Here is a 57,671-nt window from a genome sequence, read left to right on the forward strand (position 1 = left end):
ATTGATGTTCCAACAGGTGGTGTTGAAGCTGGAGTTCCCATAACATATGTACCATTTAGAAATGGTATTTTCCTTTCAATTACAGCTGCAATTGCTGAAAAAGAAGGAGCAACAGCTATGTACATAGGTGTTGTTCAAGAGGACAGTTCAGGATATCCTGATTGCACAGATGAATTTATTAATGATATGAAAAAAGCTATAAATCAAGGAACTAAAGAAGATACTCATATAGATATTATAACTCCTTTAGTACACCTATCAAAAGCTCAAATTGTCCAAGAAGCAATGAGACTTGGTGTACCTTTAGAGCATACATGGTCTTGTTATAAAGAAGAAGAACAAGCTTGTGGAGTTTGTGATTCATGCAGATTAAGATTAAATGGATTTGCTCAAGCAGGTTCAAAAGATCCAATACCTTACAAGGCTTCATAATGCATTGGAAGATTTCAAAAGAGTTTGAATTTTGTTATGGACATAGAGTTTGGTCACAAACTTTAAATACAGAATTTTCACTAGATGGATGTTTGAAATGTAGACATCTACATGGACATCAAGGAAAAATCTTAGTTTATTTAGAAGCTAGTGAATTAAATGATGGAATGGTTACTGATTTTAAACACCTTAATTGGTTTAAACAGTTTATTGATGACGTACTTGATCATAAATTTATTTTAGATATAAATGATCCACTATTTTCAACCCTACTTCCTCATCTTAATAAAAATGAATTAATAAAATTTGATGAAGGTTACCATTTAGCTGATTTAACAAAATTTATAGATAAAGAGATTCATATAAAAGAGTTATATGAAGGGTATGTAATAGTTGATTTTATTCCAACTAGTGAAAATTTATCAGCTTGGTTTTTAAAAATAGTTCAAAAAAAGATGGATAAATTAAATATAAAAGTTTCCCATGTAGAATTTCTAGAAACTCCAAAAAGCAAAAGTACTTTTTATGCTTGAAATAAATGAAATTTTTGGCCCAACAATTCAAGGAGAAGGCAAACTAGTAGGTACTCCTTCTGTTTTTATTAGATTTGGAAAATGCAACTTTAAATGTGAGGGTTTTGCAGTTGAATATGAAACTCCTAGTGGAATAAAAAAATGTGCTTGTGATACATATTATGCAGTGGACACAGAATTTAAAGATACATGGACTAAATATAAATCTTATGAAGAGATTGTAATTGAAGTTGATAAATTAATTTCAATATATCCATATAAATACAAAATTGATATAGTAATAACAGGTGGAGAACCACTTTTATATTGGAATAAAGAAGAGTTTCAAAAATTATTACAACATTATATTGAAGAAGGTCATAAAGTTACTATAGAAACAAATGGCTCTTTAAATTTAAATATAGATAAAGAATATCAAAAAAAACTACTCTTTTCTATGAGTGTAAAATTAAGTAATTCACTTGAACCTATAAAAAAAAGAATTAATATAAATACTTTAACAACTGTTTTAACGAATACTAAAGAATCATATTTAAAATTTGTAATTGGAAAAGATTTTTTAAATGATGCAAAAAAAGAGATAAATGAAATACTTTCATCTATTCCAAAATGTGACGTTTATCTAATGCCATTAGGTGATACAGCTGAACAGATTAATAAAAATTGTGAAGATGTTATAAATATGGCTATTGAAAATGGTTTTAAATATTGCGATAGATTACATATAAGAGTTTGGGACAATAAAAGAGGTGTTTAGCTATCTTGATACTTTTTTATAAAAGTGTTGATATAATAAACAATTAATGAGAAATTAAAAAGGATTAAAATGAAATTTACAGGTTCTAATGTATTAGTTACAGGTGCAAGTAGAGGGATTGGAGCAGAGATTGCAAAAACTCTTGCAGGTTTTGGACTAAAAGTTTGGATAAATTATAGAAGTGGCGCTGATGCTGCTCAAAAAATACAAGAAGAGATAGAAGCAACAGGTGGGAAAGCAGCAATTATTAAAGCTGATGTTACAAGTGAAGAAGAGTTTGCAGCTGCAATTAAAACAATAATTGATGCAGATGGAGAATTAGCTTATTTAGTAAATAATGCTGGTATTACAAAAGATAAATTAGCTTTAAGAATGAGTGTTGCTGATTTTAATGATGTTATTAGTGCAAACTTAACATCTGGATTTATTGGTTGTAAAGAAGCATTAAAAGTAATGAGTAAAAAAAGATTTGGTGCTGTTGTAAATATTTCTTCTATTGTTGGAGAGATGGGAAATGCTGGTCAAACTAATTATTCAGCTTCAAAAGGTGGATTAAATGCTATGACAAAATCATTTGCAAAAGAAGCAGCTTCTAGAGGAATTAGATATAACGCAGTAACTCCTGGATTTATACAAACAGATATGACTCATGAATTAAAAGCTGAAGTTAAGGCTGAATATGAAAAAAACATCCCTCTTTCAAGATTTGGAAATCCTTCTGAAATAGCTGATGCAGTGGCATTTTTATTAAGTGACCATTCATCTTATATTACAGGTGAAATATTAAAAGTTAATGGTGGGTTGTACGTTTAATTTCTTAATTGAAATTAAAAAATTAAATTTAAAAGAGTTTTTAAAAACTTTTTTGTTATAATACAAGAATAATTTTATAAAAGGAATAAATATGGCATTATTAGATGACGTAAAAGAAGTAGTTATTGAACAATTAGATTGTGATCCAGCAGAAGTAAAAGAAGATTCAAAATTTATTGAAGATTTAGGTGCTGACTCTTTAGACGTAGTTGAATTAGTTATGGCTTTAGAAGAAAAATTTGATATCGAAATCCCTGATGAAGATGCTGAAAAAATCTTAACAGTTGCAGACGCAATCAAATATATTGAAAATAACGCGTAATTTATAAAGTTAAATAGAAGATTAATCTCTTCTATTTATACATTTTAACTATTGAGTTTTTTATACAAAAGATTGAATAATTCAAATAATAAAAACATGGAGCATATTTAATGAGAAGAGTTGTTGTAACGGGTATTGGTACTATTAATTCTACAGGACATAACGTAAAAGATTCTTTTGAAGCTGTTGTAAATGGTGTTTGTGGTATTGATACTATAACACTATTTGATGCAAGTGAATTTTCTGTAAAAATTGCCGGAGAAGTGAAAGATTTTGATCCTACTACTGTAATGGATAAAAAAGAAGTAAAAAAAGCTGATAGATTTATTCAGTTAGGTATTAAAGCAGCACATGAAGCTATGATTGATTCAGGTTATGTAACAGCTGAAAATATAAAAGTTGATCCTTCAATTGCTGATAGATTTGGAATTATTTCAGGTTCAGGAATTGGTGGATTATCTACAATCGAAAGAAATTCAGTTGTTTGTGAAACAAAAGGTTCAAGAAAAGTTTCTCCTTTCTTTATTCCTTCTTCACTTGCAAATATGTTAAGTGGATTTATTTCTATTGAACATAATTTAAGAGGACCTTCATTAGCACACGTAACAGCTTGTGCAGCATCAACTCATGCTTTAAATGATGCTGTAAAAACTATTATGATTGGTGGAGCTGATAGAATTTTAGTTGTTGGAGCTGAATCAGCTATTTGTGGAGCAGGAGTTGCAGGATTTGCAGCGATGAAAGCATTATCTACAAGAAATGAAGATCCTAAAAAATCATCAAGACCTTTTGATATTGATAGAGATGGATTTGTTATGGGTGAAGGTGCAGGAGCACTTGTTGTTGAAGACTTAGAATTAGCCCTAGCAAGAGGAGCAAATATTTACGCTGAAATCATTGGATTTGGTGAATCAGGTGATGCAAATCATATCACAGCTCCTGTTATGGATGGTCCATTAAGAGCAATGCAAGCAGCATTTGAAATGGCAAAAAATATAACTGGTGAATATCCACAAATTGATTATATCAATGCACATGGTACTTCAACTCCAGTTGGTGATAAAAATGAAACAAAAGCTATTAAAGCATTATTTGAAGGTAAAAATGTACCATTAGTTTCTTCAACAAAAGGTCAAATTGGACATTGTTTAGGAGCAGCTGGTGCTATTGAAGCAATTTTCACTATAAAAGCATTAAATGAAGGAATAATTCCTCCAACAATTAATATTGAAAACCAAGATCCAGAATGTGATTTAGACTATATTGCAAATGTTGCAAGAAAAGTTGAATTAACTACAGTTATGAGTAATAACTTTGGTTTTGGTGGAACTAACGGTTCTGTTATATTTAAAAAATATACAAAATAATTAAAAAATAAACCTAAGATAAAAGAGCTAATAATATATTAGCTCTTTTTTTTTAAAAGGGAAATACATTGGCAGCTTACTTAGAATTCGAAGACAAAATCAAAAAAATTGAAGATGACATTATAATTGCTAAAACAAAGGCAGATGAACATGCTGTTGAAATTTTAGAAAAAAAACTTGAAAAAGAAGTTGAAAAAACTTTCAAAAATTTAAGTGATTATCAAAAACTTCAACTTGCACGTCATCCAGATAGACCTTATGCTCTTGATTATATAAATGGATTACTTACAAATGCATATGAAATTCATGGTGATAGACATTATGTAGATGATCATGCAATAGTATGTTACTTAGGATTTATTGGTCCACAAAAAGTATTAGTAATAGGTGAACAAAAAGGTAGAGGAACTAAAGACAAACTTTATAGAAACTTTGGAATGCCAAGTCCAGAAGGATATAGAAAAGCTTTAAGAGCTGCAAAAATGGCAGATAAATTCCAAATTCCGATTTTGATGTTAGTTGACACTCCAGGTGCATATCCAGGAATTGGAGCAGAAGAAAGAAATCAATCTGAAGCAATTGCAAGAAACTTATATGAGTTTGCGGACTTAACAACTCCAACTGTTTCAGTTGTAATTGGAGAAGGTGGTTCAGGTGGAGCTTTAGCTATTTCTGTTGCAGATAAATTAGCGATGATGAGATATTCTGTATATGCAGTTATTTCACCTGAAGGATGTAGTGCAATTTTATGGAATGATCCAACAAAAGTTGAAACTGCTGCAAATGCACTTAAAATTACAGCTGAAAACTTAAAAGAATTAAAACTAATTGATGATGTAATAAACGAACCATTAATTGGTGCACATAGAAAAAAAGAAGAAGCAATAAAAGCATTAAAAGACTATTTTTTAACATCTTTAAATGAATTAAAAAGTTTAACTCCAGCTCAAAGATATGAAAAAAAATATGAAAAAATTATGAATTTAGGTTCTTTTTTAGAAAAATAAATTTAACTATGGAAAAGTAAGAAAGAAGTATAAAACTTCTTCTTATCTTACTAATCTTCCAACTGGCTCTCCACCAATTAAATGAAAATGTAAATGATGTACTTCTTGACCACCATCATCTCCAATATTCGTAATCAATCTATAACCACTTTCTCTAATTCCTAATTTTGATGCAGTTTTTTGAATAAATTCAGTCATTGAAGCCATCACTTTTGGAGGCATTACATCAAAAGAATCATAATGCTCTTTTGGAATAATTAGAACATGAATTTTTCTTGTTGGATTAATATCATTAAATGCTAAAAAATTTTCATCTTCTAAAATAGTTTGATTTGGAATCTCACCTTTTACAATTTTACAGAATATACACATTATTTTTCCTTCAAATTAAATAGTAAAATATTATAACCAAACTCTAATAAATCTTTAAGTATAATCCCCAAAATACAGAAATAAAATAATCTATTAAAAAAATCATAGAAAATTTAGGGAGATAAAAGTGACACAATGGATTGAAAAAATAACCAATGCAGCATCACTTGAAGAGTTAGAAAACTTAAGAATTGATACTTTAGGTAAAAAAGGTGTTTTAACTTTAGAATTTGCGAAAATGAAAAGTGTTCCAAATGAAGAAAAAAAAGCATTTGCTGAAAATCTAAATGAACAAAAAGCATTAGTTACAGATGCAATTGAAGCTAAAAAAGTCATTTTAGAAAAAGATGCTTTAAACAAAAAACTAGAAGCTGAAAAAATTGATGTAACAAGATTTAATAATGAATTATCATGTGGAGCAACTCATCCTGTAGTTGAAACAATGGATAGAATTATTCAATATTTTCAAAATCTAAATTTTGCAGTTGAAGAGGGTCCTTTAGTTGAAGATGATTTTCATAATTTTGAGGCACTAAATCTTCCTAAATATCACCCAGCACGAGATATGCAAGATACTTTTTATAATAAAGATTACACATTATTAAGAACTCATACTTCACCTGTTCAAATAAGAACAATGTTAAGTCAAAATACTCCAATTAGAATGATAGCTCCAGGAACTGTTTTCAGAAGAGATTTTGATATAACTCATACTCCAATGTTTCACCAAATTGAAGCATTAGTTGTAGATGAGGCTGATAAAGTTTCATTTGCAAATTTAAAACATGTTTTAGTTGAGTTTTTACAACATATGTTTGGTGATGTTGAAGTAAGATTTAGACCTTCATTTTTCCCATTTACTGAACCATCAGCTGAAGTTGATATCTCATGTGTATTTTGTAAAGGTGACGGATGTAGAGTTTGTTCACAAACAGGATGGCTTGAAGTTTTAGGTTGTGGTATTGTTGATGAAAACGTATTTAAAGCTGTTGGTTATGAAAATAAATCAGGATATGCTTTTGGATTAGGTGTTGAAAGATTTGCAATGCTAATTCATAATATTGGAGATTTAAGATCACTATTTGAAAGTGATACAAGACTATTAGGACAATTCAAATGATAATTACTAGAACTTGGTTAGAAGAATTTATTGATATTTCAAAAATTTCAACAGAGGAAATTTGCAAAACATTAAACTCAATTGGACTTGAAGTTGATAGTTTAGAAAGATTATCAATTGCACCTAAAGTTGTTGTTGGAAAAGTATTAGAAAAAGTTAAACATCCAGATGCAGATAAATTAAATGTTTGTCAAGTAGATATTGGATCTCAAATAGTACAAATAGTATGTGGTGCAAAAAATGTAGATGTAGATCAATTTGTTCCAGTTGCAACTGTAGGATGTGATTTAGGAAATAACTTCATTATAAAAGCAGCAAAACTAAGAGGTGTTGAATCAAATGGAATGATTTGCTCATCAACTGAACTTGGACTTGCAAAACTAAATGATGGAATATTAGAACTTGATGACGCTATAGGAAAACTAATTCTTGGTAAAGAATTAAGTGAATATCCAAAACTAAATGATGATATTATTGAGATTGGATTAACTGCAAATAGGGGCGATTGTTTAAATATTTATGGAATAGCTAGAGAGCTAAGTGCTTATTATAATATTCCATTAATTGAATGTGAAAAACAACTAAAATATAATGATCTAGGGATTGGACAAGTTTTAGAAGTTGAATGTGATAGTAGTATCGATTCATCATTATTATTTAAAGCAGTTGATTTTACAAATTTTAAATTTTCAGTTTTACATAAATTAAGAACTTCTATATTAGGTAAATATCAAGAAAACAATGATATCAAAAATGTTTTAACATATGTTACACACACAACAGGTGTTATTTTAAATGCATATTCAAAAGAAAAAACGATACAAGGAAATAATTTAAGTATTTTGCGTATTAAAAAAGATGAATTAGGATTTGATAATGTTTATGGAATTGAACAATTAAGTAAAATTTGCATAGAACATAATGATATTAATCCTAATGATACAAATTTTATACTTGAAGCTTCTTATATTAATCCTGAATATATATCTAAAAAAGTTTTCGATACAAAAATAAAAACTGGAGATGTTTACTATAAAGCATCAAGAGGAAGTGAACCAAATATTGCATTTGGTGCTGATTATTTTTCTAATTTTGTATCAAAATGTGGAGCATCAATATATAGAGGAAATGAAACTTTTATAGAAGATAGTGAAAAATTAACATTAGATATAAGTGTAAAGAAAATCAATGCAATAATTGGTCAAGAAATTCCAAAAATTGAAATTGAAAAAATTCTTACATCACTAGGATTTGAAGTTAAAGATATGGTTAATAATGTTTTAGTTATAAAAGTTCCATATTTTAGACATGATATTAAGAATGTTGCAGATATTACAGAAGAAATTGTAAGAATAATTGGAATTGATAATATTATTGCAAAACCTTTAGAAATTGATGAAGTAAATAGAGTAAATAAAACATCAAATGATCTAATTAAAAAGAATAAATTAAGATTTAAAGCAATTGAAAATGGTTTTTATGAAACGTTAACTTATGTGTTCTCATCAAAAGAAAACTTACAAAAATATGGATTTAAAACAGTAAAAGATGAATTAGAATTAATAAATCCAATTGTAAAAGAGTTAAATACATATAGAACTACTATGCTTTTAAATTTAGTAGAAGCGTGTGCAAATAACTTTAAAGTTGGAGTTAGATCATCTGCATTCTTTGAAATTGGAACTATTTTTGACGAAAATAGAGCTGAAAGTAAAAAAATATCATTTATTCAAACTGGCTTTTCAGAAGCTGAAGATGTAGCAAATGCTGGAAAACCTAAAAATATTGATTTCTTTACATTTGCAAAAAAAATATTAAATACAATTGGAAAATTTGATTTAGAAGCAATGACACAAATTGATAATTCATTTATTCATCCTTTTCAAAATGCAAATGTAATTATTGATGGAAATGTAGTTGGATATATTTGTAAATTACATCCTAGTGTATGTGCTGATTATGATTTAAATGATACTTTTATAGCACAAATTGATTTTGAAGCAATTTCTAATGATATTATTAAAACAACATCATACTCAAAATTCCAATCTTCAAAAAAAGATTTAACTATTATAGTACCTAAATCAATGGAATATAAAGAGATTAAAAAAGCAATAAATTCTTTAAATAATCCAAATATTAAACAATTCAATTTGATTGATATCTATAATGATGAAAAATTAGGAGATAATGAGAGTTTAACAATCAGATTTGTTTTACAAAATAATGAAAAAACGATGGAAGACGAAGATATTACTACAACTATGAACGCCATTTTAGATATTTTAAACGAAAAATTATCTATTGGTTTAAGACAATAATAAAAAAGGGAAAAAGTGGAAAAATTTACTATAAAAAAATTAACAAAAGCATTTGATATAGAAATAGACTCAATTGCAAGTGATAAATCAATATCTCATAGATGTGCTATGTTTTCACTTTTTTCTAATGAAACTTCATATATTAAGAATTATTTAACAGCTGAAGATACTTTAAATACATTAAGTATCGTTGAACAATTAGGTGCCATTGTAAAAAGAGATGGAAGCAGTGTTCAAATTACACCAACTGATAAATTATGTGAACCTTCAAATGTGCTTGATTGTGGAAACTCAGGAACTGCCATGAGACTATTTTGTGGATTATTAGCTTCTGTTGATGGAGCTTTTACTTTGACAGGTGATAAATATCTTAGAAATAGACCTATGAAAAGAGTTGCTGATCCTTTAAGAAGTATTGGAGCACTTATAGATGGAAGAGAATATGGAAATAAAGCTCCATTGTTTATAAGAGGAGTGAAAGAACTTCAACCTTTTACTTATCATTCACCTGTTGATTCAGCACAGGTAAAATCAGCAATGATTTTAGCAGCACTAAGAGCTAATGGAATTTCAAAATATAAAGAGAATGAATTAACAAGAGATCACACAGAAAGAATGCTAAAAGGTATGGGAGCAACTTTAGAAAATGATAGTGAGGGTTTTATTAATATACATCCATTAACAAGTCATTTAAAACCTTTAAATATTACCGTTCCAACGGACCCTTCTTCAGCATTTTTCTTTGCATTATCAGCGGCAATTACAAAAGGTTCAAGAGTTTTAATTAAAAATGTTACTTTAAATCCTACAAGAATTGAAGCATATCAAGTTCTTAAAAAAATGGGTGTAATTGTAAACTTTATAGAAAAAGAGAATGTTTATGAACCAATTGGTGATATTGAAGTAATTAATAATGAATTAAATGGTGTAGAAGTAAGTGAAAATATCTCATGGCTAATAGATGAATTACCAGCTTTATCAATTGCAATGAGTTTAGCAAATGGAAAATCAAAAGTTTCAAATGCAAAAGAATTAAGAGTAAAAGAATCAGATAGAATTTCAAGCGTTGTAAATAATCTTAAGCTTTGCAAAGTAGAATATACAGAGTTTGAAGATGGATATGAAATAATTGGTGGCACAATAAATAAAGCTACAATAAATTCACATGGAGATCACAGAATTGCAATGAGTTTTGCAATTGCTGGACTTAATTGTGATATGGATATTGAAGATATTCAATGTATTGAAACTTCATTCCCTAATTTTAAAGAGATATTAGACTCTTTATATAAATAAAGGCAAATTATTATGAAAGTAAAATTAGCATCTAATTATGGATTTTGTTTTGGAGTTAAAAGAGCAATTAAAATTGCAGAAGATTATAAAAACTCTTCAACAATGGGACCATTAATTCATAATCAAGATGAAATAAATAGATTAAGAAATGATTTTAATGTAGGTTTATATACAAATTTAAATGATGTAAAAGACAATGATACAGTTATTATTAGAACACATGGTATTCCTAAAGATGATCTAAAAAATTTAAGAGCCCAAAAAGCTAAAATCATAAATGCAACATGCCCATTTGTAACAACCCCTCAACAAATAGTTAAAAAGATGTCAAATGAAGGTTATTCTATTTTAATTTTTGGTGATGCTGATCATCCAGAAGTAAAAGGTGTTCAATCTTATGGTGAAGATCAAAATGATGTACATATAATATTAGAACCAAGTGATATTGATAGCTTAATTTTTAAAAATAACAAAATTGCGACAGTTGCTCAAACAACAAAAAAGAAAGAAAAATATCTTGAAATTGTAAATGCTTTAATTTTAAAAAATAAAGAAGTAAGAGTATTTAATACCATCTGTGATGCAACATTTGAGAACCAAGATGCTGCAAGAGATCTATCAAAAGAAGTTGATGTTATGATTGTAATTGGTGGTAAAAATTCATCAAATACAAAACAATTACACTCTATTTGTTTGGAGAATTGTACTGATTCATATCTAATTGAAAATGAAACTGAGCTAGAAAATAGATGGTTTTTAAATAAAAATTTATGTGGAATAACAGCCGGTGCAAGCACTCCTGACTGGATTATTCAACAAGTTGTGAAGAAAGTAGAGTCTCTAAACTAACTCTTTTTAAGCCTATTTTTTGTATAATCGTTCTATTTAATAAAACTGGTAAATATGAAGGAATAAAATGGGTATCGAAGATATTGATTTAGGTGAAGACTTTGATTTTGAGCAAATGCTTAATGAGTCTTTTGAGAATGCAGAAAATAATTCTGTGGTTGATGGTGTAATTGTTGAAATTAATAGTGAAAGAGTTCTAGTTGACGTTGGTCAAAAAATAGAAGGTCAGTTAAATATTTCTGAAATTACAATTGGTGGTGAAGTAAAATATAAAGTTGGTGACACAATTCCTGTTATGTTAATGGGAAATAGAGGTGAGAGACCAAGTATTTCACATAAAAAAGTTTTACAAAAAGAAAAATTTGATGCTTTTGAAAAAGCTCATGGTGAAAACTTCGAAGATGTAACAATCGAAGGTAAAATCGTTTCTGTAAAACAAAGAGGTGGATTTATAATTGAAGATGCTGATGGTTGTGAATATTTCATGCCAATGGCTCAATCTTACTTAAAAACTGTTGGTGCAGTTGGTAAAACTGTAAAAGCAAAAGTTATCAAAGTAAACAAAGCTCAAAATTCAATTATCGTTTCAAGAAAAAAATTAATTGAAGAATCAAAAGCTGTTAAAGATAATAAAGTAACTGAAATTTTAGAAAATAAAGAACCAGTTATTGGAACAATCAAAAAAATTACTTCTTATGGAATGTTTGTAGATTTAGGTGGAATTGATGGTTTAGTAAACTACAATGAAATCTCATACAAAGGTCCTGTAAATCCTGCTAATTATTACAATGAAGGTGATACTGTTTCTGTAGTAGTATTATCTTATGACAAAACAAAACAACACTTATCTTTATCAATTAAAGCTGCTTTATCAAATCCTTGGGAAGAGATTAAAGATGAATTAGAAGTTGGTGATACAATTACTGTAACAGTTTCTAACTTCGAATCTTATGGTGCATTTGTTGATTTAGGAAATGATATCGAAGGTTTATTACATATATCTGAAATTTCATGGAATAAAAACTTAAAAAATCCAAAAGAGCTTTTAACAATCGGTGAAGAAATCAATGTTGAAGTTATTGAATTAAATATTGAGCAAAAAAGATTAAGAGTATCTTTAAAAAATCTACAAGAAAAACCTTTTACTAAATTCACAAACGATCATAAAGTTGGTGATATAATCACTGGTAAAATTGCTACATTAACTGATTTTGGTGCTTTTGTTAGCATTGGTGATGTTGATGGTTTATTACATAATGAAGAAGCTTCTTGGGAGCCAAATGCAAAATGTAAAGCATTATTCAAAAAAGGTGATGAAGTAGAAGTAAAAATCATTAAAATTGATAGAGAAAAAGAAAATATTTCATTATCTATTAAAGAAATTGCTGATTCTCCTGCTAAAAAATTCCAAGATGCATACAAAATTGGTGACATCGTAAAAGGAACTGTTAAAGATGCAAAAGATTTCGGAATTTTCATTAAATTAGAAAACAATCTTGATGGTTTAATTAGAAATGAAGATTTTGGTCCATTAAAAGCTGATGAAGTAAAAAATGGTGATGAAATCGAAGCAGTTGTTGTAAATATTGACACTAAAAAAAATAGAGTTAGATTATCTGTAAGAAGATTAGAGCAACAACAAGAAAGAGAAGTGTTAAAATCTGTAAATGATGATTCATCTATGACTTTAGGTGACATTATAAAAGATCAAATGAAATAATAGGATTTATTTAAATGAGTAAACATACAATTGTAGTTTGCGATCATATACACGACGCTGGTTTACAAATTCTTCAAAATACTGAAGATGTAAACTACGTATATGCAGCAGATGTAGATAAAACAGAACTTTTAAATATTATTAAAGATGCTCAAGTAGCAATCACTAGATCTTCAACTGATGTTGATGAAAAATTCTTAAATGCAGCTACTAATTTAAAAGCTGTTATTAGAGCTGGTGTTGGTTATGATAATGTTGATATGGAAGGTTGTAGTAAAAGAGGAATAATTGCAATGAATGTTCCTACTGCAAACACTATAGCAGCTGTTGAATTAACAATGACTCACATGCTTTCTTGTATGAGAAAATTTCCATATGCTCATAATCAATTAAAAATTGATAGAGTTTGGAAAAGAGAAGATTGGTATGGTAATGAGCTTTATGGGAAAAAACTAGGTGTTATTGGTTTTGGAAATATAGGTCATAGAGTTGCACTTAGAGCTAAATCATTTGAAATGGACGTAATGACTTACGACCCATACATTCCTTCAACTAAAGCAACTGATTTAGGTATTAAGTATACTACTAATTTTGAAGATATTTTAGCTTGTGATATTATAACTATTCATACTCCAAAAAATAAAGAAACAATCAATATGATTGGTTTTGAAGAAATTGCAAAAATGAAAGATGGTGTAGTTTTAATTAACTGTGCTAGGGGTGGATTATATAATGAAGATGCATTATATGAAAACCTAAAATCAGGAAAAGTAGCAATGGCTGGTATTGATGTATTTATAAAAGAACCTGCAATTGATCATCCATTATTAGATTTACCAAATGTAACTGTAACTGCTCACTTAGGAGCAAATACAAAAGAATCTCAAAGAGAAATTTCTGTTCAAGCTGCAAATAATGCAATTGAATCTGCACGTGGTATTGCATATCCAAATGCTTTAAATTTACCAATTGATGAGAGTAAAATTCCTCACTTTGTTAAACCATATATAGAATTAACTCAAAAAATGGCATTTTTACTTGCACAATTAAGTAAAAGTGAAATTAGATCAATCAATATTACAGCAGAAGGTGAAATATCAGATTATCTTGATTCTTTACAAACTTTTGCAACTGTTGGTGTTTTATCAGTTTCTTCAGGTGATGAAGTTAACTATGTTAATGCTAATTTTATAGCAAAAGAAAAAGGAATTGAACTTACAACTTCTGAATTCTCTAATCATAGTGGATATCAAAATAAAGTTTCAATTAAAATAACTACTTCAAAAGGAGTAAAAACTATTTCTGGAACAGTATTTAATGAAGATGTTCAAAGAATAGTTGAAATTAATGGATTCCCTCTTGATATTGAGCCAAAAGGTAAAATGATCATAATGAGAAATCATGACGTTCCAGGTGTAATTGGTGAAGTAGGAAAAATCTTAGGTAATAATAATATTAATATTGCTGACTTTAGATTATCAAGAGGGAAAGATGGTGCGTTAGCTGTTATTCTAATTGATGAAAAAGCTTGTTCAGATGTATTAAAAAAACTTGATAGTTTAGAAGCTGCAATTGCAGTTGCTTACGCAGAAATTTAAGGAGAAAATATGGCAATTGGTATGAGTGAATTAAAAAAGGGATTAAAAATCGAAGTAGATGGAGTTCCTTACAAAATTACTGAATATCAACATGTAAAACCTGGAAAAGGTGCTGCATTTGTTAGATGTAAAATTAAATCATTTTTAAATGGTAAAGTAATCGAAAAAACTTTCCATGCTGGTGATAAGTGTGAAGTTCCAAATTTACAACAAAAACAAATGCAATTTTTATATGATGATGGTGAATTATTACAATTTATGGATAATGCAACTTATGAACAAGAAGGTTTAACTTACGATCAAGTAGGAGATGCTTTTGATTGGATTATTGATGGTATGACTTGTGATATGATGTACTATAATGGTAAGGCTATCACAGTTGAGCCTCCAATGGTTGTTGAATTAAAAATTGTAGAAACACCACCTAACTTTAAAGGTGACTCTCAAGGTGGTAGAAAACCTGCTACTTTAGAATCAGGTGCTGTTGTACAAATTCCTTTCCATATTCTTGAAGGTGACATTATTAAATGTGACACAAGAACAGGTGAATACCTAGAAAAAGTAAAATAAAAATGTAAATCTTTATCGCTATAAACTGCGATAGAGATTTCTTTTCTTCAGTCACTAACCTACGTTAGCTCCTTTATCAAAAAAACCTCTATCTTGTTTCTATCGACAAATATTCACATTTTACACTATATAAAAATATAATTATACTTTTCTTTTTAGGTACATTATTTTTTCTTTACCTATATAATTCTCATGTATTATTTCAAAGTCCATATCAATTTCATTTAAAGCATTAATACCATTTCTGATTTTTGGGCTTACGATTAATATTATATAATCAATTTTTTCTTTTAAAATATTCATTAAATTATAAACACCTTCAACCATTACAAGCTTATGATCAAGTAGTTTAAATAAATCATCACTGATTATAACTTCTCTATTTGCTACTTTAAATAGTGGTATATTATTATCAAATATTTTATTTTTACTATATATCATAATTTTAGGTGCTCGTCCTGCTATATATCTGGCATCTAATGTTGGTTTATCAATTCTTACTGTATTTCCACCTATTAGCATTAAATCAACTTTATCTCTTAATGTATGAACATATAATTGACTCATTTTAGAAGATACAGCTCCATCAATACAGCCATTTAAAGTTTGCGCCATTTTATAAAATATAAATGTTCCGCTACTCCATTTTATAAATGGATATAAAAGATCATAGGCCTCTTTTTTCATACATCCTAGGGCTACATCTATATTTACACTTTTAAGAGTTTGTATGCCACCTGTTGCAAGTTTATTAATATCTTCATGGGCAATAATTACTCGTTTTGGTTTTAATTCTTTTAATAAGTTCGCACAAGATGGAGTTTTGCCTACATGATTACAAGGTTCAAGTGTTACAAAAATCTCACAATCATTAAAATATCCATTATGATTTTCTAAAAGAAAAGTATGAATATCATGGGAACTGTTTTTCATTTTTAATATTGAATTTGGATGTTCAAGTAGGTATGCAGCTTTTAATGCATTTACTTCTGCATGGGGCATTCCTGCTTCTTTGTGAGCTTCTACTGATAACAACTTACCATTTTTTATAACTACACACCCAACTGCTGGATTTGGATATGTTAAAATTTGATATTTCCATGCTTCATCAATAGCTAATTTCATATAAAAATTATCATCTATTTTCATTGTATATTCGCTTTTATTTAAAAATTTTGAGATTGTAGTATATAAGAAGAAGTTTTAATTGGCGTTAAAAACAATAGAAAGTTTCTATTGTTTTATTACCATTCGTAGTAAGTGGCTGCTGCTAAAATATTATCATAAGTGATTTCATCTTCACCAAATTCAGTTTTAACAACTATTTTTTCATTATCTGCGCAAATTAATTCACCTTTGAAAACTTCAGTGGCAAAATTCTTAATTTTTACTTTTTCACCAATAGATGCTTTGAAATGATCTTTATTTTTCAATTTTCTCTCAATTCCTGGAGAACTAACTTCTAAAATATATTCTCCATTCATAGGCTCATCAACATCTAAAATTGGAGAAATCATTCTTGAAATTTCTGCACATTTATCTAAACTTATTCCACCTTCTGCTGTAACTAGAACTCTAAAGATATTTCTATCATGCTCTTTTGTAGTTACGATATCATAAAGTTTAGCACCTAAACTCTCTACAGCTAATTTAATTGATTGTTCTAAACTCATTCTTCTTCACTTTTTGTTTTTCTTATTTGAGCAAATAATGCTTCAATATTTTTTGATTTTTCTAATGATGTATCATTTAAGAATGTAAAGTTAGGACACTTATACCAACCTGTGCTTGCAAGTATATGTGTCTTTAATCTTCCATTTGCTTTATTCAATAAAGAAATAATCTCTTTTATTTCATTTTTATCATAATCAGAACCATCAAAATATACAATTGCATCATACTTACCATTTTTACAGTTAACAGCTGTAATAGGCAAAGAGTTAATTCTGCTATCAACCAGGTTTGATAAAGCTTCTGGAATTAACTCCATAAGTAATGATTCTGTTCTTTGTAAATTTATGCTTTTCATTATTACTTATCTACTGATACTTTCTCTTCAATTTGAATAAATGTTTCGATGAAATCTCCAACTTTAATATCATTGAATTTATCAAACATAATACCACACTCATAACCATTAGCAACTTCTTTAGCATCATCTTTAAATCTTTTTAATGATGAAATTCTTCCTGTATATGTAACAACACCATCTCTAATAATTCTAGCGTGTCCACCTTTAATTACTTTACCATCAGTTACTAAACATCCTGCAACTGTTCCCACTTTAGGAACAACGAATGTATCTCTAACTTCAGCTTGACCAGTATTTTCTTCTCTAATTACTGCACTCATCATACCTGATAATGCATCTTTAACATCATCAATTAAGTCATAGATGATTGAATATGTATTAATAGAAACACCATCAGCTTTTGCTTTAGCTTTAACAGAACCTGTTGGTCTTACATTAAATCCTAAAATAATACAACCCTCAGATGCACTTGCTAAAATTAAGTCAGATTCCGTGATTCCACCAACTGCTGCATGAATTACTTTTACTTTTACTTCTTCATTTGCTATTTGCTCTAATGAACCTTTAATAGCTTCTAATGATCCACCAACATCTGTCTTAATAATTACTGGAAGTTGTTTTATTTTACCTTCAGCAATTAATCCACTCATCTCTTCTAAAGAAACTTTTGTAGATTTTGATAATTCTTTAGCACGTGCATGTTCAGCTCTTGTTGTTGCTATATCTCTTGCTTCTTTATCTGTATCCATAACAACCATTACAGAACCTGTAGTTGGAACATCATTTAATCCTAAAACCGTTCCAGTTTCTGAAAGACCTAACTCTTTAACTGGTTTACCATTATCATCAGTAATTGCTTTTACTCTACCAAATGTAGTATCACAAACAATATTATCACCAATTTTTAATGTACCATTTTGAACAATAATAGTAGCAACAGGACCTCTTCCTTTTTCAAGTGAAGATTCAATAACAGCAGCTTTTGCTTTTGCTGTAGGATCCGCTTTAAGCTCTAAAAGTTCTGCTTGAATTAAGATATTTTCTAATAAATCTTCAATTCCTTCTCCACTTTTCGCAGATACACCAATAAATTCAGTATTTCCACCCCAATCAACAGGTGTCATACCTTTTTCAGCCATTTGAGCTTTTACCATATCAATATTTGCAGTTTCTTTATCGATTTTATTCATTGCAATAATAATTGGACAACCACTTGCTTTTGCATGTGCAATAACTTCTTCAGTTTGAGGTTTAACTCCATCATCAGCAGCAACAACAATAATTACAATATCTGTAATTGCAGTTCCTCTTGATCTCATAGCAGAGAAAGCAGCATGTCCAGGAGTATCTACAAATGTGATTTTTTGTCCATTTTTTTCAACTGTATAAGAAGAGATATGTTGTGTGATTCCACCAGCTTCTCCAGATGCAACTTTTGAAGATCTAATTTTATCTAATAATGATGTTTTACCGTGATCAACGTGTCCCATAATAGTAACAACAGGTGGTCTTGTAACAAAATGAGAATCATCTATATCTTCATCACCATCATGGTAATCACCAACATAATTCACATCTTCTAAAGCATCTCTTACTGTTACTTCAATTCCAAACTCTTCACCAAGAATTTCTAACTCATCTTGTTTTAAGAAATCATTTTTTGTAACCATCATTCCTAATGAGAATAATACAGTGATTACTTCAGCTGGAGATTTACCACAAGCTTCTGCAAATTCATAAACTCTAATATCTTCAGGGATTGTAACTTCTGTTATTTCAACTGTTTCTTGAGTTCTAGCAATTCTTTTCTTTCTCTTTCCTCTTTTTAAACCTTGTGGTGCATTACCAAAAGCAGCAGGTCTAGAGCTTCTTGATTGTTTTGCAGGATTTTGAGGTTTTGGCTCATCGAATATTTTAAGATTATCATTTAATCCCATATCAAGTAAAACAACTTCTTCACCTAATAATGAATCATCCGAACTTGAAAATTCATCACTATATGTTCTATCTAGCTTTTTACCATGATCTTGAGCTTTAACTATAGTTTTCTTTTTCTCTTTTTTAGGTTTTGATTTTTTCATATCATCAAAATTGTTTTTTAAATTTTCACTAACTGTTTCTTCTTCGTTTCCACCAAGAATTTCACTTAAAGATTTCATTTGTTTTTTAGGTTGAGCTTCAGATTCAAAAGTTTTTGCAACAGGTGCTTCAATTTTTGGTTTTTTCTTCTTAATAATAACTAAACCTCTTCTTTTAGGTACAATTTTATTAGCATTATCAGGATTAATATCAGGTTTATCAAGTTCTTCTTGAGATTTAGAAGGTGCAGGCTTTATATTTGGCTTTGAAATTACAACTTTTTTTAATTCTGGTTTTTTTCTAACTTCTGTATCTTTCTTTTCAATAGTTTCAGTTTTTTCTTCTATAACTACTTCTTTTTTGATTTCAGTTATTTTACTTTCCATTTCTTCTGTTTTATTTTCAGTTGCTTTTTGTACAACTTTTTTAGGCTTAGCAACTGATTTAACTTCTAATTTTGGACTTTTCCCAGTCATTATATAATTAGTTATTTCCTCAGCATCTTCAAATGATACTGCACTTTGGGGTGATTTAAGTTCTATTTTTAAATCTTTAGCCTTTGCAATTACTTCTGCACTAGTTGCTCCCGCTTCTTCTGCAATCTCATAAACTCTTACTTTATCTGACATCTGTTAGCATCTCCTTAAGTTGTGTGACATACTTATCTTTATTTTTACACTCTTTACAAAGTGATTTTTCAATTCTTTTAAAATCTTTTCCATTTATATCTGATTGCAACATTGTTTGACAATCACTACAAATGTAAAAACTTCTACCGTAATTATTGTAAAACAATAATTTTTTTTCTTCACATTTTAGTCTTAGTAACTCTTTTTGTTCAAATTTGCCTTTGCAAACGACACAGGTTCTTAAGATCATTTTTGAATTAGCCAAGCATTATACCTAAAATATACTTAATATCAAAAATAATCAAATTTCTATTCTTACACCGACATTATCAAAGTCAGCTGTGAATACTTTAAAATGAGGGAATCTAAGCTTTAAAGCTTTTTCCAAATTCTTACTATCATCTGCATATGACATAGAAAAAAGTGTAGAACCAGAACCTGATAAGGTACTCATTAAAGCACCCTCTTTTAAAGAAGTTTTTTGAACATCAAAAAGCTCTGGCATTTGTTTCATTCTATATTTTTGGTGAATTTGATCATGTGATGCATGTTTTAACATCTCCCAATCTTCAGCCATAAATGCAGCAGTTAATAAAGATGAATGAGAGATATTAAATACAGCATCTTCTTTTGAATATTTAAAAGGTAGTGTTTTTCTAGACAATTGTGTTGAAATTGCTCTATTAGGTACAACAATTACTGCTTTTAAATTTTTTGGAATTGCTTTGTTTATATATCTTACTTCATTTTCTTGAACACAAGCTACATTAAATCCACCCATAACAGCAGGTGTAATATTATCAGGATGATTTTCATAAGCTAAAGCTAAGTTAAGTAACTTATCTTTTTCTAATTTTATTCCTTCAATTGCGTATGCACTGGCAATTGCTGAAACTATAACAGCAGATGAACTACCTAATCCTCTTGATAATGGAATTTCATTTTGAAATTCAAATCTAAAATGTCTTTTTTTATATGATAAATTATGATAAAAATCATTAAATATTGATATAAACATATTATTATCTTTTAAAGCAGGATTATTAGCACCCTCACCTTTTAAAGATACACTATGAAATTTAGATGGTCTGATTATTACTTGGTTTTTCATAGATATTGCTAAACCTAAGCAATCAAAACCTGGGCCTAAATTTGCACTTGTAGCGGGAACGCTTACTTTCATCTATTTCCTTCTTAAACAGCTGGTAAATTATATATCGGCAGTGTTTCTTCGTTAAAATTATATTTTTCTATACACATAGGTAATTTAAAGTCGCGAATTATACTATCTTTTTCTAAAAAATCTACTTTAATTTCATCTCCATCTTTTATAAAATATTTTTTACCAAGCGCTTTAATAGGAGAATTTTCATTAAATTCAAAACCATATGCAGCTCTTAATTCAATATTTTTAGTAATACTAATTGTTTTTAAAAAAATATATGCAACTTTTATTGACATAAATGAGCCAGGAGAGTTTACGTAAGTGATTCTTTTTATATTGAATTGTTTTAATAATTCAGTAAATAAACCTGGTAGTAAATCAGAAGTTTTACCATCAAGTTTATGCTCTTTTAACAATTTTTTATCTTCATAAACACCTATTAATAAAGGGTTTGAAATAGTTATAACTAAAACTTCTATCAAGTTTCTAAATCTTAACTTTCAACTTTTGAATAAGCCATCTCAAATACTACAGCTTCATTTGTTGCTTCTTCTAAATCAATTATTTCATAATTTGATTCATCTTCATAAAGTTTTTTTGTTAGTAAATGATTTAAATGGTGACTTCCCGCAACTGCATCATATTCACCTACAAGCGTATATTCTAAAAGTGCCATATCACCAATAGCATCAAGAATTTTATGTCTAACAAACTCATCATCATATCTTAAACCTTCAGGATTTAAAACCTTTGATTGATCAAGTACAATAGCATTTTCCATTGATCCACCTTGCGCTAAGCCAATACTTCTTAAATATTGAACTTCGTGTAAAAATCCAAATGTTCGTGCACGGCTAATGTTTTCTTTATACTCAGCAATTGAATAATCAAAATGAAAATTTTGTTTTCCAATAGCAGGGTGATCAAAGGTAATTTCGAAATCATATACAATTCTATTAGAAGGTTTTAAAGTAACTCTTTTACCCTCAGGCGTTGTAACTTCTACTTGTTTTTTGATTTTAATAGCTTTTTTTGATTTATCAAGTTCTTTTATTCCTGCTTCATCAATTAACATACAATATCCAGCTGAACTTCCATCTAATACAGGAACCTCATCATTATCAATTACAATTCTTAAGTTATCTATTCCATACGCATATACAGCAGATAAAAGATGTTCTATTGTAGATATTACTACACCATCTTTCCCAATAACTGTTGCCATTTTTGTATCAACAACATTTTCTCTTTTTAGTGGAATTGTAACACCTGCATCAACTCTGTAAAATACTATTCCCATATCACTATCAAGTGGTTCTAGTCTCATTTTTACAGGAACACCCTTATGTAATCCAATACCTACAATTTCTATACTTTTTGCTATTGTTCTTTGTTTCATTTTGCACTTCCATTAGCGTTTGTATTTCCGCTTCCATTTATTATTTTTACAGCATCATTTATAGTTTTTGTTACATTTGTTTTCATCCAGTCAAAATCAAGCCATTCATTTGGATTTACTTCAATACCTTGAACTAACATTCCAAAGTGTAAATGATCCCCAAAAACAGCTCCTGTTGAACCTGTATTTGCAATATGTTGTCCAGCTTTTACTTCATCATTAAGCTCTACATTTATACTACTTGTATGAGCATATAATGATCCAATTCCTAAACCATGATCTATAATTACTGAATCCCCATAAATTCCTAAATAACCTTTAAATATAACTTTCCCAGGATTTGAAGTATATACATCAGCTCTTTTAACACTAGCCCAATCCATACCTAAATGCCATGCTTCATCAATTTTTATATCATTATAAAAATAGTGTCTTCTTTCTCCAAATTTAGCAAAAGTTGCAGCATTTGGTAATCGAACAAAAGGTTTAATGTCAAATGATGTATTCATATTATTCATAAGATTTTTCTTTGCTACATCTCTTATTGTTTTAACATTTTTTTCTCTTAACTCTTTATTTGTTTTAACAAAAGTTTCAACTATATTATTAGGTACACTCATTTCACTATTTTCTAAAACATGTTTACTTACATTGTTTACAAAATCATCTGAGATTTTTATATCATCAATTTTTTCTTTAAAACTTTTGATATAAAAAGGAACTTTTGCTTCTGTTCTATTTCCGGCTAAATCTACTGCAACAACATTAACTCTTTTAAATTCTTTAATATCAATAGGCCAAGTAATTATAGAAATATAATAGTTTTTTTTGTAAAAAGGAAATAATTCAAATACCTCTTCATCATTAAATGAAATATAGTAGTCTTTTATATTTTCATCATTAATCTCTACAATAATAACTCCACTTCCACCTTGTCTTAATAAATATGAATTTGAAATTACATTGGCAACTGGACTTTTTTTATCAATAACTATTTTAGAATTACTAACAGCATGATTTCCTTTAAAAAAGTTCCATTTACTTGTGTCATAAACATCTACTTGTAAAGTAGCTTCTTTTGGTTTATAAAATTCATCAGAAGCAGGAGGCATTACATCTAATTCTATGATTCCGTTTTCATTTTTTACAACTTTAGTTTCTAGTTTTATCTTTTTTTCACCATCTATGAAAAAGATATCATAAGATTTTATTTGTGTATCATCAGCAATTGCTACATTTATTGGTTTTTGAAAATTCCAATAAATTTCATTTTGCACTTTAATTTGTGGAGCGTTTCTCTCAAACATATTAGAGAATAACAAAAACACAACTGCTGATAAAAAAATAATAAGGCCTATATATATTCCTAAACCTTTAATACTGTATTTATTATTTGTAAACTTCAAAAATTTCCTTTAATACTATTTCTTTTGCTTTTTCTACATCTATCATATCTAAGGTACATCCAGCTGCATTATAATGACCACCGCCATCAAATTCACCTGCAATCTTAGCAACATCAATTTTTCCCTTAGATCTTAATGACACCCGTGAAACGCCATTTACAACTCTTACAAAAAAAGCAATTTTAACTATTGCAATGCTCATAATCATATCTAAGGCATCTTCACAATCTCTATTATGAGCACCTGTTTGTTTAAACCACTCTTCTTTTGCAATTATAGAGGCTACTTCACCCTCTTTGAAAAGTTCTAAACTATTTAAAACTTTTGGAATAATTCTATATTTTGCCAGAGAATCTCTTCTTAAAAGCTTATTAGCAATATCAGAAGGGCTAGCACCACATTCAACTAAAAAATTTGTTTTTTCAAAAGTTAATTCATCACATCTTCCTAATGAAAATGCTAATGTATCATCATAAATACCTACATAAAGTGCAGTTGCTGAATCTTTTGTGATGTACAAACCATTGTGTTTAAAAAATTCAAAAACTAATTCAGCTGTTGAGCTTTTCATAGGATCTACAATATTTACCGTTCCAAAATGGTTATTTGATTTATGATGATCAAAATTTATAATTGGAATTGATGGATCAGGAGTAAAGCCTAATCTTTTAAAAGTACCACAATCTACAGAAATAATCAGGTCATAAAAAGCTGGTAATTGATCTGTGATTTTATCAAATCTAGATATAAAATCTAAATTCTGAGGTAAATCAGCACTTATGTTAAATACCTTATGTTTTATTTTATTTTCATGAAATAAATTTGATAAAGCCAAGGCTGAACCAATAGAATCAGGATCTGGATTTACATGGGTAACAATTAATATATATCTACTTTTTTCAATAAGTGCTAGAGCTTTAGTATGTTCTGCCATATCAACTTTATTACTTATTATAAAATCTTTTTTCAAAATAAATCCTAATCAAACTTCATAGAAAAATCAAGCCAAGTTGCTTGATGAATAATACTGCCACTACTAATAGCATCAACACCCGTTGAAGCATACATTTTAATAGTATCAAGATTGATATTTCCACTAGCTTCAAGTAAAATATGAGGATAATTCGTATTTCTAAAAGCAACAACTTCTTTTATTTGCTCACTTGTCATATTATCACACATAATAATATCACCACCTGCATGCATAGCTTCTTTAACTTGCTCAAAAGTTTCACACTCGATTTCTATTTTAGTTACCCAAGAAATTCTTTTTCTAGCTTTTTTTACAAACTCTTCAAGATTTTCAATAGTTCTTAAGTGAGTATCTTTTAGCATTAAACAATCATCAAGCCCAAGTCGGTGATTTATTGCACCTCCAACCCTTGAAGCATATTTTTCAAAATCTCTTAATTGTGGTCTTGTTTTTCTAGTATCAAGTAAAACTACACCTGTACCCTCAATTAGTTTTGCATACTTGTTTGCCATAGTTGCAATTCCTGATGCGTGTTGAAGCATATTTAAAAATGTTCGTTCAGATGATAATAAAATAGAAGCCTTACCTTCAAGTTCAGCAATAATATCACCCTCTTTGATTTCATCACCATCATTTTTCAAAAATTTACAATCAAATTTTTCTGTTCTTGCTAATACTTTAGCATATTGAACACCTGCTAGTATTCCATCTGATTTACAAATTGCTCGTGCTGTAAATCTACCTTTTGGAGCAACATCGAAGAATAAATCCCCTCTACCATTATCTTCTATAATGGCATTTTTTACAAACTTCTTTATATTTATCATACTTCAAACATCCTTTCTAATGCAACTTTTGCCCACTTAGCGGTATCTTGTGATACTGTAATTTCAGTTTCTTTTGATATATTATTATCCTTTATAGATTTTAAAGTATTATAAACATCTTGTAAAGTTGTTTCGTTCATTGTTGGACATTCAGGTTTTGTTGAACTTAAAATATATGTATTTTTATCTCTTAATCTACTTACCATATTAAATTCAGTTCCAACTGCAATTTTTTGCTCTGGGTCTAATTCTTTTATATATGTTATCAACTGAGAAGTTGAACCTACAAAATCAGCTGCATCACAAACGCTTGGATCACATTCAGGATGAACAGCGATTAAAATATCTGGATATTTTTCTCTGTAAAATTCTATATCTTCAACAGTAAATTGCTGATGAACTGAGCAAAATCCATTATAACATATAATATCAGCTTGCTTTAAATCTGTTCCATCACCTACAATTGCAGATTTTAAATTTAATGATTTTGCAAAGTTTTGACCTAAACATCTATCAGGAACAAAAAATATCTTTTTCCCTGATTTTAAACCTTTTTCAATAATTTTATATGCATTTGATGAAGTACAAACCATTCCACCCATTTGTCCAACTTTTGCTTTAACAGCTGCACTTGAGTTTATATATGTAATTGGTAAAATCTCATCATTTGAAATTCCAGCTTCATTTATTTTTTTTAGATTCTCTTCATAATATCCAACATCAATCATTCTAGCCATTGCACAACAAGCAATTTTTGGCATAAGAACAGTTTTTTCTGGACTCATAACTTTTACACTCTCACCCATAAAACCAACACCGCAAAATACAACATATTTTGAGTCTGTAAGCATTACTTTTTTTGCAAGTTCTAGTGAGTCACCTGTAATATCTGCTAACTCGAATACTTCATCTCTTTGATAGAAATGAGCAACTAAAGTTACATCTAATTCTTCTTTTAATTTTATTATTTCATTTTTTAAATTCAAAATAAGCCTTCAAATTTTTATTAAATGTGAATATAACAAAATTTTAGTTATAATCTCATTTAATTAAGTAAAATAAACAATTTAAGTTCCTTTAAATAAGGAGCATTATAAAAGGTAATAGATGGATTTTTTCACAAATACAAACATTTTATTTTTTTTAGCAGCATACCTAATAGGATCTATTCCTTTTGGTTCAATATTAGCTAAAACATTTGCTGGAGTTGATATAACAGCAGCAGGAAGTAAATCAATTGGGGCAACAAATGTTCTGAGAGTCGTAAAAGAAACAAACCCTGCTCTTGCAAAAAAGCTAGGTCTTGCAACTGTGATTTTAGATGCATTAAAAGGAACTTTAGTTTTATTAGTTGCTATGTATTATGGTCTTAGTGAATCTACACTTTGGGGAGTTGCAATTCTTTCAGTTTTAGGACACTGTTATTCTATATACTTAGGTCTTGAAGGTGGAAAAGGTGTTGCAACTGGTCTTGGAGTTTATTTAGTACTTATTCCAATTCCTACTATTATTGGAGCTGTTGTTTGGATAGTATGTGCAAAGGTTTTAAAAATATCATCACTTTCATCACTTCTTGGACTTGTGGCAGTTGTAATAAGTGCTAGTTTTTTAAATAATGGTTTAAATGTAGGTTCAAATATACCTATGTATATAATCGCATTTATCATTATATATAAACATATTCCAAATATTATCAGAATGATAAAAGGAGAAGAGAAAAAAGTTATATAACTTTCTTCTCTTTAAGATATAAATAATATGAAAATAGAAATCAACAACCTAACATTTAAATGTATCATTGGAATACTTGATTTCGAACGTATTAAAAAACAAAGAGTTATTTTAAATGTCTCTTTTAATTATATATTTACAAAAGATATTTTTATAGACTATGCAGAAGTATCAAAGCTTTTAAAATCCACAATGAAAGAGCAAAAATTTCTTTTACTAGAAGATGCTATTTTATATATAGAAAATATTCTATTAAATAAATACCAAATAACAAATCTACAAATCAAAATCTCAAAACCAGATATTTTAAAAGATTGTATAGTTACGTTAAGTAATTATTAGCAAACTATTTTACCTTTAATATAGGACACTTTTTGTCTCTTCATAGCATTAACGAAGCATTAATATGGCGTTAACTAAATACTACCTTAAATTAACAGAGAATTAACAGTCAAATTGTAACTTTAAGAAAACTTTAAAATTTAGTGGTGTAGAATGGCCGTAACGGAATATCGGAAAAGGTTTAAAACCAAAAGTTTTAGATGAGTTCGCGCGCTCCGATATACTGAAAAAAGATTTCGAAATTTTAGGAGAACACAAATGAAAAAAATCGCAAAATTAAGTTTAGTAGCTGCTATCGCAGTTTCAGGATTAACTTCAGCTAACGCTACAGCTTTAGAAGAAGCAATTAAAGGTGTAGATATTTCTGGTACAGCTGTATACAGATATGATGATAGAAGTAATGTTGGTTATGATGCAGGTAACTCATATAAACTTGCTGTTAATTTAAAATCTTCAATTAATGACGATTTAGCTTTTAATGTAAGAACTATCGTTGGTGATGCTACAGATATGGTTTCTTTAAAAACTGATACTGCAGATGGTAACGCTAATATTACAGTATCTCATGTAAATTTTGCATATACAGGATTAGCTAATACAACTGTTATTGCTGGTAAACAAGCTGTTCCATCTCCTTTCGCTGTTCAAGCAGATGCTGCTGGTGATGAAGATACAGGTGCTGGTATTACTGCTTTAACAACTGTAGGTCCAGTTACTGTAGCTGCTACTTATTTAAATCAAACTAACTTAGGTGTAGTTTCAACTGGTCAAGATATCGCAGGTTTAGGATTAATGGGTAACGCTGGTCCTGTTGCTTTAGATGCTTGGTATTTACAAACAATGGAAACAAGTTCTGCAGCTGATGATGCAGCTTCATTATACACTCTTGGTGCAAAAGCTAAGGTAGAAATGGTTGATTTGACTGCTAGATATTCAGCTGTAGATGCTTCAGCTACTGGAGTAGATACTGAGTCAATCTGGAAAGTTGGAGCAAAAGCTAAATTAGGAATCGTTACTGGTTCTTTAGATTATGGTCAATCAAATGATTCTGATAGTTATAGTACTTTAGTTGGTGGAGTACATGGGGATGCTGATGCAGATGTTAACTTACAAGCTTGGGCTTTAAATTTAAATAAAAATGATGCTCAATTAATCAAAGCTTCATTAGGTGTTGATGTATTATCTAATGTTAACTTATCTGCAACTTATGCCGATTTATCTGTAGATTCAGCTGCAAATGCTGATGCTTCTGAGTACTATGGTCAATTAACATATAAAATGGGTAAAAACTTCATGACATATGCTAGACTTGGTCAAGTTGATTATGATGATTCTTCTAAAGATACAGATTCAAGAGGAAGATTACACGTTCAATATACTTTCTAATTTGAAAGATAGTATTTAACTACTAAACTTACTTAAAAAGGGTTGAAGATTTTTCTTCAATCCTTTTTTTATGATTAAAATTCTTATTATTACTAAACTCTTAAACTATTTATGATAAAATCTATAAAATTAAAAAAAGGATTTTATCTTGAAAAAAGCAATTCTTTCATCTATATTATTATTAAGCGCAAGTTCTATTTTCGCAGATACAACTATGTGTTTCAAAGAAAATCACCAATCTATGTCAACTATTGAAAATACTCCCCTTGATGGTGGACTTTGTATGGGTAAAAATACAATTTCAGATATGAAAGCAAAAGGTTGGAATGTAGATGATATAAAAATCTCACAATCAGCAAATGGTATGAATTTTATATATGTTTTAAAAACTCCTGTAACTCAGGCTGTTTCTTCATCAAATTTTTCAGGAAATCAAGCTGATATGGAAGCTAGAATATTAGAAAAACTAGAAAAGAAAAAAGAAGCAGAGAAAAAAGAAAAAGAAATTATAGTTAAAAAGAATTTAGCAGAAGAAGGTAAAGATAACTATATTAGAAAATGTCAATCATGCCATGGAGAAAAAGGTGAATCAACTGTTGGTGGATATTCAAGACCTCTTAATACCTTAACATCTGAAGATATGAGACACTCAATTAATGGATATACAAATGGAACTTATGATAGAGGAAGAGCAGCAACAATGCAACCAATAACTTCAACTTTAACATATGTGACTTTAGAAAAAATAAGCGCTTATTTAGATTCAATTAAATAGCAAATACTAATATTTTATCTGAATGTTTACTTTTTAGTCATTGATTAATGAAGTATTAACTAATAATTAACGATTTATAAGTAACTTATAAGTAACATTCAGATAATTTTATCATATCAATATAAAATAAAAAAGGATTAATAAATGAAAATGACTAAATTAAGTTTAGCTACAATTATTGCAATTGGAAGTATTTCATGTGCAAATGCACAAAATTTAGAAGATGCAATTAAAAACGTAGAAATCTCAGGAACTGCTGCTTATAGATATAATGATTATGAAGGAGCAAGTGACGCAAATAATAATTATAAAATTGCTACAAATTTGAAATCAAGTATTAATGATGATTTAACTTTTAATTCAAGAGTAATTATTGGTGATGCAACTAATCCTGCATCTTTAGCTACAAATGGAGCAGATACACAAGCAGATGTTAGCTTATCAGAAGTAAACTTTGCATATAGTGGTGTTCAAAATACAATTATAACTGCAGGTAAACAAGGAATTGCAACTCCATTTACTATTGATAGAGATGCAATGGGTAACGAGCAAACAGGAACAGGACTTGTAGCAACTACAAATCTAGGTATGGTTTCTTTAACTGGTGGATATTTTAATCAAACTAATTTAAGCAGTACTGATGGTGAAGCACCTATAACATCTGGAACTATAACTGGTGGAGAAGATGTATACTTTGCAACTGCAAATCTTACAGTTGAAAATGTTACTTTAGATGCAACTTATATTAGCTTATTAGATACATTAGATGGTTTTACTGTTGGAGCTAAAGCTAAATTTGATGTTGCTGGTGTTGCTTTAAACCCATATGCAAGATATTCATCAATTGACTTTGATAACTATGCAAAAGATAATACTTTATGGAAAATTGGTACAGATGCACAAATGGGAATCTTCGGAGCTTATGTAGCATACGGTCAAACTGATGAAGAAGGTGGAGAAACTGGATTAGACTATAGTTCAGATACAGGAATGGATGACCACTGGAGAGTAACATTAACAGGAATTTCAGATGCTTCTGTTGTTTATGCTTCTGTTAATACACAAGTTACTGATGCAGTTAATGTATCAATTAACTATTCTGACTTAAATGCTGGATCAATGTCAAATGACAAAGATCAAAATGAAATTTATGGACAAGTTAGTTATCAAATGTCTAAAAACTTCAAAACATTTGCAAGATTTGGACAATATGAGTATGATGGAGATAATTCAAATATGGGTAGACTTCACGCACAATACTCTTTCTAATCAGAAAGTTTAAATTATAAAACAAAAAAGGCTTAGAGTTAAACTCTAAGCCTTTTTTTTTAATTGACTTACTTTATAAATTCTGATAAAATCTTTAAAATGACAATATATTGACAAAAGGATTTAAAATGCAAGCAGTTTTTTACTCACAAGCAAGAAATAATCTAAGAGAAATTATAAATAAAGTATGTGATGATTTTGATGAATATATTATTACTACAAAAGATGAGAAATCTGTAGTTTTGATTTCATATGAAGAGTATAGTTCAATGAAAGAAACAATATATCTTTTATCTTCAAAAAATAATAGAGATAGATTAAATGATGCCGTAGAACAAATAGAAAACTCAAAATTTCTTAAAAAAGAAATTGATTTATGATTATTGGATTTGCAGATGAAGCATGGGAAGATTATCAATATTGGTCTTTAAATGATAAAAATATATTCAAAAGAATAAATTTATTAATCAAAGATATAAAAAGAAATCCATCTGATGCTAATGGACTTGGAAAACCAGAAAGACTAAAAGAAAATTTTCAAGGATACTTTTCAAGAAGAATAACATCAGAACACAGACTAGTATATAAAATAATCGATGATTTGATAATCATAGCTCAATGTAGATATCATTATTAATCCAAAATAAAATACAAGACTTTGATTTTTTTTAATGTATCAATTAACTATTCTGACTTAAACGCTGGTTCAATATCAAAGGACAAGAATCAAGATAGAGATACTTCAAACATGGGTAGATTTCATATGCAATACTCTTTCTAATCTGAAAGTTTAAACTACAAAATATAAAAGTGTTGGAGATTTTCTTCAACACTTTTTTTATTTTTAAAATTATTGACATGAAAAAAATATTTAGATATAATTTTTTTACGAATGACATTTACTTCTTTTGTAGGAGTGATTACCTACAAATAAGTATCGAGGGAAAAGGTTTATACCTTTTCCCTTTTTTTTTGGCCAGAGAGGGCGGGAGTGCTTATTTAAAGGAGTAAGTAAATGTCATATCGTATAGCAATACTACTTTTAATATTTCTTATTTTTGCAATAAGAGCATATTAATAAAAGGGGGAACTAATCACTCCCCTGGTATTGCTTCCTAACCAACTTTTATACAAACTTAAAGTATAATTCTTTTTTTTAAAGGATTACACTAAATGGATGCATACGAATATTCAGAGCTATTAAAACTTCTAAATACTAAACTTAAAAACATAAAAGGTATTTTAAAACCTGATGAATTAAATAAAAGATTAGATGAAATAAAAGAAGAAGAAGCTCAACAAGATTTTTGGAACAATGTAGAAAATGCTACGAAAATCGGTATTGAAAAAAATAGAATCTTAGGAAAATTAAATAAATTTAATAAAGCAAATGATTCACTAAAAGGTACAAATGAGCTTTATGAGATGGCAAGCGATGAAAAAGATGAAGATACTTTTGAAATGCTTTACGAAGAAGCTCCTGAGCTAGAAAAACTTATAAAATCAACTGAGATATCTGTAATGCTAAGTAATCCTGATGATGCATCAAATGCTATTGTGTCTATTCATCCAGGAGCTGGAGGAACAGAATCTCAAGATTGGGCTTCAATGCTTTATAGAATGTATTTAAGATGGGCTGAAAGAAATGATTTCAAAATCGAATTACTAGATTATCAAAATGGTGAAGAAGCTGGTATCAAAGATGTTTCTTTTATAATCAAAGGTGAAAATGCCTATGGTTATATGAAAGCTGAAAATGGTATTCATAGGTTAGTTAGAATCTCTCCATTTGATTCAAATGCAAAAAGACACACATCATTTTCATCTGTAATGGTAAGTCCTGAAGTTGATGATAATATTGATATTGTAATCGAAGATAAAGATATAAGAATAGATACATATAGAGCAAGTGGAGCTGGTGGTCAACATGTTAATAAAACAGAATCAGCTATTAGAATCACACATATTGCTACAAATATCGTAGTTCAATGCCAAAATGATAGATCACAACATAAAAATAAAGCAAGTGCTATGAAAATGCTTAAATCAAGACTATATGAGCTAGAACTAGAAAAACAACAAGCTTCTAAAGATGGTGTTGAAAAGAGTGATAATGGATGGGGACATCAAATTAGATCATACGTTCTTCAGCCATACCAACAAGTAAAAGATAGTAGAAGCAATATTGGTTACTCAAATGTTGATGCTATTTTAGATGGTGATATTACAAAAATAATAGAAGACGTATTAATAGCAACTGCAAAATAAAAGAGAAGCATTTAGCTTACTCTTTTTCCTATTTTTTATTTTAATAATAAAAACATATATTAAAGCATTTTATAGTAAAATTGAAGTTTAAAATAAGGATTAATAATGATTAGAAACATTGCCTTTTTACTATTTGTAGTGTTATTCTTTAACTCATGTGAATATAATAATAAAAAAATAAAAATTTCTACTACAACATGGCTTGGCTATACTCCATTATTATATGCTAAAGAAAAAAATTGGCTAGAACCTCTTAACATAAAACTACTAAATGTAGTATCTTTAAGCGAAAATGTAAATCTTTATAAGTCTGGAAATTCTGATGCTTTTGTTGGGACACAGTATGAATATACTCTTTTACTCAAAGATAATAAAAATTTAATTCCAATAATGATTTTTAACAAATCAAATGGTGGAGATGTAATACTATCAAATTTATCTATTGATAAATTAGTAAAAACAGATAAAATAATTGATGCTTATTTAGAAATAGATTCAATTAATTCCATATTACTTAATGATTTTTTAAAAAACAATAATTTACAAAATAAAACTATTAACTATATAAATGAAGATCAATCAAATATTTCAAGATTAAAAGCAAATAATTTAATCAATCCAACATTGATAATTACATATATTCCATATAATAATATTTTAGAAAAGAATTTATTTATTGAAGTATCATCAACAAAAAATAATAATAATTTACTTATTATTGATGGACTTTATACTAGTGAAAATTTTTATTATGAAAACCAAGAAACTTTTATAAGCTTGAAAAAATTAATTGATAAGGCTATTCTAAATTTGAAAAATAACCCAAAAGAGTATTATGAAACGATAAAACCCTATCTAATAAATAGTACTTATGAAGAGTTTATAGCTTCTTTAGATGAAATTATTTGGCTAAATAAAGATATTTCTAAAGAAATATTACATAAGCTTAATGATTCAGAATTTAAACTAAAAGATTTAATCAAATGATTATGAATATAAAAAGGCTTGTATTACTATTCTTTACTTTTGTAATTGTATCTTTATACACTATATTTACACACTATTTTAATGAGCAAGAAAATAAACTTGCAAATGTAATATTAAAAATATTAAATAACAATATTATAGAAACTAGTTATACTATATCAAAAACTTTGAAAACCCAAGATGATATATTTTTATTCAAAGCTCAACTAGATAGAAACTCTGCAAATGATGATTTTATTGCTGCTATTGCTATTTTTGATAATCATAATAATCTTTTGCTTACTACTGATCCAGATTATATAAAAGCTGAAACACAATTAAATAAAAAATACGACAATGCATATTATAAATTACTTAATAAAAAATATTTAGAAGATGAAATTAAATTTTATGAAGGCATAAATATAAAAAAACTAAGACTTATTTACTTTTTAGAACAGGATGAATTAAATGCACATTTTACTAAGAATAGAATTAATTATCTAACATATTTTGGAATTCCTCCAATTATTATATTTATCATTATATTTATATTATTAAGGAAATATGTAACAAAACCATTAGAAGAGTTAAGACAATATGCTTATTATAATAATATAGTACCAAAAGCTTTTAAAGTAAGAGAACTTGAATCAATAAGATACTCAATGGTAGATACTTTTTCAAGATTAGAAACAGAGAAAAAAGAGCTATATTTAATGGCAAGAACTGACTCATTAAGTGGATTATCAAATAGAAACTCACTTAATGAATATCTCGAAAGATTAATTCTAAATTTTCAAAGAAGTAAAAAAGAGTTTGCATTTTTATATCTTGATATCGATCATTTTAAAACTGTTAATGACTCTTTGGGCCACAATATTGGAGATGAATTATTACAAAGCATTTCTACACTTTTTAAAAATATATTAAGACCAAATGATTTTATTGCAAGAATTGGTGGAGATGAATTTGTTATTATAATTCAAGATTACAAATCATATTTTGATTTATCAATGATTATAGATAGAATTCAAAAAGAATTATCAAAAAATTGGACGATTAAAACCAATCCAATAACTATATCATGTAGTATTGGTATTTCTTTTTTCCCAAAAGATGGAAAAACTCAAATAGAATTAATGAAAAATGCTGATATTGCAATGTATGAAGCAAAAAAATTAGGGAGAAACCAATATCATTTTTATACTGAAAAGTTAAATGAAACTGTTCAAGAATCAATTCGTTTAGATAAAAATATGCGACTTGCTTTAAAAAACAATAATTATCAGCTTTTTTACCAAGCAAAAGTTGATATTAAATCTTCAAATATAATTGGAGTGGAGGCATTAATAAGATGGATAAGTCCAAAAAATGGGCTAATCAATCCATCAAGTTTTATTCCACTTGCAGAAGAGAATAATTTCATTCAAGAATTAGGTGAATGGATTATAAATGATGTAGTAAGACAATATGTACAATGGAGAGAAATAGGTATTGATATTGTAATTTCAATAAATATATCAGCTAAACAATTACTAATTCCTGATTTTGCACATAAATTAATTTCTAAACTGAAAAAAAATAAAATAAATGCATCAAAAATTGATTTAGAAATTACTGAATATATATTTATGCAGGATTCTAATACTACAAAAAATAATTTAAAAAAACTATATGATTATGGAATTAGTATTTCAATGGATGATTTTGGAACAGGTTACTCTTCTCTTTCCTATTTAAAAAAATTTCCTATTACTTATTTGAAAATTGATAAAAGCTTTTTAGATGATTTTGACACAGAAGAAGGTTCAGTTTTTATTGAAACAATTGTAAAACTTGGACAAACTTTAAATATAAAAATCATTGCTGAAGGTATTGAAAAAGTTGAGCAACTTGAGTACTTGAAAAAAATTAAATGTGATGAATATCAAGGATTTTATTGTTCAAAACCTTTAAATGCAAAAGATTTTGAAAAATTTTATTTAGACATGAAAAATTAAATTTTATTCTCTATTACAAATAATAATATAAGGGCAGTAAGTACAGTTATTTTTATCTTCACATTTAGAAAAAGAGATTTCATTTTTTGAGATTTCTTTTAGTTCATTAAACTTTTCGCACAACAATTCAAGTTTTTTATCAAGTGCAATTTCATTTATTAATTGTGTGTTGCTTAAATCATAATAATAAGCTTCTATTTTGTCTGTTTTGTACATTTCACTCATTGCAAGATAATAAAACTCTAATTGAAAATCATCGGTTTTTTCATAGTTTTTTAAAGTATCAACACTCAAAGTTGAAGATGTTTTGTAATCAATAACTTCATAACTGTCTTCAAAAGAATCAATCCTATCAATTACACCTTTGATTTTTATTCCTTCAAATTCGCATGAAAATGATTTTTCTAAGGCTATAATTTTTCTATGTTTAAGTCTTTGTTTATCAAGTAAATAAAACTCATATAACTTTTTCTTCCAAATTTCTAAATCCAAAATCAAGAATGGATTTGTACTTTTGTATTTATTAAATAAAGATTCAATTTTTTCAAAACTTAACTCAGTACTATTTTCATCTAAAGTGTAGAAATTTTCTAAAATAGAGTGAATAATATCACCTAACTCATAAGCCTTAGGTTTGAGCGATATGCTGTGTTCTTTGAGTTTTAATATATACTGTAGATAAAACTTTCTTTTGCACTGTAAATAGGTTTTAAATGACGTTGCTGACCATGTAAACATCGATAAATCTATTTTTGCTATTATCTCTTCTTCAATATGTTTTATTTTATGATTATCATAAAGTATATGCTTATATGCATTGTCATTTGTATCTGTTTTTATATACTTATCAAAAAGTTCATTTGCAAATCTTGATATTTGATTTGTATCAGAGTTCACATAAGTTACAAAAACATTTTTTGAAGAATCAATTAATCTTTTATAATAGTATTTTTGTAATGATTCCCTATCAAATTGAGTTGGAAGATTTGATAGTTGTTTTAGTTTTGTTGATAAAAACTTATCTTTTACAGAAATTTTTGGAATAAATGATTCATTAAAATCACAAATAATAACAGTATCAAACTCAACTGCTCTAGTTTCCAAAAGTCCAAGAACTGTAATTTTTCCTGAATTTACATCATCAAGGGTAAGTTTTACTAATCTTTGCAAAAATATTTTATATACATCTTTTAATAAAATTACATTATCATTTGAAAAAACTATGATATTTAGTTTATAAAGAAGTTCATCATACTTTTCTAGTAACTCTACACTACTCTCTTTTGATTTTATAAACTCAGAAATAAACTCAAAACTCTCTTTTGTAGCTCTTTTATTCCAAATTGGTTTTATATTTTTATCAATAAAGTTTTTATCTAATTTCAAGAAATCAAGATTTGAAATATGTTTCATATCATCTTCACTTAAATATGAAAAGATAGCATAGGCAACTTGATAGAGATTTGTATATTTAATAGTTTTACCCATTGCGTAATTAAAGTACTTCTCTGTGTCAAATAACTGTATATATGAGGCAAAAGTTTCATCAGGTAATATAAGTGCAATATCTGAAGGATTTACACCTTTTTGAACCGATTTTACAATTGAGTCTTTTATATATGCAATTTGATTTAATCTTGAAGAAAAACCTTTTATTTCTAAAGATTGAAGATTTTTTTCATTTTTTTCTTCTTCTAAAATTACTTTGTTTGTTAAATCAATTGTATAGTTAAAATCTATTTTTAAATCAATATTTAGTTTTTTAAAAACTTCTAATGATTTTTGATTATATATATTTGAAAAAAAATGAATTTTAACATTAATAAATTCTGATATTTTTTCTACTATTTCAAATTCTACTTTTGTAAAATAACCTTCAAAATGTATTTCTATTTCTTCAAATTTCTTTAAAAAATTTTCATTTATTTTATAATGATTATCTAAATTTATTCTATCTACATAAGAGTTTTTCTCTAAAATATTTATATAATTTGTTTTTATAGTTTCAAGAATTTGTAAATGTTCTAAATAAAAATCATAGGTATCAACATTTTGTATATCTTTGATTTCTACTTTTTCACTAGCAAGTTCTAAAAAGAATCTATAAATATAATCACTTTGTTTTAAAAATTTTGTAAAATTATCTGAAATTCCAAGTTTTTGGATATTTGTATTTTTTATAGCTTCACTTAAAAAAAGAACTCTTTGTTCTTCTTCACAATATTTCATATTATTAAGATTGATTGATTTTTTAAAAAGCTCATCTATAGTTAGTGTAAAAGGCAAAAGAGTATTGCTACTCTTTTGTGTTGAAATAAAATTTCTAATTGACCTTGATGTTGGGAAAACTAAAAGTTTTTTTTTAAATTGCATTTGTTTTAATATAAAGATATCCAGTTATTCCATCAACAACAAAACTTCCTGTGATAATCCAATTATTTGCTTCCTTGATTTCAAAATCAGAAGTGTAAGTTTTATCATTTACAATAAAATCATTATTAGTTAAATTTTTGTCACTATCATTTGAAATAGTTTTACTAAGAGTCAAATCAATTTTAACATCTTTTTTTTCATTTGTTATTTTATCAGTAACAATAAGTTTTAAACTATTTTTTCCAACTGTTAATAAATTTTTATTAACAGAAAATTTTTCTATAACTCTTTGTGCATATTTAATATCTTCAGTGGTTAAATCAAACTGTTTATTGTTTATTGTTAAAGCAAAATTATACTTCGATCTAAATAATACATTTGAATCCATCATATCATTATAATGCTCTTCAACGTCTTGATATTTTTTCATAAAACTTTTATCTTCTATCACAGGAACTGAAACTGCACTTTTAATAGTCCAAATGATCATTCCAAATGTAAAACTAAAAATCCCAATAAATAATAAAGGCCAATAATTTCTTTTCATATTTCTATTTTCTTTTTCTTAAAATTGCGTAAGTATATGCTAATAATCCTAAAACAATCAATGTATACATAAGAACACGCCAAATAGTACTTGATACTTTTCCTGCATTTCCAATACTTGATTCTAATGTAATTTGATTTGCTTCAGCAATTGTATCAGCAATAGCAGCGTATCCATTCAATGTAGCTGCACTTACTTTTGCAAATAATGTGTTTTTATCTTGAGATGCTAATAATGGAACAATATATCCATCTAAAATATCATTTTTATCAATAATTTCTTTTAAATCATCTGAGAAAAGTAAATTTACATGAGTTTCTTCAACTGCAATAGTTAATAAAACATAAGGTGATTCTAAAGTCGAAACTATTTGATTTTCACTATTTTTGATAAAATCAATTTTTTCTTTTGTTTTAACATTTTCATCTAAACCTAAATTAGATTTTGCATATACATATATGTTAACACCTAATTTAGACTTAACTTCAGCACCTATTTCATTGATTTTAACAGCAGCTCGATCATCTATTAGTTTATCATCATTTAAGATAAATTGTTGAGCGCTTAAATTTGAGCATAAAAAAAGCAGAAGTGAAAAAATCACTCCTACTTTCAAAAAATTAATTTTTTTCATATTAACCTATGAATATCTTTGTTGAATCAAAGAAGCCATAATACGCAGTCATAACTGCAGATACTACTAGTAATAAACCTATAATTCTGTCCATTTTAACTCCTTATTTAGCTAGCATATAATTTTTATTTTGTTCTTCAGGAGTGTTTTGTTTTTTATCAGAAAAAACACTTCCAGAAGTTAAACCATTTAAATCTTGGTTTATTTTATAAAAATTTACTGATTCATTTTGTTGAACTTTAATAGCATTAACAGTTAAAACTACAAGAATAGTCAATAACAATACAGTTGCTATTAACATCCCAGTAATACCATTTAACTTAAAGACACCTCTTTCGTTTTCGTTCATTTGCGTGTTTCCAGCCATGTTACTCTCCTAAACTTCTTAAATATGCAGCTAGTGCTTTTTGTTGAGTTTCATTTAGTCTTCCATCAAAACTTGGCATTGTACCAATATTTGATTTTTTACCATCTTTAAGAACAGCTGTAACTAATGCATCATCATAAGCTCTGATATTTGGTGCAACATACTCCATACCGTTTCCATCAACACCATGACATCCAGCACAAACACCATAAGCAGCAGGTTGTTCACCTTTAAATCCACCAGCAACATAAGTAGCAACAGCTTCAATATCAGCATCTTCTGTTAACATCATTGGAGGCATTCCTGCTGGATACGCAGTAGCTAAACTATTAGATCCATTTTTGATAACATGAACAACTTGATCTTTAGAAATTCTTTTTGTTAAATTTTGAGCTTTTCCATCAATACCTTCAGCATCAACTCCATGACAAGGTGCACAATTTACTAAGAAAGTTGATTGACCCATTGCTTTTAAAGTTTCTTCAGATGGATTTTCCCATTTTTTCTCAAACTTAGCATTGTAATCTAATGTTTCTTCATTCCATTGACCAACTTGTGAAAAGCTATTAATTGGATAACCAATAGTAAAATACCAGAACATCCAAAGAATTGTACCAATAAATGCTATCGCCCATCCTGTTGGAACTGGATTTCTATACTCTCCAATACCATCCCATTTTTCTTCAGCTAGTTCACCGCTTGCTGTATCATTTTTCATTTGATTAACATATTTTAATGCAACAAATACAGTAATTGTAATAATAGCTGCTGCACCTAACATTGTTAAACTGTTAATATAATCATCCCCGTTAAAAGCATCACCTGCTACAAAGTAAGTTCCTGCTAATAAAGCGATGATAAGAATTATTCCACCTATAACCATAGACTTCATCTTATTTCTCCTTATTATCTATATCTTTATCTTTTTTTCTTTCTTCAAGAGGGGCAGAAACACTTGAATCATCATGCACAAGATTAGAGTATTTTTCATAATCTCTCTCACCTGTTTTATCCCTTTTATATATAGAGTAAGCATATGAGTAAAATAATACAAAAACTGTTAAAATCAAAAAGAATTTAGCATAACCTTGTACTGTCAAAAGTGTTTCGTAATCCATAAAAACCTCTATTTTAAAGAATTTAAATATGCAATTAATGCAACTATTTCAGGAATTTGACCATTTGCAACAGCATCTTTTATCGCCTGATTTTTCATATCAGCAGCAATTAACTTAGCATCTTCTTTAGCTTTTGCAATTGCAGTTTCATATGCACCTAATTCAACATCAATTTTACCATCACCATTTAAATCTTGATCATATGGAGTTGAGAATACTGTTTTTACAGTATAAGCTTCAGCATATGCAGTATCTAAATCAGCAATATTTGAGAATTGGTGTTTATATGCTGGCATAATACTTCCAGGAACAACTGCAGATGGTTCCATCATATGATTTTCATGCCAATCAGTAGTTCTATAATTACCAACTCTCATTAAATCTGGACCTGTTCTTTTTGATCCCCATAAAAATGGTCTATCATAAGCATACTCACCTGATAAAGAATACATACCGTATCTATCAGTTTCAGCTTTAAAAGGTCTAATTAATTGAGAGTGACAAGCATTACAAGAATCTTTAATATAAACTTGTCTACCAGCTAATTCTAAAACACTGTATGGTTTTGTACCAACAGTTGGTCTTGATTGTTTTGCAAAATCAGGAATAACTTCAATAATACCTGCAAATGCAACAAATAAAAATACTAGTACCGCAAAGAAAAACGGTCTTTGTTCAAACCAATGAAACATAATTTCTCCTTCTCTTATGCAGCTACTGGTGTAGCATTAACAGGTTCTTTATCAAGTACTCTTCCACATCTAATAGTTTTATAAATATTATATGCGAACATAAAGAATCCAATTAGGTATAATAATCCACCAACAGCTCTGATTGTATAATATGGATGTAATACAGTAACTGTATCAATGAATGAGTAAACTAACGAACCATATTCATCGTATGCTCTCCACATCATACCTTGTGTAATTCCAGCAATCCACATAGAAGTAAAGTATAAAACGATACCTGTAGTTTGTAACCAAAATTGTGTATCCATTAATGATTTAGAGTAAATTTCTCTTTTGTACATTCTTGGAACCATATGGAATAATGCAGCCATAACCATAAATACAACCCATCCTAAAACACCATCATGTACGTGTCCTGGAATCCAGTCAGTAAAGTGTGCAATAGCATTTACAGATTTAATAGCTTGAATTGGTCCTTCAATTGTTGATAACATATAGAAAGTTGAAGCTAATACCATAAATTTAATTAGTGTATTTGATTGTAATTGTTGCCACTCACCCTTCATTGTTAAAAGCATATTAATAGCTGATCCCCATGATGGTAAAATTAAAACAACAGACATTACAGAACCCATAGTTTGCATCCAATCAGGAACAGTTGAATATAATAAGTGGTGTCCACCAGCCCATAAATATACAAACATTAATCCCCAGAATGCTAAGATAGAAAGTTTATAAGAATAAACATTTTGTCCAGATTCTTTTGGTAAAAAGTAATAAATCATAGCAATAATTGGAGTTGTGAAAACGAATGCAACAGCATTATGTCCATACCACCATTGTACTAATGCATCATTTGTTCCTGAATACATAGATACAGAGTGAATCCATGAACCATAACCTGAAACTAAAGCTGTTGGAACTTCCATATTATTAAATAAATATAACATTGCAATTGCGATAAAAGTAGCAATGAAATACCATAAAGAAATATATAAAGTTCTTTCTCTTCTAATTCCGATTAATCCGAAAATTGAAATACCCCATAAAACCCACCATAAAACAACTAAAATATCTAATGGCCACTCTAATTCAGCATACTCTTTTGAAGTTGTAATACCCATAAAAAGTGTAACAACAGCTAATAGAATTGTGATAAAATATAGTACAAAGTGTAATTTTGCGATAGCCATTAAAAAAGGTGACTCTTTTAATGAAACTTTTAATACCCTTTGTCCAATATAATACCAAGCAGCAAAAATACCACTTAGTGTAAAACCAAAAGCTACACCATTTGTGTGTAAAGGTCTTAATCTACTAAATGTACCATATTCTCCAGCTAAATGATTTAACTGTGGAAACGCCAATTGCAACGCAAGTACAACACCAATAGTCATACCTATGATACCAAACAGAATTGTTGCAAATGTAAACGCTTTTGCAACTGAGTAATCGTACTCAATTTGTGCACCGTTTTGCATCAATCTCCTCCTACTAATTTTATATACAAGTCACAAAAATGTCACTCATTGAAGTAATCATAGCTAAGAGAAACTTAAAAGATACAAAAAAATTAACAGAAAATTAACAATAAAACCTTAATTTAATTATAATTTTTACTTATAAATTAAGACACTTTTTATCTTATTTATAATTCTTTAATACTTGTTGTGTTTCCCTTAACATGGTTTTTTTCTTAAGGTCTTCACGTTTATCATGTAATTTTTTACCCTCAGCAGTTGCTATTTGAACTTTTAACATATTTTTATCATTAAAGTATAATTTTAATGCAACTAAAGTGATACCATCTTTGGTAACTTTTGAATACATTTTATCTATTTGTTTTGAGTGTAAAAGTAATTTTCTATCTTTTCTCTCATCAGGTCTATAAGTTGTGTGAGTTGTACTTAAATGTGAGATATGCATATTTAATAAAAATACTTCACCTTTAATAATTCTTACAAATGAATCTTTTAAATTCACTCTTCCTTCTCTTATAGCTTTTACTTCACTACCTTCAAGTATTATTCCAGCTTCTAATGTTTCTAAAATAGTAAAATCATGAAATGCTTTTCTATTTTTAAAAACTAAATTTTTCTTTACATCTTTTTTATTTGACATTGTTTACCTTAAAAAATGAACTTCCACTTCCACTAAAATACCAATCTTTCTTACTATAATTTTCTAATTCAGAATATAAACTAAGAGCTGGTTCGTATAAGTCATTTGCTTCTTTTATATTAAATTTGTTCAATATATCTTTAGATTTCATATTTAATAATCTATGTGATTCTTCTTTTGAAATTTGCTTGTAGAATTTTTCTCTAAATATTTTAAATATTTCACCCGTATTACATTTTATTTTAGGTGTAATTGTATCTATATTTAAGACTTCTTCGTCAAATTTATTTACAACTTCACCAATTCCACTTACATTTGCACTGTCATACTCATAAACAAAAAATGGTACATCTGCTCCAATTTTTACTGCTATTTCACATAATTCATCTTTTGATAAATTTAAATTACAATATTTATTTGCCATTATTAAAAAAGTTGCAGCATTTGAACTACCACCTCCTAGTCCAGCAAACTCAGGAATATTTTTTTCTATTTTTACACTATAATTTTCAAAGAATTCTTTTACATTTTTATAATGTTCTATTAATTTGTATGCTTTATATACAGTATTTGATTCCAATTTGCAACCAAAATCTCCTATAATGTTAAAAGCTTTCCTGCTAGTTTTAACAAAAGATACAATATCATATAAATTATGAACTCGTACAAATCTTGATACAAGTTCATGATAATTATCTCTTTTATCTGCAATTTTTAAAAAAATATTTACTTTTGCATAAGATTTTTCACACATTTCTGACATATTTGTTTACCTTATTTAATATGTATGATACTTCATTATTTTTTATTTCTATTATTGAGAAAAATTTATCTAATATAATTAAATATTTTCCATCTTCTTTTAACTCTAAATAATCAAGTGAAATTCTTCTTCCTGTATCTAACCATTCAACTGAACCTAAATATTTATTAATTGGTAAATCAATATAATCTAAAGGATCTAAATCTTTTTCCTTATCAAAAAAGAATTTTCCTTCATTTAATCTTTCTAAATAAGATAATGTTCCTACTCTATTTAATTTTTCAAGTAAGATTTGAGCATAAGAGCGAATATAAGAACCTTCACTAACTGTTACATCAATTGTAATAAAAGGATGTCTATATGAAATAAATTTTGTATCATATACATGCATAGTTGATTTTTTCATAATAACTTCTTCACCATTTCTTGCAAGCTCATATGCTCTTTTACCATCTATTTTTTTTGCAGAAAATTTTGGTGGAGTATATTCAATATCACCTTTTAATAAATCTAACTCTTTTTTAATTAAATTTATATCTACTTTATCTACTATTTCAATACTTCTTATTTGTTCTATATCTAAAGAGTTAGATTGAGTTCCAAGCCAAACAACAGCTCGGTATGTTTTTGGAGTTTTTGCTAAATATTTAAAAAGTTTTGAATATTGACCAAAAGCTACAATTAAACATCCTTTTGCAAATGGATCTAAAGTCCCACTAAATCCTGCTTTTTTATTTTTATATTTCTTTTTAATTCTTGTTAAATAAAAATTTGAACTCATAAAAATTGGTTTATTTACTACTATCAATTTATTAATTGATTCTTTGTCATAAAATCTTTTTTGCAAGCTAATTCCCAGTTATGCTTTTTGAACAAATGAAGATAAAATATCTCTATGAGTTCCACCAAAGTTTATTGATAATTTATAATCTTTCCCTGCATTTGTGGCTTTTAGAACTCTACCCATTCCAAAAATTTTATGTAAAACTAAATCACCTTTTTTAAAACCAGATTGTTTTTCAATAGTTAAACAACCTTTTATCAATCCACTTTCACTCAAAAATCTACTTTTAGTTAATATAGTTCTCTTACCCTTATAAAATCGTGAATGAACAAAAGATAAAGTTAAATTATCCATAGCTCTTGTAATTGCAACATATCCTAATCTTCTTTCTTCTTCTAAATCGCTTCCATCCCCTGTAATTGGGAAAAATCCTTCTTCAAAACCAATTATAAATAGTTTTTTGAATTCCAAACCTTTTGATGCATGAATACTCATCATAGAAACTGATTCACCATAATAATCATCATTTTCACTATCTAATGCAATTTCATTTAAAAAATCTTTTAAATCTAAATGTGGATTTTGAATAAAAAAATCTCTTAAATATCCATAGAACTCATCAATATTTGCCTGTCTTTCAAAACCATCAGGTAGATTATCATAAGATGCACGATAATCAAATGTTTCTTCAAAGCTATCTAAAAATTTCATTTTTGATTCATTCAATAATTCTTTTAAATCTAAAACAGAAGCTTCAAATACTTTTAAAGTTCTTGAATTTTTTTTACCGACTATTGAAGTAATTTCAGAGGAATCTAAATTTTGAATTAAATCAAAAATTGATCTTTGAGTTTCTATAGATTTAGCTTCTAGTTTATCTATTGTTGTTTTACCAATTCCACGTTTTGGTTTATTAATAATTCTTTTTATAGAAAAATTATCATTTGAATTTGTTAATATTCTAAAATATGCAATTAAATCTTTTATTTCAGATCTTTCATAAAATTTCATGCCGCCAACAAGCTTATAATGAAGACCAGCTTTGTTAAAACCTTCTTCAAGAGATCTTGAAAGAGCATTTACTCTAAATAAAATAGCGATATCTTTAGGACTAGTTCCTGCATCAATTAATTGTTTTATATCTTCAACAATTTTTCTTGTTTCTTCATTTTCATCATGTGATTCATAAACTTTTATTGAATCACCTTTTAATCTTGTTCCAACAAGTTTTTTACCAAGTCTATCTCGATTATGTTCGATTAATTGATTTGCATGATTTAAAATAATATCTGTAGATCTATAGTTTTCTTCAAGCTTTACAACTATGGTGTTATCAAAATGCTCTGAAAAGTTCAATATATTTTTTATAGTTGCACCTCTCCATCCATAAATAGATTGATCATCATCACCAACTACACAAAGATTATTATGACTTGTACATAGAAGTCTTAAAAGTCTATATTGTAATTCATTTGTATCTTGATACTCATCTACCATTATATATTGATATTTTTGACTAATTTCTTCAGCTAATTTCGCATTATTTTTCAATATTTTATAAGGAAGAAGAAGTAAATCATCAAAATCTACAAGATTATTTTTCTCTAAATAATCTTCATATTTTTCATATACTTCTGCTATTTGTTGATAAAGTTTTAGTTGAGCTGCTTTTATTGCTTCGCTTGGAGATAAAAGTGAATTTTTGTATTTTGATATTTCTGATACTAATAATGCTGTTGTTATATCTTTATCTATTGATTTTATAATTCTTTTTTTATCATCTGTGTCTATTATTATAAAGTTGTTTTTTCTATTTAATTCAGACATATGAAATTTTAAGAACAATAAACCAAATTTATGAAAAGTACATAATAGTGGGGGAGTATTTATCATAGAAGGATCAATCATATTATATGCACGTTCTCTCATTTGAGTCGCTGCTTTATTTGTAAAAGTCAGAGTTAAAATTGACCTTGGATCAATACCAATTGATATCAAATATGCAAGCCTTGTAGTAATAGTTTTTGTTTTACCAGAACCTGCACCGGCTAGGATTAATAGCGGTCCATCTATATGCTGGGCTGCTGCTTTTTGTGATTCGTTTAATGATGATAATAAATTTTCAGACATATTTTCTCCAATATTAAATTATTATATCATATATTAGATAAATTCAGTATTGCTCTTAATTATTTTATATATAAATAAATGTTATGATAATCATAATTTATTTTACGGAGGTTATAATGCTTACAGATTTTGCAAAACTAGAAACTTTTCTTACAGTGGTAAGAGAGAAATCATTTTCGAAAGCTTCAGCAAAACTTGGCATTTCGCAACCAGCAGTTACACAGCAAATGAAATTTATTGAAGATTATTTAGATGTTCAAATTGTTGATAGAAAGAAAAATGGTATAAGACTAACAAAAGAAGGTCAAATGCTGCATGCTATTGCTTTAAAAATTGAAAAGTGTGTAGGAAATGCTGAAAAAGAGTTATTAAAAATTATGAATAAAAATGTTACTTTTGTTTTTGGTGCATCATTTATTATAGGTAATTATATACTACCAAGATTTTTAAATAATTTAAAAGAAAATATTCATAATGATGTATCAATAAATGTATCTGTTTCTCATGAAGCAATCGAAGATTTATTAGATAAAAAAATTGATATAGCATTAGTTGAAAATTATGTTGCAAATGATGATATTATTTATAGAGAATGGATGGAAGATGAAATTGTAATTTTTTCTAATCAAAAATTACCAGCTCGTGCTAAAGCAGAAGATTTACTTTCATATAAATGGGTATGTAGAAATCCTGAATCAAACACAAGATTAATTTTTAAAGAAAATCTTGAAAAAGCAAATTTCCCTGATTGTGATACATTCAATGTTACAAGTGAAGTTACAAGTGCTACAACAATTGTTCAAACTGTTTTACACTCAGATAAAAACTCAACTCCAACTGTATCAATTGTTTCAAGAAATGCTATTGAATCACTTTTAAAAGCAGGCGCTCTTCATGAATCAAGAATCAATAATCAGAAAATGACAAGAAAACTATATATTGCTTATAGAAAAGATAAAAAACATGATGCATTTGTTGAAAATGTTGTTGATTATCTTTTAAAAATGAAATAAAACTCAATAAGGAAAACAATGAGTACGATTGATAAAATAGAACTTACGTATCTTCAATTAGAAGATCACAAAGATATTGTTAGTTTAATGAATGATGAATATAAACATTTAGATGATTCTTCATGGACTTATGAAGAATTTTCAACACTATTGGGAAAATTTCCAAAAGGTCAAGTTGGAATAAAAATTAATGGAGAATTAGCAGGTTTTGCATTGAGCATTGTTGTTGATTATAATAAATTTGATGATTCTCATACATATAAAGAAATTACAGGAAATTATACATTTAGCACTCATGATGATAATGGGGACAGTCTTTATGGAGTTGATGTTTTTGTTAGTAAAAAGTACAGAGGTCTTAGACTTGGAAGAAGACTTTATGAGTTCAGACAAGAACTTTGCGAAGAATTAAACTTAAAAGGTATTATCTTTGGAGGAAGACTTCCAAATTATAAACAATATTCTGAAACTTTATCACCAAAAGAGTATATTGCAAAAGTAAGAGATAGAGAAATTTATGACCCAGTATTAAACTTTCAACTTTCAAATGATTTTTATGTAAAAAGAGTTTTAAAAAATTATCTTGAAGGAGATGTAGAGAGTTGTGAATATGCTTCATTATTAGCATGGGACAATATTTATTATGCTAAGCCTTCAAAAAAACCTATGTCAGAAAAAACTGTTATTAGATTAGGTTTAATCCAATGGCAAGTAAGACCATACAAAAATATTGAAGAAGTTTTAGAACAAGCTGAATACTTCGTTGATGCAGTATCAAACTATAGAAGTGATTTTGCCCTATTTCCTGAATTCTTCAATGCTCCATTAATGGCTGCATTTAATCATTTAGGTGAAGCAGAAGCTATTCGAGAACTTGCTAAATTCACGCCTAAATTTAAAGAAGAGTTTTCAAGACTTGCAATTGCATATAATATCAATATCATTACAGGAAGTATGCCAGAGCTTATTGATGGACATCTATACAATGTTGGATTTGTTTGTAAAAGGGATGGTTCAGTTGAGAAATATGCGAAAATGCACGTAACTCCTGATGAGAAAAAAGTTTGGGGATTAACAGGTTCAAATAAGATTCAAACTATAGATACAGATTGTGGAAAAATTGGTGTACTTATTTGTTATGATAGTGAGTTTCCAGAACTTGGAAGAATCTTAGCAAAAGAAGGTATGAATATACTTTTTGTTCCATTCTTAACTGATACACAAAATGGTTACTCAAGAGTAAAAATCTGTGCCCAAGCTAGAGCTATTGAAAATGAGTGTTACGTTGCAATTGCAGGTTGTGTGGGAAATCTTCCACAAGTTGAGAATATGGATATTCAATATGCTCAATCAGCTGTATTTACACCTTGTGATTTTGCATTCCCACCAAATGGAATAAAAGCTGAGTCTACTCCAAATACTGAAATGATTTTAGTAGCTGACGTTGATTTAGAATTATTAAAAGAATTACATAATGTTGGAAGTGTTACAAATTTAAAAGATAGAAGAACTGATATCTATGAAATCGAAATAAAAAAATAAGACTAGAGTTAAACTCTAGTCTTATCTGCTAGTAATTAAATCCCTCTTTTTCTAAAGCTAATCTAATATTTTTCATTTGTGTATGCTTATCTCTACACCAATCAGGAGATAATAATGTACTATCATTAATTCCAGCTGTTATTCTTTGAATAGAGATATTTTCAGGTAAATTTTTTATTGATTTTACAACTGTATCTATATATAACTCTTCACTTATGGGAGTAAATCTACCCTTTCTAAATTCATTTGTTAATAGTGTATTTTTAACAACATACAAGGGGTGAAATTTAATAGAATCAACTTTTAATTCAACTGTTTGTCTAAATGTTTCAAGCATCATTTCTTGAGTCTCTTTAGGTAAGCCATAAATCAAATGACCACAAACATTTAAACCTTTTTCTTTACTTCTATTTATCCAATATCTCATATTTTCTGCAGTGTCACCACGATTGATATTAACTAATGTTTCATCATAAAAAGATTGTATTCCAAACTCTATCCATATCTCTTTGTCTTTTGACAAATCAACTAAATAATCGAGTATTTCATCAGTAACACAATCTGTTCTTGTTCCAATACTAAGTCCTATTACATTATCAAAACTAAGTGCTTTTTCATACAATGCTTTTAATGTAGCAAAGGGTGCATAAGTATTTGTGAAAGATTGAAAATATACTATAAATTTTTTTGTACCAAATTTATTTTGTAATCTTTGTTTAGTTGCATTAAATTGCATTTCTAATTGTTTTAATTGATTATCTAAATATGGATTTTCATTTATTCTAGGATTTAATTTAAATTTAGTTTTTTTTTCTTGTAGATTAGGACTGAATGAATCATTTTCACAAAATGAACATCCACCCTTTGCCACAGTTCCATCAATATTAGGACATGTAAAACCAGATATTGAAATTGGAACTTTATAAACTTTTTCACCAAACTTGTTTTTTAAATATCGACCAATTGTTAATACATTTTTTAATTCATTCATTCTACTCTTTTACGAAATAATCTCCGTCAAAACTTTCAAGTGCATATTTTCTATCATTTCCAATTGCATTCACTAAATCTTCTACTGATAAATATTCTAAAGAGTCAGCTTCAATATATTTACATACTTCATCTTTATTCATATTATTTGAGATTAATTCCTCTTTATGTGGTGTATCTATACCATAATAACAAGGAAATTTGATTTCAGGGCTTGCAACTCTAAAATGTACTTCTTTAGCTCCTGCTTCTTTCAATATCTTAACGATTCTTTTTGAGGTTGTACCTCTTACAATTGAATCATCAATTACAAGTAATGATTTTCCAGCTATTAATGATTTCATAGGACTTAGCTTCATTTTAACTTTTAAATCTCTCATCTCTTGTGTTGGCTCAATAAATGTTCTACCAATGTAATGATTTCTAATAATTCCATATTCAAAAGGAATTCCGCTTTCAGCTGCATAACCTAGTGCTGCTGGAACACCCGAATCTGGAACTGGAATAACCATATCAACTTCAATATTTTTATTAGCATCGTTTTTTGCTAATGCTCTTCCCATATTTTCTCTTGTTCTATATACATTTTTACCATCAATTACAGAATCTGGTCTTGCAAAATATACATATTCAAAAGCACATGGTCTGTATTGAGATTCAAATAATTGAATTGATTCAGGCTCTTCATAGTCTTCACTAAAAATTAACATTTCTCCTGGATTTACATCTCTAATAAATTCAGCATCTACCAAGTCAAAAGCGCAAGTTTCACTCGCAATGATGTATCCACCACTTTTTAATTTTCCTAAAGATAAAGGTCTAATACCATATCTATCTCTTATAACAAATTGTTTTGATCTACTTTGAACAATAAAACAATATGCTCCAATAGTTCTCTCTAATGCTTCTTTAATTCTATCTCTTAATCTATCTTTTGTATTTTTTGCAATTAGATGAATTAAATTTTCAGTATCCATTCCAGTTTGGAAAATTGCACCTTTATCAATTAAGTCTTGTCTAACTTCTTCTTTGTTAATTAAATTTCCATTATGAACAATTGATATTTCACCAAGTTTATACTTAGCAAAAACAGGTTGAGCATCTAAAATAGAGTCACCACCTGCTGTTGAATATCTATTATGACCAATTGCCATATTTCCAACTAATATTTTTAAAGCATCTTCATTAAAAACTTCAGAAACTAAACCTCTGTTTTTAATTGTGTGAATTTTACCATTACATGATGATGATATACCTGTAGCTTCTTGACCTCTGTGTTGCATTGCAAATAAAGCGATTGAAGCCAATCTTGCTGCATTATCATTACCATAAATTCCAACTATTGCGCACATATTGATTTTCCTTATAGACCTAAAGCGTCATTGATTGAGTATAATTTTGGATCTTTTCCAATAATCCACTTAGCAACTTTTATTGCACCTCTTGAAAAAGTATTTCTAGCAGTTGCAGTGTGGTTTAATTCTAAAAATTCACCATCATTGTATAATCCAACTGTATGACGACCAACTATATCTCCACCTCTTAATGCCATAACTGCAATTTCATTTTTAGTTCTAGCACCAATTTGTCCATCACGTCCAGAAATTCTAACTTCGTCCAAATCTAGATCTCTTGCATTTGCCGCATGTTCAGCAAGTGTTAATGCAGTTCCAGATGGTGAATCAACTTTATGTCTATGATGTTGTTCAACGATTTCTATATCAAAATCACTTAATGTTTTTGATGCAAGGGCTACTAGTTTATTTAAAACAGCAACTCCTAAGCTCATATTAGTAGCATATAAAATAGGTACAATTTTACTAGCTTCAATTAATAAATTTTGTTGATGCTTGTTAAATCCAGTTGTTGCAATAACCAAAGGTTTCCCTTCACCATTTTCAACAACTTGTGTAAGAAGTGCTTCAGTAGCAGCTGGTGCAGAAAAATCAATAACAACATCACTAGAATCCAGTAATACTTTCATATCATTTGTTACAATTGTTCCTTCTGGTACTTGTCTTGATAATTTATCAAAAACATGAACCGCTGCAACACAAGCATGCTCATCAGTTTGTAAATCATCAATTAATAAAGAACCAACTCTTCCCGTACTACCTAATATACCTACTTTAATCATAAATAACTTTTCCTTATCCTAAATATTCTATAATATTAACAGCTGCTGTTGCACCATCACCTGCTGCACAAACAACTTGTTTTGCAGCATCAATTCTAATATCACCTGCTGCATAAAGACCTTTAACTGATGTTCTCATTTTTAAATCAACAATAACTTCACCAGCTTCATTTGTATCACATAAAAAAGATCCATCTTCTTGTTTTAAAGGAGCATTTAATACATCTCTTCCAACAAAAATAAATACACCTGGAGTTGGTAAATCTCTAATTTCACCTGTATCTTTATGTTTAACTTTTAGACCTGTAACTCCACTATTATCTCCAAAAACTTCTTCAACTGTTACATTTGTAACTTCTTCAATATTAGCTGTATTTTTCATATGCTCAATTGTACTTGGAGCAGCTCTATAAGTATCACGTCTGTGAACTAAATAAACTTTTGAACACATTTTTGATAAATAAACAGCCTCTTCAATAGCTGAATCACCACCACCAACAACGGCAACTTCTTTTCCTTTATAGAAAAAACCATCACAAGTTGCACAAGTAGAAATTCCTCTTCCAAAAAACTCATTTTCACCTTTAAACCCAGCACGTCTTGGAACTGAACCTGTTGCCATCAATACAGATTTTGCTTCATATTTTTTTCCATCTACACCAGTAATATTGAAAATATCACCATCTTTAGTTATTGATGTAATTTGATTCATTTCATGTTTTAAACCAAATCTTTGACATTGTTCAGGCCAATTTGCCATTAAATCCATACCTGATACAATTTGAGCTTGTCCTGGATAATTTTCAATTTCTGAAGAACCTGTAATTTGACCTCCAGGCATACCCATTTCAAACATTACAACATTTTTTAATCCACCTCTTGTAGAATATAAACCAGCTGTTAATCCAGCAGGTCCTCCACCGATAATCGCTAAATCTAACATATAAAATCCTTATTTTAGTAAATTGAATAATCCATAGCATTTTTAAAACCACAATAATACTAAAATATTTGTAAGTTTTAGGTTAAATAAATCCTAAAGATTGAGGATAAATTTTATCATCTAATAATTTATATAAACCTTAATTTTATTATAATTAGGAATATTATCATTAAAAAAATAGGCAATAAAAAAGGGAGAAGCAAAATGCTCCTCCCTTCTTTTATATTGTATTTGTATTTATTATAATAAAGAGTTAATTTTATCAGTGAATGCTTGCTTAGAAGAAGCTCCAACCATTTGATCAACAACTTCACCATTTTTCATAAATAAAATAGTTGGGATAGATCTAATTCCATATTTTACTGCTAAATCTTGCTCTTCATCTGTATTTACTTTACAAATGTTTGCTTTTCCTTCGAAATCAGCAGCTAGTTCCTCAATAACTGGAGCAATCATTCTACAAGGTCCACACCAAGGAGCCCAGAAATCTACCATAGATACGCCTTCTTTTGTAACTTCTTCAAAGTTTGCTGGAGTTAATTCAACATATTTTCCCATTTTATTTCCTTATTATTAATTTTGATTTTCGTCATTTTTATTTAATATACTTATATATAATTAAACTAAATCATTATAACTTGTAAAAACTTAAATTTAGTTTTACATTATTACTAATCAATCCTAAATAATTATTTCGTTAAAATAAGTCAATTTAATTTAATATGGATAAATTTATGGATATCAGAAAAGAATATTTAGAGTTTTTTAAAAGTAAAGGGCACGATATTATATCATCAATGCCATTAGTTCCAGAAGATCCTACATTGATGTTTACAAATGCAGGAATGGTTCAATTTAAAGATATATTTACAGGTGCAATCCCAAAACCTGCAAATCCAACTGCAACTTCTTGTCAGCTTTGTATTAGAGCTGGTGGAAAACATAATGACTTAGAGAATGTTGGTTATACAGCAAGACATCATACTTTGTTTGAAATGTTAGGAAATTTTTCATTTGGTGATTATTTCAAAGATGATGCAATTGCTTATGCATGGGAATTCATAACTGTTAATTTAGCTTTACCTATTGAAAAATTATGGGTAACTGTTCATGATAGTGATGACGAGGCATTTAATATTTGGACAAAATATATTGATCCAAGTAGAATTATTAGATTTGGTGACAAAGATAATTTCTGGGCAATGGGTGATACAGGTGCTTGTGGTCCTTGTAGTGAAATTTTCTATGACCAAGGTGAAGAACACTTTAATAGCCCTGAAGATAAAATGGGTGGAGATGGAGATAGATTTTTAGAAATCTGGAATTTAGTATTTATGCAATACGAAAGAACAGCTGATGGAAAACTAAATCCACTACCAAAACCATCAATTGATACAGGAATGGGACTTGAAAGAGTTATTGCAATAAAAGAAGGTGTATTAAATAACTTTGATTCATCTAATTTCAAACCAATTATTGAAAAAATTGAAGAATTAGCTGGTAAAAAAGCGATTAAAGAAAATATTGGTTCATACAGAGTAATTGCAGATCACTTAAGAGCAACTTCATTTATGCTTTCTCAAGGTATTTTATTTGGAAATGAAGGAAGACCTTATGTTCTAAGAAGAATTCTTAGACGAGCTGTTAGACATGGTTATTTATTAGGATTTAGAAAACCATTCATGGGAAAACTTCTTGATACTTTAATAGCTATTTTAGGTGGACATTACACTGAATTAGTAGAAAATAAAAACTTCATAAAAGAGCAATTAACATTAGAAGAAGATAGATTCTTTAAAACTATCGAATTAGGTATGTCATTATTTAATGAAGAATTAGCAAATACAAAAGAAGTTTTCTCAGGAGAAATTGCTTTTAAATTATACGATACTTATGGTTTCCCTTTAGATTTAACAGAAGATATGTTAAGAGATAAAGAATTAAAAGTTGATATAGCAAAATTTGATGAATTAATGAATGCTCAAAAAGCAATGGCAAAAGCTGCTTGGAAAGGTAGTGGAGACACGGCAAATGAAGGTGATTTCAAGCAATTAATTGAGAAATATGGAATTAATGAATTTGTAGGTTATGATAATATCACTTATAAGTCAAAAATTCTTGCATTATTAGATAAAAACTTTAAAGAAGTTAAAACATTAGACGCAGGTTCTAGTGGATGGGTAATGTTGGATAAAACTCCATTTTACGCTACAAGTGGTGGACAAAATGGTGATATTGGAGCATTAGAAGATAATAAGCATATTGCAATTATTGAAGATACATCAAAATTTCATGGATTAAATCTATCAAAAGTAAAAATTGAGCACTCAAATATAAATCAAGGTGAATCAGTTGACGCAGTTGTTGTAAATAGATATGAAGTTGCAAAACATCACAGTGTTACTCACCTTTTACAAAGTGCATTAAAAATGGTTTTGGGTGAAACTGTATCTCAAGCTGGATCTTTAAATGATGCATCAAGATTAAGATTTGACTTTACATATCCAAAAGCTATGACAAATGAACAAATCGATGAAGTTGAAGATTTAGTTAACTCTATGATTGCAAGAGGAATTGCAGGAAATGTTGAAGAACTACCAATTGAACAAGCAAAAGGTAAAGGTGCTATTGCTATGTTCGGTGAAAAATATGGTGATATGGTAAGAGTTGTAAGCTTCTCTGATGTTTCTGTTGAATTTTGTGGTGGAACTCATGTAAAAAACACTGCTGATATTGGAAGTTTTTATATTGTAAAAGAATCAGGTGTAAGTGCAGGTGTTAGAAGAATTGAAGCTGTTTGTGGAGCTGCTGCTATTGCATATACTAAAGATATTATAAATTCAATGAATGAAATAAAATCTGAAATAAAAAATAATGATGTAATCACAGGTATCAAAAAATTAAAAGATCAAATCAAAGATCTTAAAAAAGAATTAGAAACTGCACAAAGTCAAACAAGTGCACCAATTAATGAAGAAGTAATTGGCGATACAAAAGTTGTAGTAGCTATTGTTGAAAATGGTGATTTAAAGAAAATTGTTGATGATATGAAAAATGCAAATGAAAAACTAGCTATTTTATTATTACAAGCAAAAGATGACAAAGTATTAATCGTTGCAGGAAGTAAAAACACAAAAATAAAAGCTGGTGATTGGATTAAAAATATTGCTCCAATTGTTGGTGGTGGTGG

General features: G+C 28.3%; 57 protein-coding genes (2 of these 57 cut by a window edge). 27 read left to right on the top strand and 30 right to left on the bottom strand.

Going from position 1 to position 57,671, the window contains the following annotated elements; genetic code table 11:
- From queC to accA, 7 genes are all read left to right on the top strand, one after another.
- Positions 1 to 432, top strand: partial view of a 7-cyano-7-deazaguanine synthase QueC gene (queC, locus tag ABVS04_RS02280; protein WP_368029040.1) — the 3' portion only. The gene continues 252 nt to the left of window position 1, outside the view; only the last 432 of its 684 coding nucleotides appear in the window; its start codon lies beyond the left edge, outside the window; it ends in the stop codon at positions 430 to 432.
- Positions 432 to 965, top strand: coding sequence for a 6-carboxytetrahydropterin synthase (locus tag ABVS04_RS02285; RefSeq protein ID WP_368029041.1), 534 nt, complete (start codon positions 432 to 434; stop codon positions 963 to 965). The genes queC and ABVS04_RS02285 overlap by 1 nt, the downstream gene beginning before the upstream one ends.
- Entirely contained in the window at positions 958 to 1,722 is a 765-nt protein-coding gene (locus ABVS04_RS02290) for a 7-carboxy-7-deazaguanine synthase QueE (protein ID WP_368029042.1), read from the top strand. Before ABVS04_RS02285 ends, ABVS04_RS02290 begins: the two co-directional genes overlap by 8 nt.
- A 69-nt stretch (positions 1,723 to 1,791) precedes the next feature.
- Positions 1,792 to 2,535 carry a 3-oxoacyl-ACP reductase FabG gene (gene fabG / locus ABVS04_RS02295; protein ID WP_368029043.1) on the top strand — a complete coding sequence of 248 codons (744 nt, stop codon included), beginning with the start codon at positions 1,792 to 1,794 and terminating at the stop codon, positions 2,533 to 2,535.
- 91 nt (positions 2,536 to 2,626) lie between these two features.
- Complete coding sequence (gene acpP / locus ABVS04_RS02300; RefSeq protein WP_108558705.1) at positions 2,627 to 2,857, top strand: acyl carrier protein; 231 nt, start codon at positions 2,627 to 2,629, stop codon at positions 2,855 to 2,857.
- A gap of 110 nt (positions 2,858 to 2,967) precedes the next feature.
- Entirely contained in the window at positions 2,968 to 4,224 is a 1,257-nt protein-coding gene (locus tag ABVS04_RS02305) for a beta-ketoacyl-ACP synthase II (RefSeq protein ID WP_368029045.1), read from the top strand.
- 68 nt (positions 4,225 to 4,292) lie between these two features.
- Positions 4,293 to 5,231 (top strand): acetyl-CoA carboxylase carboxyl transferase subunit alpha, encoded by a 939-nt coding sequence (gene accA, locus ABVS04_RS02310; protein ID WP_368029047.1) that lies wholly within the window; start codon positions 4,293 to 4,295, stop codon positions 5,229 to 5,231.
- Between the two features lie 42 nt (positions 5,232 to 5,273).
- On the opposite strand, the gene ABVS04_RS02315 is transcribed toward accA, so the two are convergent.
- Positions 5,274 to 5,603 carry a histidine triad nucleotide-binding protein gene (locus ABVS04_RS02315; protein WP_368029048.1) on the bottom strand — a complete coding sequence of 110 codons (330 nt, stop codon included), beginning with the start codon at positions 5,601 to 5,603 and terminating at the stop codon, positions 5,274 to 5,276.
- Between the two features lie 127 nt (positions 5,604 to 5,730).
- Between ABVS04_RS02315 and pheS the strand changes: the two genes are divergently transcribed.
- The 7 genes from pheS (at position 5,731) to efp (ending at position 15,077) form a co-directional block, all read left to right on the top strand.
- Positions 5,731 to 6,723 (top strand): phenylalanine--tRNA ligase subunit alpha, encoded by a 993-nt coding sequence (gene pheS / locus ABVS04_RS02320; protein ID WP_368029049.1) that lies wholly within the window; start codon positions 5,731 to 5,733, stop codon positions 6,721 to 6,723.
- The gene (pheT, locus tag ABVS04_RS02325; RefSeq protein ID WP_368029050.1) at positions 6,720 to 9,044 is read left to right on the top strand and encodes a phenylalanine--tRNA ligase subunit beta; all 2,325 of its coding nucleotides are present in this window, start codon (positions 6,720 to 6,722) and stop codon (positions 9,042 to 9,044) included. Before pheS ends, pheT begins: the two co-directional genes overlap by 4 nt.
- Before the next feature lie 15 nt (positions 9,045 to 9,059).
- The gene (gene aroA / locus ABVS04_RS02330; protein ID WP_368029051.1) at positions 9,060 to 10,340 is read left to right on the top strand and encodes a 3-phosphoshikimate 1-carboxyvinyltransferase; all 1,281 of its coding nucleotides are present in this window, start codon (positions 9,060 to 9,062) and stop codon (positions 10,338 to 10,340) included.
- Between the two features lie 12 nt (positions 10,341 to 10,352).
- A complete protein-coding gene (locus ABVS04_RS02335) occupies positions 10,353 to 11,189 on the top strand; it encodes a 4-hydroxy-3-methylbut-2-enyl diphosphate reductase (RefSeq protein ID WP_368029052.1) in 837 nt (278 codons plus the stop codon).
- A 67-nt stretch (positions 11,190 to 11,256) separates the two neighbouring features.
- Positions 11,257 to 12,909, top strand: a complete 1,653-nt coding sequence (locus ABVS04_RS02340) for a 30S ribosomal protein S1 (RefSeq protein WP_368029053.1) — start codon at positions 11,257 to 11,259, stop codon at positions 12,907 to 12,909.
- Positions 12,910 to 12,923: 14 nt separating this feature from the next.
- A complete protein-coding gene (gene serA / locus ABVS04_RS02345; RefSeq protein ID WP_368029054.1) occupies positions 12,924 to 14,507 on the top strand; it encodes a phosphoglycerate dehydrogenase in 1,584 nt (527 codons plus the stop codon).
- Between the two features lie 9 nt (positions 14,508 to 14,516).
- On the top strand, positions 14,517 to 15,077 hold the full coding sequence (gene efp, locus ABVS04_RS02350) for an elongation factor P (protein WP_368029055.1): 561 nt from the start codon (positions 14,517 to 14,519) through the stop codon (positions 15,075 to 15,077).
- 141 nt (positions 15,078 to 15,218) lie between these two features.
- On the opposite strand, the gene ribD is transcribed toward efp, so the two are convergent.
- From ribD to nadA, 12 genes are all read right to left on the bottom strand, one after another.
- On the bottom strand, positions 15,219 to 16,226 hold the full coding sequence (ribD, locus tag ABVS04_RS02355; RefSeq protein WP_368029057.1) for a bifunctional diaminohydroxyphosphoribosylaminopyrimidine deaminase/5-amino-6-(5-phosphoribosylamino)uracil reductase RibD: 1,008 nt from the start codon (positions 16,224 to 16,226) through the stop codon (positions 15,219 to 15,221).
- 95 nt (positions 16,227 to 16,321) lie between these two features.
- Positions 16,322 to 16,750: a ribosome maturation factor RimP gene (gene rimP / locus ABVS04_RS02360; RefSeq protein WP_368029058.1), complete on the bottom strand. Its 429-nt coding sequence runs from the start codon at positions 16,748 to 16,750 to the stop codon at positions 16,322 to 16,324.
- A complete protein-coding gene (gene rbfA, locus ABVS04_RS02365; protein ID WP_368029059.1) occupies positions 16,747 to 17,106 on the bottom strand; it encodes a 30S ribosome-binding factor RbfA in 360 nt (119 codons plus the stop codon). The genes rimP and rbfA overlap by 4 nt, the downstream gene beginning before the upstream one ends.
- A gap of 2 nt (positions 17,107 to 17,108) precedes the next feature.
- Positions 17,109 to 19,817, bottom strand: coding sequence for a translation initiation factor IF-2 (gene infB, locus ABVS04_RS02370; protein WP_368029061.1), 2,709 nt, complete (start codon positions 19,815 to 19,817; stop codon positions 17,109 to 17,111).
- Positions 19,807 to 20,067 carry a DUF448 domain-containing protein gene (locus ABVS04_RS02375; RefSeq protein ID WP_368029063.1) on the bottom strand — a complete coding sequence of 87 codons (261 nt, stop codon included), beginning with the start codon at positions 20,065 to 20,067 and terminating at the stop codon, positions 19,807 to 19,809. Before ABVS04_RS02375 ends, infB begins: the two co-directional genes overlap by 11 nt.
- 51 nt (positions 20,068 to 20,118) lie before the next feature.
- Positions 20,119 to 21,000, bottom strand: coding sequence for a homoserine kinase (gene thrB, locus ABVS04_RS02380; RefSeq protein ID WP_368029064.1), 882 nt, complete (start codon positions 20,998 to 21,000; stop codon positions 20,119 to 20,121).
- An 11-nt stretch (positions 21,001 to 21,011) separates the two neighbouring features.
- Positions 21,012 to 21,464: a hypothetical protein gene (locus ABVS04_RS02385; RefSeq protein WP_368029066.1), complete on the bottom strand. Its 453-nt coding sequence runs from the start codon at positions 21,462 to 21,464 to the stop codon at positions 21,012 to 21,014.
- A gap of 11 nt (positions 21,465 to 21,475) precedes the next feature.
- Positions 21,476 to 22,381 carry a UDP-3-O-acyl-N-acetylglucosamine deacetylase gene (lpxC, locus tag ABVS04_RS02390; protein WP_368029068.1) on the bottom strand — a complete coding sequence of 302 codons (906 nt, stop codon included), beginning with the start codon at positions 22,379 to 22,381 and terminating at the stop codon, positions 21,476 to 21,478.
- On the bottom strand, positions 22,378 to 23,787 hold the full coding sequence (locus tag ABVS04_RS02395) for a M23 family metallopeptidase (protein ID WP_368029069.1): 1,410 nt from the start codon (positions 23,785 to 23,787) through the stop codon (positions 22,378 to 22,380). The genes lpxC and ABVS04_RS02395 overlap by 4 nt, the downstream gene beginning before the upstream one ends.
- Entirely contained in the window at positions 23,771 to 24,757 is a 987-nt protein-coding gene (locus tag ABVS04_RS02400; protein ID WP_368029070.1) for a bifunctional oligoribonuclease/PAP phosphatase NrnA, read from the bottom strand. Before ABVS04_RS02400 ends, ABVS04_RS02395 begins: the two co-directional genes overlap by 17 nt.
- An 8-nt stretch (positions 24,758 to 24,765) precedes the next feature.
- The gene (gene nadC / locus ABVS04_RS02405) at positions 24,766 to 25,587 is read right to left on the bottom strand and encodes a carboxylating nicotinate-nucleotide diphosphorylase (protein ID WP_368029071.1); all 822 of its coding nucleotides are present in this window, start codon (positions 25,585 to 25,587) and stop codon (positions 24,766 to 24,768) included.
- Positions 25,584 to 26,573 carry a quinolinate synthase NadA gene (nadA, locus tag ABVS04_RS02410; protein ID WP_368029072.1) on the bottom strand — a complete coding sequence of 330 codons (990 nt, stop codon included), beginning with the start codon at positions 26,571 to 26,573 and terminating at the stop codon, positions 25,584 to 25,586. The genes nadC and nadA overlap by 4 nt, the downstream gene beginning before the upstream one ends.
- A 121-nt stretch (positions 26,574 to 26,694) precedes the next feature.
- Here nadA and plsY point away from each other — a divergent pair, with 121 nt between their 5' ends.
- The 10 genes from plsY (at position 26,695) to ABVS04_RS02460 (ending at position 36,327) form a co-directional block, all read left to right on the top strand.
- Positions 26,695 to 27,318 (top strand): glycerol-3-phosphate 1-O-acyltransferase PlsY, encoded by a 624-nt coding sequence (plsY, locus tag ABVS04_RS02415; RefSeq protein WP_368029073.1) that lies wholly within the window; start codon positions 26,695 to 26,697, stop codon positions 27,316 to 27,318.
- A gap of 27 nt (positions 27,319 to 27,345) precedes the next feature.
- On the top strand, positions 27,346 to 27,660 hold the full coding sequence (locus ABVS04_RS02420) for a dihydroneopterin aldolase (protein ID WP_368029074.1): 315 nt from the start codon (positions 27,346 to 27,348) through the stop codon (positions 27,658 to 27,660).
- 258 nt (positions 27,661 to 27,918) lie between these two features.
- Entirely contained in the window at positions 27,919 to 29,046 is a 1,128-nt protein-coding gene (locus ABVS04_RS02425) for a porin (RefSeq protein WP_368029075.1), read from the top strand.
- A gap of 148 nt (positions 29,047 to 29,194) precedes the next feature.
- Positions 29,195 to 29,821, top strand: coding sequence for a cytochrome c (locus ABVS04_RS02430; protein WP_368029076.1), 627 nt, complete (start codon positions 29,195 to 29,197; stop codon positions 29,819 to 29,821).
- A gap of 144 nt (positions 29,822 to 29,965) precedes the next feature.
- Positions 29,966 to 31,090, top strand: a complete 1,125-nt coding sequence (locus ABVS04_RS02435) for a major outer membrane protein (protein ID WP_368029077.1) — start codon at positions 29,966 to 29,968, stop codon at positions 31,088 to 31,090.
- A 128-nt stretch (positions 31,091 to 31,218) separates the two neighbouring features.
- Positions 31,219 to 31,470 carry a type II toxin-antitoxin system Phd/YefM family antitoxin gene (locus ABVS04_RS02440; protein ID WP_172127795.1) on the top strand — a complete coding sequence of 84 codons (252 nt, stop codon included), beginning with the start codon at positions 31,219 to 31,221 and terminating at the stop codon, positions 31,468 to 31,470.
- Positions 31,467 to 31,727, top strand: a complete 261-nt coding sequence (locus tag ABVS04_RS02445; protein WP_368029078.1) for a Txe/YoeB family addiction module toxin — start codon at positions 31,467 to 31,469, stop codon at positions 31,725 to 31,727. The genes ABVS04_RS02440 and ABVS04_RS02445 overlap by 4 nt, the downstream gene beginning before the upstream one ends.
- A gap of 536 nt (positions 31,728 to 32,263) precedes the next feature.
- Positions 32,264 to 33,358 (top strand): peptide chain release factor 2, encoded by a 1,095-nt coding sequence (gene prfB / locus ABVS04_RS02450; RefSeq protein ID WP_172127799.1) that lies wholly within the window; start codon positions 32,264 to 32,266, stop codon positions 33,356 to 33,358.
- A gap of 105 nt (positions 33,359 to 33,463) precedes the next feature.
- Positions 33,464 to 34,345 (top strand): hypothetical protein, encoded by an 882-nt coding sequence (locus ABVS04_RS02455; RefSeq protein ID WP_368029079.1) that lies wholly within the window; start codon positions 33,464 to 33,466, stop codon positions 34,343 to 34,345.
- Positions 34,342 to 36,327: a putative bifunctional diguanylate cyclase/phosphodiesterase gene (locus ABVS04_RS02460; protein ID WP_368029080.1), complete on the top strand. Its 1,986-nt coding sequence runs from the start codon at positions 34,342 to 34,344 to the stop codon at positions 36,325 to 36,327. Before ABVS04_RS02455 ends, ABVS04_RS02460 begins: the two co-directional genes overlap by 4 nt.
- A 3-nt stretch (positions 36,328 to 36,330) precedes the next feature.
- Here the strand turns inward: ABVS04_RS02460 and ABVS04_RS02465 are convergent, their stop codons facing one another.
- The 12 genes from ABVS04_RS02465 to ABVS04_RS02520 form a co-directional block, all read right to left on the bottom strand.
- Complete coding sequence (locus ABVS04_RS02465; RefSeq protein ID WP_368029081.1) at positions 36,331 to 38,700, bottom strand: PD-(D/E)XK nuclease family protein; 2,370 nt, start codon at positions 38,698 to 38,700, stop codon at positions 36,331 to 36,333.
- Positions 38,690 to 39,247 carry a hypothetical protein gene (locus ABVS04_RS02470; protein WP_368029082.1) on the bottom strand — a complete coding sequence of 186 codons (558 nt, stop codon included), beginning with the start codon at positions 39,245 to 39,247 and terminating at the stop codon, positions 38,690 to 38,692. The genes ABVS04_RS02465 and ABVS04_RS02470 overlap by 11 nt, the downstream gene beginning before the upstream one ends.
- A 4-nt stretch (positions 39,248 to 39,251) precedes the next feature.
- Complete coding sequence (locus ABVS04_RS02475; RefSeq protein ID WP_368029083.1) at positions 39,252 to 39,881, bottom strand: hypothetical protein; 630 nt, start codon at positions 39,879 to 39,881, stop codon at positions 39,252 to 39,254.
- Between the two features lie 103 nt (positions 39,882 to 39,984).
- The gene (locus tag ABVS04_RS02480; RefSeq protein ID WP_368029166.1) at positions 39,985 to 40,230 is read right to left on the bottom strand and encodes a DUF4006 family protein; all 246 of its coding nucleotides are present in this window, start codon (positions 40,228 to 40,230) and stop codon (positions 39,985 to 39,987) included.
- Between the two features lie 19 nt (positions 40,231 to 40,249).
- A complete protein-coding gene (locus ABVS04_RS02485) occupies positions 40,250 to 41,140 on the bottom strand; it encodes a c-type cytochrome (RefSeq protein ID WP_368029084.1) in 891 nt (296 codons plus the stop codon).
- Between the two features lies 1 nt (position 41,141).
- Entirely contained in the window at positions 41,142 to 41,366 is a 225-nt protein-coding gene (locus tag ABVS04_RS02490; protein ID WP_368029085.1) for a CcoQ/FixQ family Cbb3-type cytochrome c oxidase assembly chaperone, read from the bottom strand.
- An 8-nt stretch (positions 41,367 to 41,374) separates the two neighbouring features.
- A complete protein-coding gene (gene ccoO, locus ABVS04_RS02495) occupies positions 41,375 to 42,058 on the bottom strand; it encodes a cytochrome-c oxidase, cbb3-type subunit II (protein ID WP_368029086.1) in 684 nt (227 codons plus the stop codon).
- Positions 42,059 to 42,072: 14 nt separating this feature from the next.
- Positions 42,073 to 43,539 (bottom strand): cytochrome-c oxidase, cbb3-type subunit I, encoded by a 1,467-nt coding sequence (gene ccoN / locus ABVS04_RS02500; RefSeq protein ID WP_368029087.1) that lies wholly within the window; start codon positions 43,537 to 43,539, stop codon positions 42,073 to 42,075.
- A gap of 163 nt (positions 43,540 to 43,702) precedes the next feature.
- The gene (smpB, locus tag ABVS04_RS02505; RefSeq protein WP_368029088.1) at positions 43,703 to 44,179 is read right to left on the bottom strand and encodes an SsrA-binding protein SmpB; all 477 of its coding nucleotides are present in this window, start codon (positions 44,177 to 44,179) and stop codon (positions 43,703 to 43,705) included.
- Positions 44,169 to 44,933 carry a 4-(cytidine 5'-diphospho)-2-C-methyl-D-erythritol kinase gene (locus ABVS04_RS02510; RefSeq protein ID WP_368029167.1) on the bottom strand — a complete coding sequence of 255 codons (765 nt, stop codon included), beginning with the start codon at positions 44,931 to 44,933 and terminating at the stop codon, positions 44,169 to 44,171. Before ABVS04_RS02510 ends, smpB begins: the two co-directional genes overlap by 11 nt.
- A complete protein-coding gene (truB, locus tag ABVS04_RS02515) occupies positions 44,926 to 45,789 on the bottom strand; it encodes a tRNA pseudouridine(55) synthase TruB (protein ID WP_368029089.1) in 864 nt (287 codons plus the stop codon). The genes ABVS04_RS02510 and truB overlap by 8 nt, the downstream gene beginning before the upstream one ends.
- A 12-nt stretch (positions 45,790 to 45,801) precedes the next feature.
- Positions 45,802 to 47,856 (bottom strand): ATP-dependent helicase, encoded by a 2,055-nt coding sequence (locus ABVS04_RS02520; protein ID WP_368029090.1) that lies wholly within the window; start codon positions 47,854 to 47,856, stop codon positions 45,802 to 45,804.
- A 116-nt stretch (positions 47,857 to 47,972) separates the two neighbouring features.
- Between ABVS04_RS02520 and ABVS04_RS02525 the strand changes: the two genes are divergently transcribed.
- A complete protein-coding gene (locus tag ABVS04_RS02525) occupies positions 47,973 to 48,869 on the top strand; it encodes a LysR family transcriptional regulator (RefSeq protein ID WP_368029091.1) in 897 nt (298 codons plus the stop codon).
- 18 nt (positions 48,870 to 48,887) lie between these two features.
- Complete coding sequence (locus ABVS04_RS02530; protein ID WP_368029092.1) at positions 48,888 to 50,411, top strand: bifunctional GNAT family N-acetyltransferase/carbon-nitrogen hydrolase family protein; 1,524 nt, start codon at positions 48,888 to 48,890, stop codon at positions 50,409 to 50,411.
- A 28-nt stretch (positions 50,412 to 50,439) separates the two neighbouring features.
- On the opposite strand, the gene ABVS04_RS02535 is transcribed toward ABVS04_RS02530, so the two are convergent.
- From ABVS04_RS02535 to trxA, 5 genes are all read right to left on the bottom strand, one after another.
- Positions 50,440 to 51,402 carry a TIGR01212 family radical SAM protein gene (locus tag ABVS04_RS02535; RefSeq protein WP_368029093.1) on the bottom strand — a complete coding sequence of 321 codons (963 nt, stop codon included), beginning with the start codon at positions 51,400 to 51,402 and terminating at the stop codon, positions 50,440 to 50,442.
- 1 nt (position 51,403) lies between these two features.
- Positions 51,404 to 52,753 (bottom strand): amidophosphoribosyltransferase, encoded by a 1,350-nt coding sequence (gene purF / locus ABVS04_RS02540; RefSeq protein WP_368029094.1) that lies wholly within the window; start codon positions 52,751 to 52,753, stop codon positions 51,404 to 51,406.
- 11 nt (positions 52,754 to 52,764) lie between these two features.
- Entirely contained in the window at positions 52,765 to 53,538 is a 774-nt protein-coding gene (gene dapB, locus ABVS04_RS02545; RefSeq protein WP_368029095.1) for a 4-hydroxy-tetrahydrodipicolinate reductase, read from the bottom strand.
- Between the two features lie 13 nt (positions 53,539 to 53,551).
- Positions 53,552 to 54,481 (bottom strand): thioredoxin-disulfide reductase, encoded by a 930-nt coding sequence (gene trxB / locus ABVS04_RS02550; RefSeq protein ID WP_368029096.1) that lies wholly within the window; start codon positions 54,479 to 54,481, stop codon positions 53,552 to 53,554.
- Between the two features lie 240 nt (positions 54,482 to 54,721).
- The gene (gene trxA, locus ABVS04_RS02555; protein WP_172127835.1) at positions 54,722 to 55,039 is read right to left on the bottom strand and encodes a thioredoxin; all 318 of its coding nucleotides are present in this window, start codon (positions 55,037 to 55,039) and stop codon (positions 54,722 to 54,724) included.
- Positions 55,040 to 55,215: 176 nt separating this feature from the next.
- On the opposite strand from trxA, the gene alaS reads away from it, so the two are divergent.
- Positions 55,216 to 57,671, top strand: partial view of an alanine--tRNA ligase gene (gene alaS / locus ABVS04_RS02560; protein ID WP_368029097.1) — the 5' portion only. It continues 100 nt past the right edge of the window; 2,456 of the gene's 2,556 nt are visible here — the first part of the coding sequence; it begins with the start codon at positions 55,216 to 55,218; the stop codon falls past the right edge of the window.

The sequence above is a fragment of the Arcobacter sp. s6 genome (assembly GCF_040884245.1).
Taxonomy (GTDB): domain Bacteria; phylum Campylobacterota; class Campylobacteria; order Campylobacterales; family Arcobacteraceae; genus Aliarcobacter.

Bases quoted from the DNA above. Each gene is read 5' to 3' on its own strand.
- ABVS04_RS02510 (WP_368029167.1), bottom strand. From the start codon at position 44,933: ATGTGTGAAAAATCTTATGCAAAAGTAAATATTTTTTTAAAAATTGCA.
- ABVS04_RS02455 (WP_368029079.1), top strand. From the start codon at position 33,464: ATGATTAGAAACATTGCCTTTTTACTATTTGTAGTGTTATTCTTTAAC.
- fabG (WP_368029043.1), top strand. From the start codon at position 1,792: ATGAAATTTACAGGTTCTAATGTATTAGTTACAGGTGCAAGTAGAGGG.
- ABVS04_RS02305 (WP_368029045.1), top strand. From the start codon at position 2,968: ATGAGAAGAGTTGTTGTAACGGGTATTGGTACTATTAATTCTACAGGA.
- ABVS04_RS02435 (WP_368029077.1), top strand. From the start codon at position 29,966: ATGAAAATGACTAAATTAAGTTTAGCTACAATTATTGCAATTGGAAGT.
- plsY (WP_368029073.1), top strand. From the start codon at position 26,695: ATGGATTTTTTCACAAATACAAACATTTTATTTTTTTTAGCAGCATAC.
- ccoO (WP_368029086.1), bottom strand. From the start codon at position 42,058: ATGTTTCATTGGTTTGAACAAAGACCGTTTTTCTTTGCGGTACTAGTA.
- efp (WP_368029055.1), top strand. From the start codon at position 14,517: ATGGCAATTGGTATGAGTGAATTAAAAAAGGGATTAAAAATCGAAGTA.
- ABVS04_RS02485 (WP_368029084.1), bottom strand. From the start codon at position 41,140: ATGAAGTCTATGGTTATAGGTGGAATAATTCTTATCATCGCTTTATTA.
- ABVS04_RS02525 (WP_368029091.1), top strand. From the start codon at position 47,973: ATGCTTACAGATTTTGCAAAACTAGAAACTTTTCTTACAGTGGTAAGA.
- purF (WP_368029094.1), bottom strand. From the start codon at position 52,753: ATGTGCGCAATAGTTGGAATTTATGGTAATGATAATGCAGCAAGATTG.
- ABVS04_RS02315 (WP_368029048.1), bottom strand. From the start codon at position 5,603: ATGTGTATATTCTGTAAAATTGTAAAAGGTGAGATTCCAAATCAAACT.
- ABVS04_RS02340 (WP_368029053.1), top strand. From the start codon at position 11,257: ATGGGTATCGAAGATATTGATTTAGGTGAAGACTTTGATTTTGAGCAA.
- ABVS04_RS02470 (WP_368029082.1), bottom strand. From the start codon at position 39,247: ATGAAAAGAAATTATTGGCCTTTATTATTTATTGGGATTTTTAGTTTT.
- ABVS04_RS02420 (WP_368029074.1), top strand. From the start codon at position 27,346: ATGAAAATAGAAATCAACAACCTAACATTTAAATGTATCATTGGAATA.
- ABVS04_RS02375 (WP_368029063.1), bottom strand. From the start codon at position 20,067: ATGATCTTAAGAACCTGTGTCGTTTGCAAAGGCAAATTTGAACAAAAA.
- lpxC (WP_368029068.1), bottom strand. From the start codon at position 22,381: ATGAAACAAAGAACAATAGCAAAAAGTATAGAAATTGTAGGTATTGGA.
- ABVS04_RS02535 (WP_368029093.1), bottom strand. From the start codon at position 51,402: ATGAATGAATTAAAAAATGTATTAACAATTGGTCGATATTTAAAAAAC.
- ABVS04_RS02480 (WP_368029166.1), bottom strand. From the start codon at position 40,230: ATGAACGAAAACGAAAGAGGTGTCTTTAAGTTAAATGGTATTACTGGG.
- ABVS04_RS02335 (WP_368029052.1), top strand. From the start codon at position 10,353: ATGAAAGTAAAATTAGCATCTAATTATGGATTTTGTTTTGGAGTTAAA.
- thrB (WP_368029064.1), bottom strand. From the start codon at position 21,000: ATGAAAGTAAGCGTTCCCGCTACAAGTGCAAATTTAGGCCCAGGTTTT.
- ABVS04_RS02475 (WP_368029083.1), bottom strand. From the start codon at position 39,881: ATGAAAAAAATTAATTTTTTGAAAGTAGGAGTGATTTTTTCACTTCTG.
- acpP (WP_108558705.1), top strand. From the start codon at position 2,627: ATGGCATTATTAGATGACGTAAAAGAAGTAGTTATTGAACAATTAGAT.
- ABVS04_RS02425 (WP_368029075.1), top strand. From the start codon at position 27,919: ATGAAAAAAATCGCAAAATTAAGTTTAGTAGCTGCTATCGCAGTTTCA.
- ccoN (WP_368029087.1), bottom strand. From the start codon at position 43,539: ATGCAAAACGGTGCACAAATTGAGTACGATTACTCAGTTGCAAAAGCG.
- trxA (WP_172127835.1), bottom strand. From the start codon at position 55,039: ATGGGAAAATATGTTGAATTAACTCCAGCAAACTTTGAAGAAGTTACA.
- prfB (WP_172127799.1), top strand. From the start codon at position 32,264: ATGGATGCATACGAATATTCAGAGCTATTAAAACTTCTAAATACTAAA.
- pheT (WP_368029050.1), top strand. From the start codon at position 6,720: ATGATAATTACTAGAACTTGGTTAGAAGAATTTATTGATATTTCAAAA.
- ABVS04_RS02530 (WP_368029092.1), top strand. From the start codon at position 48,888: ATGAGTACGATTGATAAAATAGAACTTACGTATCTTCAATTAGAAGAT.
- infB (WP_368029061.1), bottom strand. From the start codon at position 19,817: ATGTCAGATAAAGTAAGAGTTTATGAGATTGCAGAAGAAGCGGGAGCA.
- ABVS04_RS02490 (WP_368029085.1), bottom strand. From the start codon at position 41,366: ATGGATTACGAAACACTTTTGACAGTACAAGGTTATGCTAAATTCTTT.
- rimP (WP_368029058.1), bottom strand. From the start codon at position 16,750: ATGAGTTTAGAACAATCAATTAAATTAGCTGTAGAGAGTTTAGGTGCT.
- serA (WP_368029054.1), top strand. From the start codon at position 12,924: ATGAGTAAACATACAATTGTAGTTTGCGATCATATACACGACGCTGGT.
- ABVS04_RS02465 (WP_368029081.1), bottom strand. From the start codon at position 38,700: ATGCAATTTAAAAAAAAACTTTTAGTTTTCCCAACATCAAGGTCAATT.
- ABVS04_RS02520 (WP_368029090.1), bottom strand. From the start codon at position 47,856: ATGTCTGAAAATTTATTATCATCATTAAACGAATCACAAAAAGCAGCA.
- trxB (WP_368029096.1), bottom strand. From the start codon at position 54,481: ATGTTAGATTTAGCGATTATCGGTGGAGGACCTGCTGGATTAACAGCT.
- nadC (WP_368029071.1), bottom strand. From the start codon at position 25,587: ATGATAAATATAAAGAAGTTTGTAAAAAATGCCATTATAGAAGATAAT.
- dapB (WP_368029095.1), bottom strand. From the start codon at position 53,538: ATGATTAAAGTAGGTATATTAGGTAGTACGGGAAGAGTTGGTTCTTTA.
- ABVS04_RS02445 (WP_368029078.1), top strand. From the start codon at position 31,467: ATGATTATTGGATTTGCAGATGAAGCATGGGAAGATTATCAATATTGG.
- smpB (WP_368029088.1), bottom strand. From the start codon at position 44,179: ATGTCAAATAAAAAAGATGTAAAGAAAAATTTAGTTTTTAAAAATAGA.
- ABVS04_RS02290 (WP_368029042.1), top strand. From the start codon at position 958: ATGCTTGAAATAAATGAAATTTTTGGCCCAACAATTCAAGGAGAAGGC.
- rbfA (WP_368029059.1), bottom strand. From the start codon at position 17,106: ATGAAAAGCATAAATTTACAAAGAACAGAATCATTACTTATGGAGTTA.
- ribD (WP_368029057.1), bottom strand. From the start codon at position 16,226: ATGAAAATAGATGATAATTTTTATATGAAATTAGCTATTGATGAAGCA.
- ABVS04_RS02460 (WP_368029080.1), top strand. From the start codon at position 34,342: ATGATTATGAATATAAAAAGGCTTGTATTACTATTCTTTACTTTTGTA.
- ABVS04_RS02285 (WP_368029041.1), top strand. From the start codon at position 432: ATGCATTGGAAGATTTCAAAAGAGTTTGAATTTTGTTATGGACATAGA.
- ABVS04_RS02440 (WP_172127795.1), top strand. From the start codon at position 31,219: ATGCAAGCAGTTTTTTACTCACAAGCAAGAAATAATCTAAGAGAAATT.